Annotated in this window: 51 protein-coding genes and 1 tRNA gene (1 of these 52 running past the window's edge); 26 read left to right on the top strand and 26 right to left on the bottom strand. The window is 70.5% G+C overall.

The window, feature by feature from the left end; all coding sequences use genetic code 11:
- Positions 1–3,035, bottom strand: the 5' portion of a protein-coding gene (hrpA, locus tag Mth01_RS19775; protein ID WP_204017379.1) for an ATP-dependent RNA helicase HrpA. 919 nt of this gene lie to the left of the window's left edge; only the first 3,035 of its 3,954 coding nucleotides appear in the window; it begins with the start codon at positions 3,033–3,035; the stop codon falls past the left edge of the window.
- A gap of 148 nt (positions 3,036–3,183) precedes the next feature.
- Between hrpA and Mth01_RS19770 the strand changes: the two genes are divergently transcribed.
- Positions 3,184–3,474, top strand: a complete 291-nt coding sequence (locus Mth01_RS19770) for a hypothetical protein (protein ID WP_204017378.1) — start codon at positions 3,184–3,186, stop codon at positions 3,472–3,474.
- A gap of 96 nt (positions 3,475–3,570) precedes the next feature.
- On the opposite strand, the gene Mth01_RS19765 is transcribed toward Mth01_RS19770, so the two are convergent.
- Positions 3,571–4,461: a universal stress protein gene (locus tag Mth01_RS19765; protein ID WP_204017377.1), complete on the bottom strand. Its 891-nt coding sequence runs from the start codon at positions 4,459–4,461 to the stop codon at positions 3,571–3,573.
- A 277-nt stretch (positions 4,462–4,738) separates the two neighbouring features.
- On the opposite strand from Mth01_RS19765, the gene Mth01_RS19760 reads away from it, so the two are divergent.
- Positions 4,739–5,008 carry a DUF1876 domain-containing protein gene (locus tag Mth01_RS19760; protein ID WP_204017376.1) on the top strand — a complete coding sequence of 90 codons (270 nt, stop codon included), beginning with the start codon at positions 4,739–4,741 and terminating at the stop codon, positions 5,006–5,008.
- A gap of 80 nt (positions 5,009–5,088) precedes the next feature.
- On the opposite strand, the gene ligD is transcribed toward Mth01_RS19760, so the two are convergent.
- The 4 genes from ligD to Mth01_RS19740 all read right to left on the bottom strand — a co-directional run bounded on the left by ligD (position 5,089) and on the right by Mth01_RS19740 (position 9,925).
- Positions 5,089–6,060, bottom strand: a complete 972-nt coding sequence (gene ligD / locus Mth01_RS19755) for a non-homologous end-joining DNA ligase (RefSeq protein WP_204017375.1) — start codon at positions 6,058–6,060, stop codon at positions 5,089–5,091.
- Positions 6,061–6,093: 33 nt separating this feature from the next.
- Positions 6,094–8,508 carry a S8 family serine peptidase gene (locus Mth01_RS19750; RefSeq protein WP_204017374.1) on the bottom strand — a complete coding sequence of 805 codons (2,415 nt, stop codon included), beginning with the start codon at positions 8,506–8,508 and terminating at the stop codon, positions 6,094–6,096.
- Positions 8,509–8,694: 186 nt separating this feature from the next.
- The gene (locus tag Mth01_RS19745) at positions 8,695–9,105 is read right to left on the bottom strand and encodes a hypothetical protein (RefSeq protein WP_204017373.1); all 411 of its coding nucleotides are present in this window, start codon (positions 9,103–9,105) and stop codon (positions 8,695–8,697) included.
- 22 nt (positions 9,106–9,127) lie between these two features.
- Positions 9,128–9,925 carry a hypothetical protein gene (locus Mth01_RS19740; protein WP_204017372.1) on the bottom strand — a complete coding sequence of 266 codons (798 nt, stop codon included), beginning with the start codon at positions 9,923–9,925 and terminating at the stop codon, positions 9,128–9,130.
- A 139-nt stretch (positions 9,926–10,064) separates the two neighbouring features.
- Here Mth01_RS19740 and Mth01_RS19735 point away from each other — a divergent pair, with 139 nt between their 5' ends.
- The 4 genes from Mth01_RS19735 to Mth01_RS19720 all read left to right on the top strand — a co-directional run bounded on the left by Mth01_RS19735 (position 10,065) and on the right by Mth01_RS19720 (position 16,770).
- Positions 10,065–10,706, top strand: coding sequence for an ArsR/SmtB family transcription factor (locus Mth01_RS19735; protein WP_239089827.1), 642 nt, complete (start codon positions 10,065–10,067; stop codon positions 10,704–10,706).
- A gap of 2 nt (positions 10,707–10,708) precedes the next feature.
- On the top strand, positions 10,709–11,467 hold the full coding sequence (locus Mth01_RS19730) for an SRPBCC family protein (RefSeq protein WP_204017371.1): 759 nt from the start codon (positions 10,709–10,711) through the stop codon (positions 11,465–11,467).
- A gap of 268 nt (positions 11,468–11,735) precedes the next feature.
- Positions 11,736–15,512: a BTAD domain-containing putative transcriptional regulator gene (locus tag Mth01_RS19725; protein ID WP_204017370.1), complete on the top strand. Its 3,777-nt coding sequence runs from the start codon at positions 11,736–11,738 to the stop codon at positions 15,510–15,512.
- 118 nt (positions 15,513–15,630) lie between these two features.
- Positions 15,631–16,770 carry a cation diffusion facilitator family transporter gene (locus tag Mth01_RS19720; RefSeq protein ID WP_204017369.1) on the top strand — a complete coding sequence of 380 codons (1,140 nt, stop codon included), beginning with the start codon at positions 15,631–15,633 and terminating at the stop codon, positions 16,768–16,770.
- Between the two features lie 16 nt (positions 16,771–16,786).
- On the opposite strand, the gene Mth01_RS19715 is transcribed toward Mth01_RS19720, so the two are convergent.
- On the bottom strand, positions 16,787–17,659 hold the full coding sequence (locus Mth01_RS19715; RefSeq protein ID WP_204017404.1) for an NAD-dependent protein deacetylase: 873 nt from the start codon (positions 17,657–17,659) through the stop codon (positions 16,787–16,789).
- A gap of 461 nt (positions 17,660–18,120) precedes the next feature.
- Here Mth01_RS19715 and Mth01_RS19710 point away from each other — a divergent pair, with 461 nt between their 5' ends.
- From Mth01_RS19710 to Mth01_RS19700, 3 genes are all read left to right on the top strand, one after another.
- Complete coding sequence (locus Mth01_RS19710) at positions 18,121–18,456, top strand: hypothetical protein (RefSeq protein WP_204017368.1); 336 nt, start codon at positions 18,121–18,123, stop codon at positions 18,454–18,456.
- Positions 18,457–18,735: 279 nt separating this feature from the next.
- Entirely contained in the window at positions 18,736–19,563 is an 828-nt protein-coding gene (locus Mth01_RS19705) for a PIG-L family deacetylase (protein WP_204017367.1), read from the top strand.
- 60 nt (positions 19,564–19,623) lie between these two features.
- Positions 19,624–20,244, top strand: a complete 621-nt coding sequence (locus Mth01_RS19700; RefSeq protein ID WP_204017366.1) for a DUF4240 domain-containing protein — start codon at positions 19,624–19,626, stop codon at positions 20,242–20,244.
- 44 nt (positions 20,245–20,288) lie between these two features.
- Here Mth01_RS19700 and Mth01_RS19695 read toward each other — a convergent pair whose 3' ends face one another.
- Positions 20,289–21,542: a mannosyltransferase family protein gene (locus Mth01_RS19695; protein ID WP_239089826.1), complete on the bottom strand. Its 1,254-nt coding sequence runs from the start codon at positions 21,540–21,542 to the stop codon at positions 20,289–20,291.
- Positions 21,543–21,949: 407 nt separating this feature from the next.
- Between Mth01_RS19695 and Mth01_RS19690 the strand changes: the two genes are divergently transcribed.
- Positions 21,950–22,528 (top strand): maltokinase N-terminal cap-like domain-containing protein, encoded by a 579-nt coding sequence (locus tag Mth01_RS19690; protein ID WP_204017365.1) that lies wholly within the window; start codon positions 21,950–21,952, stop codon positions 22,526–22,528.
- 86 nt (positions 22,529–22,614) lie between these two features.
- Here Mth01_RS19690 and Mth01_RS19685 read toward each other — a convergent pair whose 3' ends face one another.
- From Mth01_RS19685 to Mth01_RS19645, 9 genes are all read right to left on the bottom strand, one after another.
- Complete coding sequence (locus tag Mth01_RS19685; RefSeq protein WP_204017364.1) at positions 22,615–23,619, bottom strand: MerR family transcriptional regulator; 1,005 nt, start codon at positions 23,617–23,619, stop codon at positions 22,615–22,617.
- Positions 23,620–23,625: 6 nt separating this feature from the next.
- Positions 23,626–24,012 carry a HEAT repeat domain-containing protein gene (locus tag Mth01_RS30295; protein ID WP_308440814.1) on the bottom strand — a complete coding sequence of 129 codons (387 nt, stop codon included), beginning with the start codon at positions 24,010–24,012 and terminating at the stop codon, positions 23,626–23,628.
- 418 nt (positions 24,013–24,430) lie between these two features.
- Positions 24,431–24,505, bottom strand: a tRNA-Val gene (locus Mth01_RS19675).
- A 15-nt stretch (positions 24,506–24,520) separates the two neighbouring features.
- Complete coding sequence (locus Mth01_RS19670) at positions 24,521–25,522, bottom strand: ROK family protein (protein WP_239089825.1); 1,002 nt, start codon at positions 25,520–25,522, stop codon at positions 24,521–24,523.
- A 23-nt stretch (positions 25,523–25,545) separates the two neighbouring features.
- Positions 25,546–25,899: a hypothetical protein gene (locus Mth01_RS19665; RefSeq protein ID WP_204017363.1), complete on the bottom strand. Its 354-nt coding sequence runs from the start codon at positions 25,897–25,899 to the stop codon at positions 25,546–25,548.
- A 72-nt stretch (positions 25,900–25,971) separates the two neighbouring features.
- Entirely contained in the window at positions 25,972–26,454 is a 483-nt protein-coding gene (locus Mth01_RS19660; RefSeq protein ID WP_239089824.1) for a peroxiredoxin, read from the bottom strand.
- A gap of 123 nt (positions 26,455–26,577) precedes the next feature.
- Positions 26,578–27,006: a DUF3052 domain-containing protein gene (locus Mth01_RS19655; RefSeq protein WP_204017362.1), complete on the bottom strand. Its 429-nt coding sequence runs from the start codon at positions 27,004–27,006 to the stop codon at positions 26,578–26,580.
- A 138-nt stretch (positions 27,007–27,144) separates the two neighbouring features.
- Entirely contained in the window at positions 27,145–27,552 is a 408-nt protein-coding gene (locus Mth01_RS19650; RefSeq protein WP_204017361.1) for a secondary thiamine-phosphate synthase enzyme YjbQ, read from the bottom strand.
- Between the two features lie 9 nt (positions 27,553–27,561).
- Entirely contained in the window at positions 27,562–27,756 is a 195-nt protein-coding gene (locus Mth01_RS19645) for a DUF1918 domain-containing protein (RefSeq protein ID WP_204017360.1), read from the bottom strand.
- Between the two features lie 453 nt (positions 27,757–28,209).
- Between Mth01_RS19645 and aceE the strand changes: the two genes are divergently transcribed.
- Positions 28,210–30,972, top strand: coding sequence for a pyruvate dehydrogenase (acetyl-transferring), homodimeric type (gene aceE, locus Mth01_RS19640; RefSeq protein WP_407695960.1), 2,763 nt, complete (start codon positions 28,210–28,212; stop codon positions 30,970–30,972).
- Positions 30,973–31,125: 153 nt separating this feature from the next.
- Positions 31,126–32,988, top strand: coding sequence for a S1 family peptidase (locus Mth01_RS19635; protein WP_204017359.1), 1,863 nt, complete (start codon positions 31,126–31,128; stop codon positions 32,986–32,988).
- 33 nt (positions 32,989–33,021) lie between these two features.
- Here Mth01_RS19635 and Mth01_RS19630 read toward each other — a convergent pair whose 3' ends face one another.
- Complete coding sequence (locus Mth01_RS19630; protein WP_204017358.1) at positions 33,022–33,480, bottom strand: helix-turn-helix transcriptional regulator; 459 nt, start codon at positions 33,478–33,480, stop codon at positions 33,022–33,024.
- Between the two features lie 153 nt (positions 33,481–33,633).
- Between Mth01_RS19630 and Mth01_RS19625 the strand changes: the two genes are divergently transcribed.
- From Mth01_RS19625 to Mth01_RS19585, 9 genes are all read left to right on the top strand, one after another.
- On the top strand, positions 33,634–34,047 hold the full coding sequence (locus Mth01_RS19625) for a hypothetical protein (RefSeq protein ID WP_239089823.1): 414 nt from the start codon (positions 33,634–33,636) through the stop codon (positions 34,045–34,047).
- Positions 34,048–34,050: 3 nt separating this feature from the next.
- Positions 34,051–35,214, top strand: a complete 1,164-nt coding sequence (locus Mth01_RS19620) for a glutathionylspermidine synthase family protein (protein ID WP_204017357.1) — start codon at positions 34,051–34,053, stop codon at positions 35,212–35,214.
- A 32-nt stretch (positions 35,215–35,246) separates the two neighbouring features.
- Positions 35,247–35,696, top strand: a complete 450-nt coding sequence (locus tag Mth01_RS19615) for a DUF350 domain-containing protein (RefSeq protein WP_204017356.1) — start codon at positions 35,247–35,249, stop codon at positions 35,694–35,696.
- Positions 35,697–35,906: 210 nt separating this feature from the next.
- Positions 35,907–37,007 carry a PucR family transcriptional regulator gene (locus Mth01_RS19610; protein WP_204017398.1) on the top strand — a complete coding sequence of 367 codons (1,101 nt, stop codon included), beginning with the start codon at positions 35,907–35,909 and terminating at the stop codon, positions 37,005–37,007.
- A gap of 135 nt (positions 37,008–37,142) precedes the next feature.
- Complete coding sequence (locus Mth01_RS19605; RefSeq protein WP_204017355.1) at positions 37,143–38,039, top strand: ACP S-malonyltransferase; 897 nt, start codon at positions 37,143–37,145, stop codon at positions 38,037–38,039.
- Entirely contained in the window at positions 38,036–38,992 is a 957-nt protein-coding gene (locus Mth01_RS19600) for a beta-ketoacyl-ACP synthase III (protein ID WP_204017354.1), read from the top strand. The genes Mth01_RS19605 and Mth01_RS19600 overlap by 4 nt, the downstream gene beginning before the upstream one ends.
- A 132-nt stretch (positions 38,993–39,124) precedes the next feature.
- Positions 39,125–39,364 (top strand): acyl carrier protein, encoded by a 240-nt coding sequence (locus tag Mth01_RS19595; protein WP_055481378.1) that lies wholly within the window; start codon positions 39,125–39,127, stop codon positions 39,362–39,364.
- Between the two features lie 62 nt (positions 39,365–39,426).
- Positions 39,427–40,659 carry a beta-ketoacyl-ACP synthase II gene (fabF, locus tag Mth01_RS19590; RefSeq protein ID WP_204017353.1) on the top strand — a complete coding sequence of 411 codons (1,233 nt, stop codon included), beginning with the start codon at positions 39,427–39,429 and terminating at the stop codon, positions 40,657–40,659.
- Positions 40,660–40,671: 12 nt separating this feature from the next.
- On the top strand, positions 40,672–42,093 hold the full coding sequence (locus Mth01_RS19585; RefSeq protein ID WP_204017352.1) for an acyl-CoA carboxylase subunit beta: 1,422 nt from the start codon (positions 40,672–40,674) through the stop codon (positions 42,091–42,093).
- Positions 42,094–42,236: 143 nt separating this feature from the next.
- On the opposite strand, the gene Mth01_RS19580 is transcribed toward Mth01_RS19585, so the two are convergent.
- A complete protein-coding gene (locus Mth01_RS19580) occupies positions 42,237–42,734 on the bottom strand; it encodes a DUF3145 domain-containing protein (protein WP_204017351.1) in 498 nt (165 codons plus the stop codon).
- Positions 42,735–42,929: 195 nt separating this feature from the next.
- Here Mth01_RS19580 and Mth01_RS19575 point away from each other — a divergent pair, with 195 nt between their 5' ends.
- Genes Mth01_RS19575 through Mth01_RS19560 form a run of 4 tightly spaced genes read left to right on the top strand, consistent with a single transcriptional unit; the run spans position 42,930 to position 47,740 of the window.
- Positions 42,930–43,967, top strand: a complete 1,038-nt coding sequence (locus tag Mth01_RS19575) for a S8 family peptidase (protein ID WP_204017350.1) — start codon at positions 42,930–42,932, stop codon at positions 43,965–43,967.
- A 56-nt stretch (positions 43,968–44,023) separates the two neighbouring features.
- The gene (locus Mth01_RS19570; protein ID WP_204017349.1) at positions 44,024–44,608 is read left to right on the top strand and encodes an RNA polymerase sigma factor; all 585 of its coding nucleotides are present in this window, start codon (positions 44,024–44,026) and stop codon (positions 44,606–44,608) included.
- Positions 44,592–45,089: a hypothetical protein gene (locus Mth01_RS19565; RefSeq protein ID WP_204017348.1), complete on the top strand. Its 498-nt coding sequence runs from the start codon at positions 44,592–44,594 to the stop codon at positions 45,087–45,089. Before Mth01_RS19570 ends, Mth01_RS19565 begins: the two co-directional genes overlap by 17 nt.
- Positions 45,086–47,740: a CHAT domain-containing protein gene (locus tag Mth01_RS19560; protein WP_204017347.1), complete on the top strand. Its 2,655-nt coding sequence runs from the start codon at positions 45,086–45,088 to the stop codon at positions 47,738–47,740. Before Mth01_RS19565 ends, Mth01_RS19560 begins: the two co-directional genes overlap by 4 nt.
- Positions 47,741–47,747: 7 nt before the next feature.
- On the opposite strand, the gene Mth01_RS19555 is transcribed toward Mth01_RS19560, so the two are convergent.
- The 4 genes from Mth01_RS19555 to Mth01_RS19540 all read right to left on the bottom strand — a co-directional run bounded on the left by Mth01_RS19555 (position 47,748) and on the right by Mth01_RS19540 (position 53,155).
- Positions 47,748–48,581 carry a sulfurtransferase gene (locus Mth01_RS19555; protein WP_204017346.1) on the bottom strand — a complete coding sequence of 278 codons (834 nt, stop codon included), beginning with the start codon at positions 48,579–48,581 and terminating at the stop codon, positions 47,748–47,750.
- A gap of 37 nt (positions 48,582–48,618) precedes the next feature.
- The gene (locus Mth01_RS19550) at positions 48,619–49,761 is read right to left on the bottom strand and encodes an alkaline phosphatase family protein (RefSeq protein WP_204017397.1); all 1,143 of its coding nucleotides are present in this window, start codon (positions 49,759–49,761) and stop codon (positions 48,619–48,621) included.
- A gap of 61 nt (positions 49,762–49,822) precedes the next feature.
- Positions 49,823–50,413 (bottom strand): DUF5998 family protein, encoded by a 591-nt coding sequence (locus Mth01_RS19545; RefSeq protein ID WP_204017345.1) that lies wholly within the window; start codon positions 50,411–50,413, stop codon positions 49,823–49,825.
- Between the two features lie 105 nt (positions 50,414–50,518).
- Positions 50,519–53,155, bottom strand: coding sequence for a bifunctional acetate--CoA ligase family protein/GNAT family N-acetyltransferase (locus Mth01_RS19540; RefSeq protein WP_204017344.1), 2,637 nt, complete (start codon positions 53,153–53,155; stop codon positions 50,519–50,521).
- A 261-nt stretch (positions 53,156–53,416) separates the two neighbouring features.
- Here Mth01_RS19540 and Mth01_RS19535 point away from each other — a divergent pair, with 261 nt between their 5' ends.
- Positions 53,417–54,310, top strand: a complete 894-nt coding sequence (locus Mth01_RS19535) for a carbohydrate kinase family protein (protein WP_204017343.1) — start codon at positions 53,417–53,419, stop codon at positions 54,308–54,310.
- A gap of 22 nt (positions 54,311–54,332) precedes the next feature.
- Here the strand turns inward: Mth01_RS19535 and Mth01_RS19530 are convergent, their stop codons facing one another.
- Genes Mth01_RS19530 through Mth01_RS19520 form a run of 3 tightly spaced genes read right to left on the bottom strand, consistent with a single transcriptional unit; the run spans position 54,333 to position 56,364 of the window.
- Positions 54,333–55,043 carry an HNH endonuclease signature motif containing protein gene (locus tag Mth01_RS19530; RefSeq protein WP_204017342.1) on the bottom strand — a complete coding sequence of 237 codons (711 nt, stop codon included), beginning with the start codon at positions 55,041–55,043 and terminating at the stop codon, positions 54,333–54,335.
- A gap of 11 nt (positions 55,044–55,054) precedes the next feature.
- Positions 55,055–55,528 (bottom strand): hypothetical protein, encoded by a 474-nt coding sequence (locus Mth01_RS19525; protein ID WP_204017341.1) that lies wholly within the window; start codon positions 55,526–55,528, stop codon positions 55,055–55,057.
- 38 nt (positions 55,529–55,566) lie between these two features.
- The gene (locus tag Mth01_RS19520) at positions 55,567–56,364 is read right to left on the bottom strand and encodes a DUF222 domain-containing protein (RefSeq protein WP_204017340.1); all 798 of its coding nucleotides are present in this window, start codon (positions 56,362–56,364) and stop codon (positions 55,567–55,569) included.
- Positions 56,365–57,671: the final 1,307 nt, after the last annotated feature.

Here is a 57,671-nt window from a genome sequence, read left to right as displayed (position 1 = left end):
ATCGTGCGCTTGCGGTCGTCGACCACCCGGTAGCTGATCCGCAGATGCTCGGGCACCTGGTCCGGCGCCCACGCCGCCCGGGGGACGTCCACCCCGGTCATCCGGTGCAGTTCCCGTTCCAGCGCGTCGAGGATCGGCTCGCTGCCGGGCCGTACTTGCTCCAGTACGGCCCTGGCGTAGTTGGGCGCGGGCACGAAGTTGCGCCGCAGGTGCTTGGGCAGCGACCTGATGAGCGCGGTGACGAGCTCCTCACGCAGGCCGGGGATCTGCCAGTCGAAGCCGACCGGTTCGACCTGGTTGAGCACGGCGAGCGGGACGTGCACGGTCACGCCGTCGGCGGTCGCCTCCTCAGCGGGCTTGTCCTCGACCCTGCCCCCGGCGGGCGCCGACCCCGGATCGAACCGGTAGGTGAGGCGCATCCGCTGGCCGTTCTGCCGCCACGCGTCCGGGTAGTCGCCGGCGCTGACCCCGGCGCCCTCGTTGACGAGCATCTCCGGTGAGAAGGTCAGCAGGTCGGGGGTCTCGCGGGCGGTCTTCTTCCACCAGCTGTCGAAGTGCCGCCCGGAGACGACGTCGCCGGGGATTCGCTGGTCGTAGAAGTCGAACAGCGTCTCGTCGTCCACCAGGATGTCGCGCCGGCGGGCCTTCTCCTCCAGCCGTTCGACCTCCTGCAGCAGCTTGCGGTTGTCGTGGAAGAACCTGTGGTGGGTCCGCCAGTCGCCTTCGACGAGGGCGTTGCGGATGAACAGCTCGCGGCACAGCTCGGGATCGATCCGGCCATAGTTGACCTTGCGCTCGGTCACGATCGGCACGCCGTACAACGTGACCTTCTCGAGCGCGATGACGGCGGCCTGGTCCTTCTCCCAGTGCGGCTCACTGTAGGTGCGTTTGACCAGGTGCTGGGCGAGCGGCTCGATCCACTGCGGCTCGATCTTGGCGTTGACCCGCGCCCACAGCCGGGACGTCTCGACGAGCTCGGCCGACATCACCCAGGCCGGCTGCGCCTTGGCGAGCGCCGATCCCGGAAAGATCGCGAAGCGTGCCCCCCTGGCGCCGATGTACTCGGTGATCGGCCTGCGGCCGTCCTGCCTGCGCTTTTCTACGACGTCCTTGACCCCGACGTGCGACAGCAGGCCGGCGAGCAGCGACTGGTGGATCCGCTGGGGGTCGGCGTCGACGCTGTTCGGCACGATGCCGAGCGTCTTGGCCACCTGCCGCAGCTGGCTGTCGATGTCCTGCCATTCCCGGACCCGCAGGTAATTGAGGTACTCCGACTTGCACAGCCGCCGGAACGCGCTCGACGAAAGCTCCCGCTGCCGCTCCTGAAGATATCGCCACAGGTTGAGATAGGTGAGGAAGTCCGATTCCTTGTCGGCGAATCGCCGGTGTTTCTCGTCGGCCGCCTGCTGTTTGTCCGCCGGCCGCTCGCGCGGATCCTGGATCGACAGAGCCGCCGCGACGACCATGACCTCCCGGGCGCAGCCGCCCTGATGGGCCTCCAGCACCATCCGCCCCAGCCGGGGGTCCACCGGGAGCTGGGCGAGCTTCCGCCCGACCGGGGTGAGCTGCGGGCCGGGACCCTTCTGCCGGCCTTTCTGCGGGGCCTGGGACGGCCCGGCGGCGGCGTCCGGAGCCAGTGCGCCGAGTTCGTGCAGCAGGTTGACCCCGTCCTTGATCTGCCGGCTGTCCGGCGGCTCGACGAACGGGAACGCCGCGATGTCTCCCAGGCCCAGGGAGGCCATCTGCAGGATGACGCTGGCCAGGTTGGTACGGAGGATCTCCGGGTCGGTGAACTCCGGCCGGGAGGCGAAGTCCTCCTCGGAGTAGAGCCGGATGCAGATGCCGTCGGACGTACGGCCGCAGCGGCCCTTGCGCTGGTTGGCCGAGGCCTGCGAGATCGGCTCGATCGGCAGTCGCTGCACCTTCAGACGGTTGCTGTAGCGGGAGATGCGAGCCGTGCCGGGGTCGATGACGTACTTGATGCCCGGGACGGTCAGCGAGGTCTCGGCGACGTTGGTGGCCAGCACGATCCGGCGTCCCCGGTGGGACTGGAAGACCCGGTGCTGCTCGGCCGCCGACAGCCGCGCGTACAGCGGCAGGACCTCCTCCGGGCGGCCCTTCAGCGCGTCCGCCGTGTCGCGGATCTCCCGCTCCCCGCTCAGGAAGACCAGGATGTCGCCCGCGCCCGCGCCGCACAGCTCGTCGACCGCGTCGACGATCGCCTGGGTCTGGTCGTCGTCCTCGCCGACCGGGCGATACCGGACCTCGACGGGATAGGTGCGGCCGGACACCTCGACGATCGGCGCGCTTTCCCGCCCCGGTTCGGAGAAATGCCGGGCGAACCGCTCGGGGTCGATCGTGGCCGAGGTGATGATCACCTTGAGGTCGGGCCGCTTCGGCAGCAGTTGCTTGACGTATCCGAGGATGAAGTCGATGTTGAGGCTGCGCTCGTGGGCCTCGTCGATGATCAGCGTGTCGTACTGCAGGAGAAGCGGGTCGGTCTGCATCTCGGCGAGCAGGATGCCGTCGGTCATCAGCTTGACGAGCGTGCCGTCACTGGAGTGGTCGGTGAACCGCACCTTGTAGCCGACCGCCTCGCCCGGCGGGATGGACAGCTCCTCGGCGATGCGCTCGGCCACGGTCCGCGCGGCGATCCGCCGGGGCTGGGTGTGCCCGATCGCCCCGTGGACGCCCCGGCCGAGCTCCAGGCAGATCTTCGGCAGCTGGGTCGTCTTCCCCGAGCCGGTCTCGCCCGCCACGATCACGACCTGGTGATCGCGGATGGCCTCGAGCAGGTCGTCCCTGCGCCGGCTTACCGGCAGCTCCGCCGGATAACTGATCTTCGGTACGGCTGCGCGCCGTACGGAGACGCGCTGCTCGGCGGCCTCGATGTCTCCGGCGATCTCGCCGGCCACGGCCCGGCGTGCCGCGCCGTCGCGGACCTTGCGCAGGCCGTCGAGGCGGCGGCGCAGCCTGCGCTGATCGCGCAGCATGAGGTCGGGAAGGCGGCCCTGAAGGTCGGCGATCGTGTTCATTCCATGCTCAAGGATAGGCAACCACCCCCGTGGCCCTGCCATCCGTTTTTCCGCACACCGGGGGTGGCGGGTGTGAGGCCACCAGGTGATTGCGGCATTTGGTGACGGGTAGCAATAAAACGGATGAACACCTACAAAGGGGGACCGGATGATCAGGATGCTCCACCAGATGGGGCTGCGCTCCAACATGATGTACGGGGCCGGCCTCCTGTCGATCGGTGCTTCGATCGCCTCGTGGTTCGTCTCTAAGCAGTACGAGCGCGCAGGAATGGACCGGGCTGACCGCTGGGGGCTGTTCATCGGCGAGTGGGCCCCGACATGCTTCGCGCTCGGCATCGCCCTGCGCATGGAGGAACTGAGCGAGGAGATGGGTCACGAGACTCCCGAGTTCCACGAAGAGGGCGCGGAAATCCGGCAGCCCGCCCGGACCGGGATGTGACAGCGGCCGACCCCCGTCCCGTGATCAAGCCCCGCGATGACGCAGGAGCAGGTCAGACGGCTCGCCTGCGCGTATCTGCAAGATCACGGGTGGGGCCTAGTCGGACGCCTTCCCGGGTTTCTCGGCGCGGACGACGGCGATCGGGCAGTGTGCCCGATGGAGGATGCCGTGGCTCACCGAACCGAGCAGCGCTCCCTTGACCTCGCCGACTCCGCGGGTGCCGACGACCACCAGGTCCGCGGTCCGGGATGCCTCGGAGAGAGCCGAGATGGGGTGCCCGCACACGGCGGACTCCACCAGGGGGACATCGGGGTACTCCTGACGCCACGGCGCCAGCCGACGGCGGAACGACTCCGCCTCCGCGTCGAAGATCTCACCCATCACCGCGCCGTACCCGCCGGCCAGCGGACTGAGCATGGGCGGCTGCCAGGCGTTCACGGCACGCACTCGAGCCCCGCGCAGCCGGGCCTCCTCGAACGCGAACGCGACCGCCGACTCACTGTGCGGGGAACCGTCGAAGCCCACCACGACCTCGTCGTACGGCTCGTGCCGGACGTCCCTCACCACGACGAGCGGGGCGGCCGCCCGGGCGGCGAGGCCCAGTCCGACGGACCCGAGCACGAGCCCGGCGAATCCCCCCATCCCCCTGCTGCCGATCACGAGGAGGTCGGCCCGCTCCGACTCATCCGTCAGCCGCTCGACCACGGTGCCCGTGGCGAGATCGGTGGTCACGGTGAGACCGGGCGCCCGTCCTCCGGCGCGCTCGGCCGCTCGCTCCCGGGCGTGGGCGAGCACGCCCTCGCAGTAGTCCGACACCGATTCGCTGAAGCCTTCCACCGCGTGGAAGGGATACTCGTTGGCCCACGGCTCGCGAACATGCACGATCTTCAGCGCGGCGTCGCGCCGCAGGGCGTCGTCCACCGCCCAGTCCACCGCCGCCAGTGCCTGCTCGGAGCCGTCGACGGCCACCACGATCGAACCGGACATGTTCGCAATCCTCCCGGGTAGTTCCGACAACTCCATCACATCGCCTTGACCGCGGCGCGGCCAGCGGCCGAACGGCCCGACCGAAGGGGACCTCCGGCCTCCGCGCCGCCTGCCGGGCAGGAGTGTGCGTGGAGGGGCGAGGAGCCCGGAAGACAACGGACCGCGTAACCCACATCCCGCAAAGGAAGATCTCCGCGATCCGGGGCCGGTCTGTGCGGACGGGCCCCGTTAGGAGCGGGGAACGGCGGAGAGATGCTTGACAGAGGAGGTGGACCTCATGGAATCCAAGAGATGGAACGTCGAGATCTTCGTCGACGAAGACGACAGTGACGACCTCACCACCGCGACCGCCGTGCTGTACACCAACGCCGGCAGAAGGCACGAAAGCGTCGCGCACGCCCGACGCAACCCGGTAGACCGGCCCGTTCCAGACATCGGTGACGAGCTGGCGGCGGGACGCGCACTGTCGGACCTGGCCGCGAAACTGCTCGGGGACGGCGCGGACGACGTCGCACGGCTCGCGGGGCCGGCCTACGAGACGCACTGACGGCTCGGGCTCGAGGCGCGGGGCGGACAGATCACCGGAGGACGCGGCGGACGTGCGGCGTCATGTGCCGCGGAGTAGTGTCAGTCCTCTCTCACGACGTCCTCCGGGTTCTTGTCCTCCCGCATGCCTCGCCAGGAGGGATGGCGCAGCCGGCCTTCGCCCGTCCACTCGCCGAACCGCACCTCGCCGACCAGCACGGGATGCACCCAGTAAGCACCCCGCGTGTCCTCGCGTGGCGGTTCCTCGTCGAAAGGCGAGGTCTCCCGCTTCAGTCGCGCCAGCCGTACGGCGAGCTCGCGCAAGGTGGCCTCGGTGAATCCGGTGCCCACGCTCCCCGCGTAGCGGAGGCGGCGGCCCTCGTCGTGAACGCCGAGCAGCAGTGACCCGATCATGCCGGCGCGGCGACCGGCGCCGGACCGCCAGCCGCACACGACGACGTCCTGGGTGCGGAAGTTCTTCACCTTCACCCAGTCAGGCGACCGTCTTCCCGGCCGGTACGGCGAGGCCAGCCGTTTGGCCATCACCCCTTCCAGGCCCAGCCTGCGCGACTCGGCGAGCACATGCGCGCCGTCGTCGCGGAAGCACGGCGGCACGTCCCAGTGGTCACCGGGCGTGACCAGCTCTTCGAGCAACTCCCGGCGGGTTGTGTACGGCATGGAGATCGCAGGCTCGGCATCGACGTGCAGCACGTCGAACAGCAGGTACGCCACCGGCACGGCGACCGCCAATCGAGCGATCTTGGCGGCCTGCCGCTGGTGCATCCTCGGTTGCAACGCCTCGAACGACGGCCTGCCATGCCGGTCGAACGCGACGATCTCCCCGTCCAGGACCAGATCGTGTCCGCCCACCGCCTCGGCGAGCCCGTACGTCTCCGGGTACGCCACCGTGATGTCCCTGGCGTTCCGGGAGATCAGCCGGAGCCGGCCGCCCTCGATGTAGGCGAGCGCCCGCACGCCGTCCCACTTCATCTCGAAGGCGTAGTTCTCACCCGGCTCGGGGAGCCGCCCGGCAGCCTGCCCCGTCATCGGCGGGTACGCCGGCAGCCCCCTCATGCCACCCGGACTTCGCTCATACAGATCTTCGCTTCAGCCGAACAGACGGGTCACCTGTCCGGGGAGCAGCCCGGCGGCCCGCATCTCCTCGGTCAGCCAGGAGAACGCGGGCAGCACCACGCTCCCGCCGCCGTTCGCCGGAGCGAAGCCTTCCGGCGCTCCCACCACGAAGGCAGGCGGCACCACCGGACCGGCGGGCGGCGCTCCGGCGGCCATCGGACGGTTGAGCGCGCCCTGCCCCGGGGTGGTCCCGTTGGTGTGCACGGGATCGCCCCCGGCGTCCCCGGCGCCCGCCCCCCGCGCCTTGACCGCGCGGCCCTTGCCCGTCATCCCGCGACCACGTCCGCCGGGCTGAGCCACCCCGCCCGCAACCACATCACCCTGCGTGACACCGCCGGGCTGAGCGACCGTGCCGGGCTGACCGGTCAGCCCCGTTTCGGCGGCGGCCGGTCCGCCGGCGATCCCGGCGGCGACGGCCGCGCCGTCGGCGAATTCCAGTCCACCCGGCATCGCCGGTCCCACACCGCCGACCTCCACGCCCCCTGGCATCGGGACCCCTGGCATGGGACCCCCTGGCGCCGTGCCGACGGCGTCCGGATCCACCGGACCCGGCATGAGCAGGCCGGCCCAGGCCATCTCGGTGGTGAGCCGGTCGAGCAGCACACGGATGTCGGCGGCCGGGATATCGGTGAATTCCGGTGCTATGAGCGCGAGGGCCGGGCCCAGGGCGAGCAGCGCGTTGGGCAGGCCCGCTCCGGTACGACCCGGGTCGCCGAGGTCGAGAGGCAGGCAACTCGACTTGATGATCTGGAAGAGGCGCTCGACCCGCCGGGCGTCACGCGTGCCGTACCCGTCGCAGAGGTCCGGATGATGGGCCAGCACGAGAGCCGCCAGGCCGGTGACGTGCGGCACGGCCATCGAGGTCCCGTCCCAGGCGGCGTAGTCGCCCGACGGGACGGCCGACAGCACGGCCACGCCCGGCGCGCAGACGTCGACCTCCGGCCCGTGACAGGTGAATCTCGGCGAGAAATATCCCTCCGCCGTGCACGGATCAGTGATCTCGGCGGCGTGAGCGGTGCCCGAGGGGAAGGTGCCGGCCCGCCCGATCGCGGCGACGGTCAGCACGGTGGGCAAGTTGCCGGGGAAGCCGACGGGTCCTCCGTCGTTGCCCGCCGCGACCACGCACGCCACGCCGGCCTCGCGGGCCTGCGCGATCTTGGCGGCCACGAGCTGGGACGGCTGCCTGCTGCCGAGGCTCAGGTTCACCACGTCGATCCGCTGCTCGATGCAGTAGTCGAGTGCCTCGATGAGCTCACTGAACCGTCCCCCGGGGAAGATCTTGCAGGCGTGCACCTCGGCCTCGACGGCGAAGCCGACGACGCCCTGGCCGTCGTCCGCCCCCGCGATGATCGCCGCGCAGTGGGATCCGTGGTAGGCGGTGTCCACCGCCCAGCCGTCCGGCTTGCGCTCGGTGAGGTCGACACCTCCGCTGATGCGATTGAGCAGGTCGGGATGGTCGATGGCCGCGCCGGAGTCGATGATCGCGACCTTCACGCCGGCCCCGCGGAACGTCGGCGGCAGCCGGTCGAGATTCATCGCCTGCTGCCCCCAGCCGTAGAGCCGGCGCCCCGGGAAGTCCTCGAAGGTCTCCGACAGCCTCACCAGTTCGATCAGGTTCTCCCTGCTTGTGGACAGGGACGGACGGTCGAGGTGGAAGCTCCAGTGGCCGGAGCGAGGCTTGACCACCACGCTGACGACGGATTCGGGCGTCTCGCCGGCGAGCGTCACCGATGCCCTGCCGTCCGCGCCCGTCACGGCCTGCGCCGGCCAGCCGTACCCGGTGACGAAGACGGTGGCTCCCGGCACCGGCTTGCACCCGACGTCGCGGACCAGGAACGTGAAGGTGCTCTCGACGCCCGACGGCACCACCGCGGCAGCCGTACGGCGCCTGCGAGGCGGCCCGGGCACCTCGGTGTAGGTCAAGAGCCGGTCACGCTCGATGAGCACCTGCGGATACTTCATGTGCAGTTCGAGGGCGTGCTCGGCGGTCATCTCCACGATCAGGATCTCTGGGAACGGCGCGGCCGTCACCATCCCCTGAGGAACCATCCCCTGAGGAACCATCTCCTGAGGGGCGGTTCCCACGGAGACCGGCCCCTGCCGGTGCCCCGGCGGCTCGGTGCGCCCCGGCGATCCGGGGTGACCCGGCAGCCGGCGACGCACGGTCACGTCGGGGTCGTTCTCGAGCAGCGCGCACAGGCTGTCGGCGTCGAGGGGCGTCGCGCTCACCCCCATCGCCGACAGGTACGGCTGCCGCAGCGCGGCCACCATGTAGCGCATGGGACGCGGCTCCACCACATGCGGCACCTGCCGCGTCGGCTGCCTCCCCCTGCTCGACGCCGGTGAGCGCGACTCGCTTCCGTCCTTGGGCTTGTCGTTACTGGTCACAACGTCTCGACTCTCCCCAGCTCAGGCTGGTCTCGCCGCACCTATGGGCTCGACGGGAACTAAGTCGTGTCTCAAAAGTCATGTCCTGCTGCGCGCGGCCCAGTTCGCGACGGACGACACTTTTTCAACACTCCCAGGGGCCCGGACCGGTCGGTCGACCGGTCCGGGCCGTTCATACGGACTCCGTCACAGGAGTGGAACCGTGGGCTGGCCGCTGTTGACGAAGCCGAGGACCGCCTGGAGCTGCGCCAGGCACGCCTCGAACTGTCCGGCCCGGTACAGCTGCACCGCCTGCACCAGCAGCGGGATGATTCCCGCGACCTGGGGTGCCTGCGGGAGCGACATCTGCAGCCAGGCGTAAAGCCGCTGCAGGGTCACCGCGCACTGTACCTGCGCTGGGACGAGCGCCGGCGGATGGCCCGGGATCGGCCCCATCGCCGTCCCCGTGACACCGCCGACCACCATGCCCATCGCCGGACCGGTCGTCATGGCCATCGCCGGGTTAACCACCGGATGTATGGCCTGGTTCATGGCCGGATTGGGCGCCATGCCGGCTCCGCCCGAGACGGCGCCGGGCCAGGTAGCTCCTCCGCCCATCGAATCCACCATGTGCCTCCGCTCAGAATCCGACACCGGCTGCGACCGGCACCTGGTGTGCGGCCTGCTGGTGCTGCTGGCTGACGTACTGCGGGGACACCTGCTGGCCGTACTGCGCCTGGTGCACCGCGCCGAGCGTGCTCAGCGCGCTCAGCGCGCTCAGCGGGGTGGGCGTGATCTGCGGAACGATCCGCAGACCGAGCGCCTGGGCGTACGGGGTCTGGCCGTACTGGGTCTGGCCGTACTGGGTCTGGCCGTACTGGGCGGTCGCAACGTACTGCTGGGCGAGCTGCTGCTGGATCGCCTGCTCCTGGATCTGCTGCTCGACCTGGTGCTGGGTCTGCAGGACGTCCAGGATCTGACGGGCAACCTCAACCCCGTGCCGGACGGCCATGCGGGCGACCTTGGTCCAGAAGGTCTGCGGGCTCACCAGGTGCTCCTGCGGGTGGACCTGCTCCTCCTGCTGGATCGCCCCGTTGAGCACCGATACCTGCTGGCCGGCGAGGTGCGGCATCGCCATGCCGAGCTGCGAGAGCTGCGGCGCGGCAATCTGCTGCTGGGTGACCTGCTGGTACAGGACCGTCTCCAGAACCTGCCTGGCGACCGGAGCGCCGCGCCGGATGCCGATCCGGGCGATCCTGGCCCAGAAGGTCTGCGGGCTCACCAGGTGCTCCTGCGGGTGGATCTGCTCCTCCTGCCGGGTCGACTCGCTGATCGAGAGTGCCTGCTGCTGACCGAGCTGCAGCGGCGAGACCGGCTGCTGGGTCGCGTAACCCAGAGCGGCGGTCATGTACGAGGGTTGCATCGCTGTGAACGTCATAGTCACTCCTTCGAACCAGGTAGGTCTGGCTCATCGCCCTCTGTGATTACACAGCGTGACACGTTCACCGCACAACGTTGCTCACGTAATGCTCCTCTAAGATCAACTTTGCGCTTCGCGGCCGACCACTCTCACTGTCTTGACGATTTTTGTTTTCGGTGGCATCTTTGGCGACATGATGGACGTGGCGGTGATCGAGGACCCGGCCGCTGCCGAGGTCTCACTTGATCCGGTACGGGCACGGCTGCTGGCCGAGCTGGCCGAGCCCGCATCGGCGACCATGTTGGCCGCCCGGGTCGGCCTGCCTCGGCAGAAGGTGAACTACCACCTCAAAGCGCTGGAACGCCACGGCCTGGTGGAACTGGTCGAGGAGCGCAGGAAGGGCAACGTCACCGAGAGGGTGATGCGAGCGGTGGCGTCATCGTTCGTGATCTCTCCGGTGGCGCTCGCCTCGGTGGCGCCGGACCCCGCACGCTCACCGGACCACCTGTCAGCCCGCTGGCTGCTGGCCCTGGCCGCCCAGTTGGTGCGGGACGTGGGCTCACTGATCACCGGAGCGGCCAAGGCCCGCCAGAGGGTGGCCACGTTCGCGATCGACGGGCGGGTGCGCTTCGCCTCCGCCGCCGACCGGGCCGCCTTCGCCGGCGAACTCGCCGAGGCGGTCACCGCCCTGGTGAGCAAGTACCACGACGAGACGGCCGAGGGCGGACGCGAGCACCGTGTCGTCGTGGCCGTGCACCCCGCCGTGAAACAGACCGCTCCCCCGACTCAGGAGACCTGACCATGCCACACGAGTTCGAGCTGGCCAAGGAGATCGAGCTGGACGCCACCCCCGAACAGGTGTGGGAGGCCATCGCCACCGGCCCGGGGATCGACTCCTGGTTCATGGGACGTACCGAGATCGAGCCGCACGAGGGCGGCAGAAGCCGGTTCACCATGATGGGCGGCGTCAACGAGTCCACGGTGACCGCTTGGGAGCCGGGCAAGCGCTTCGGGTACCGGAGCGACGAGAACCCGGACGGCATTTTCATGGCCTTCGAGTACCTCATCGAGGGCCGCGACGGCGGCAGCACCGTCCTGCGCCTCGTGCAGAACGGCTTCCTGGGCGACGACTGGGAGACCGAATACGAGGCCATGCGGGCGGGCTGGGACATGTACCTCCACAAGCTGGCCCAGTACCTCGCGCACTTCCCCGGCCGGACCGCGAGGGCCGTCATCTCGGCCGCCCGCCCGAACACCGGCGACCCGGACCGGGTGTGGACGGCGCTGACCGCGGCGATCGGGCTCTCCGGCCCGGTCACCGAGGGCGCGCCGGTACGGCTGGCCCTCGACGGGCTTCCCCCGATCGAGGGCGTCGTGGACTACGCCGGCCTCCCGTCCTTCCTGGGCGTTCGCACCGGCGATGGCCTGTATCGGTTCATTCACTCCGGCCCGTCGCGGCGCAACGTGCTGGTGCTCGGGCACCACGTCTTCTCCAACGACGTGGACGAGCGGACGGCCGAGCACGCCTGGAACTCCTGGCTCGACCGAGTGCTCGCCTGAGGGTCTCCCCGTACCGCGAGATGACGGGGAACAGGGGACTCGGCGTTCAACGAAAGGCGGCCGGGCGCGAAGCGAAGCGGAGTTGAATCGGGATACAAAACGGACGCAAGCCGACCCCAAGAGGCTTTCAAGGTGGACGGCGACTGGATATGCGGGCTGCTGGAACACGCCGGTTTTCGCCGAGGAAAGCGGACCGGCCGGAACGTACCACTATGATGGCCCGCAAATCCGGCCAGAAGCGGCCGTATGGCTCGTTCGGGAGTTGTGAATGCGGGCGGGCGCCAGGCAGACCACGACGGGCGACACGGCCACGCGAAGCGGATCGAACGGCGGAGGCGTCTCCGGTCTCGACTTCCGGGTGCTGGGCTCCCTGGAGGTCGTGGACGCCAGAGGGAGCATCCTGGACGTCGGATCGCGCAAGCAGCGGGCGGTGCTGGCCCTGCTGGTGCTGAACGCGCCGCACATCGTCCCGCTCGACCAGCTGATCGACCAACTCTGGGCCGACGAACCGCCCTCAAGCGCCACAGGAACGCTTCAGGCCTACGTCTCGCACCTGCGCAAGGTCCTCGAACCCCGGCGCAGCCCGCGCGCCCCCGCCCGGGTCCTGCGCACCCGCGAACCCGGCTACCTGCTCGACATCACCCCCGACCAGGTCGACGCCAACCGGTTCATCCGGGCCGCCGAGGCCGCGCGTGCCGCCCTCGCCGAGGGCAGACCCGAGGACGTCGAGCGGATCCTCGACCCCGCGCTCGCGGCCTGGCGGGGAACACCGCTCGCCGACTTCCCGGACGAGCCCTTCGCCCGGCCCACCGTCTCCCGGCTGACCGACCTCCGCGCGTCGGCCCTCGCCGTACGGGCCGAGGCCTGGCTGGCCCTGGGGCGGCATGCCGAGGCGACCGTCGAGGTCGAACGCCTGCTGGAGCAGGACCCCTACCGCGAGGGGTTGTGGGCGCTGCTCATGCGGGCCCTCTACCGCGATCGCAGACAGGCTGAGGCCCTGGCCGCATATCAGCGCTGCCGGTCCCTCCTCGGCCAGGAGTTGGGCATCGATCCCAGCCCGGAGCTGCGCCGGCTGGAGCAGGCCATCCTCCGCCAGGACGACTCGCTCGCGGGCCGGTGGCCCGCCGCCGGCCCGGGGATCACGGGTTCCGTGGTCTCTGTGAACGCGGCCCCTGTGAACACGGTTCCTGTGAACACGGTTCCTGTGAACACGGTGAGCCGCGTGAACGCGAGCACCTCGGGAAGTACGGACGCGATCGCGGAACCCGTCCGGCCGCCCTGCGCGGGGCTGTCCCGGCTCGTCGGGCGCGAGCCGCATCTGCGACGGATCCGGGAGCGGCTCGACGACCTGGCCCGCGGCGCCGGTGGAGTGTTCCTGGTGAGCGGCGAATCCGGCATCGGCAAGACCCGCCTGGCCGAGGCCGCGGCGACCATGGCGGCCGAGCGCGGCGTCGCGGTCGCGTGGAGCCGCTGCTCGGAAGGGAGCGGCGCTCCCGCGTTCTGGCCCTGGGTACAGGCACTCCAGGCGCTGCCGGGTGAGCTTCCCGACATCGCCGGCCGCCTGGCCGGCGGCCACTCGGGCCACCCGGACGAGCAGGGTCACTCCGGAGACCAGGTTCAGTTGGGAGACCAGAGCGACCCGGACACCGCTCGCTTCCTGCTGTACGACGCGGTGGCGCGGGCGCTGGGACGGCAGGCGGCCGTGTCGCCGGTGCTCATCGTCATGGACGACCTCCACTGGGCCGACGCGGCGTCCCTGCGCCTGCTCGCGTTCATCGGCGCGGACCTGCACCGTGTGCCGCTGCTCGTGCTCGCCACCGTACGGCCCGAGGCTCCCGTACCGCTCGAAACACCCGCGCCACTCGAGACCACCATGCCGATCGAGACCACTATGCCGATCGAGACCGCCGTACGGCCCGGCCCCGCGGCGACAGACGGGCGGGCGCTCACGGAGCCGCTCACGGAGGCGCGCCCGGAAGGGTGTGCGGAGGCCCTCGCCGAAGCGCTCGGCGATCTCACCCGGCAACGCGGCACCGAGCGGATGAGCATCGCGCCCCTCAGCCCCGGCGAGATCGCCGACTACCTCACGGACCACCGCATCGCCCATCAGGGCGCTCCGGCCGACGGCCCCGGCTCATCAGCCGCCGCCTGCGACGCCGAACTCGCCCGCGCGCTGCACGACCGGACCGGCGGCAACCCGTTCTTCCTGGGCGAGTTGCTCCGGCTGCTGTCCAGCGTGCACGCGCTCGGTCCGGTGACGGCGGCCGACGTGGCCTCGCTCGCGGTGCCGGACGGCGTGCGCGACGTCATCAAGCAGCGGGTGTCGCGGCTGCCCGAGGACTCCCAGACCGTTCTTCGGGCCGCCGCGGTGATCGGCCGGGACGTGGACGCCGACCTGTTGGAGACCGCGACGGGGATCAGCGGCGCACGCCTGATGATGCTGCTCGAACCGGCGGTGGCGACAGGGCTGCTGACAGAGGTGGACGGCGGATGGGACTACCGCTTCTCGCACGCGCTCGTGCAGGAGGCGCTGTACTTGGGGCTCAACCGCAGGCAGCGCGCACAGTTGCACGGCCGTGTCGGTGCGGCCGTCGAGGCGCTGGCCAGGGGCGACGTCGTGTCACGGCTGCCGGCGCTGGCCCATCATTTCGGGCTGGCCGCCCGGGTCGGTTACGCGGGCAAGGCGATGTCGTACGCCGCCCAGGCGGCCCGGCAGGCCGCCGCCCGGCTCGCCTACGACGAGGCGGTCGGCTACTGGGAGCGGGCGCTTGACGCTTCGGCGGCCGAGCGGACGTCTGGCCAGGCCTCCGAAAGATGCGCGCTGCTGATAGAGCTGGGCCGGGCACGGCGGTTGACCGGCGACGTGGACGGGGCGCGGGCCGCGCTCGACGAGGCCGTGACGCTCGCGGCCGCTCTGGGAGACGACGACGCGGTGATCGAGGCCGCGGCGGTCTTCGGCGGCGTCGCTCTGTGGCAGTGGCGCCCCTACGGCGTGGTCGACGAGCGGATGGTGGGGGTGCTGGAGGACCAGCTCCACCGGCTTGACCGGCGGGAGGACGTCAGGCGCGCCGAACTGCTCGGCACGCTCGGTGTCGAGCTGTACTACGGGGAACGCCGGCCCGAGGGGCGGCTGTACGCGCTTGAGGCGGTCGAGCTGGCCCGGAGCACGGGCGACCCGCGGCTGCTGGCCCGCACGCTGAACAACCTGGTCATGGCCGCCTGGACCCCGGAGCATGAGCAGGAGCGCTATCGGGCGGCCGAGGAGATCCTCACCATCCCCGGCCTGCCACGGGCCACCGAGGTCATCGCGCGAATGCACCGGATGCCCGGGCTGCTCAGGTCGGGGCGGCTGACCGAATACGACGACGAGCTCGCCCGCTGCCTGCGGCTGACCCGCGAGGTCCGCATGCCGGAAGTCGAGACGCAGGTGACGTTCGCGGCCGCCGGGCGGGCGATGCTCGATGGCGACTGGGCGGAGGCCGAACGGCTGGCCGCTCTCGCCGCAGGCAGCCACCGCCGCACCAGCCTGTGGGGACCGGACGCGCTCAGACTGGTCACGGAGTTCTTCTGCGATCGCGGCCGGGGCCGGCACGGCGAACTGCTACCCGAGCTGGTCGAGGTGGCGGCCGACGAATCCCACCTGCTGGTACGGCCCACGGCCGTACTCGCCGCCGTGGACGCCGGGGAGGAGGCCCTGGCGCACCGCCTGATGGACTGCTGGGGCGTCCGCTTCAAGCGGGACTGGACCTGGCAGTTCGTCACCTGGCAGTGGGGCCTGGTCGCGGCCCGGCTCGGCCGGCCCGACCCGCACGGCCTGCTCGCGGAACTGCGGCCGATCGCCGGCCAACTGGTGACACTCGGCACCGGCGGCGTCGCCTGGGGCGCACTGCACGACGTCGTCGCCATGCTCCTGCACCGCGTGGGCGACGGCGCCGGGGCCCTCGAACACGCCGCCGCCGGGCGTGACCTGCACCGCCGCCTCGGCCTGCGGCATTTCGAGAGGCGGAGCGCGGCCCTGCTGCGTGCGCTCGCCGGAGCCGCCTGAGAAGCGCTGGGACTTCCGTCCCCGACCCGATCCCTTGCCTTTCGCGGGAATGTCGCAACGACGACCGCTGCGTTGTTGTCGAGGTGCTGCGGCGCGTTTCCTCGGGCATGGTGATTCCATGAGCGAGGAAGAGTCCGGTCCTGGCCGCCCGCACACCGACCAGGGCGACGGTCCCGACCACCCGCACGAACACGACCACGAACACGGCCACGCTAACGGGGGGCATACCCACGGGGGGCATGGGCACGGTCCCGGGTGGAGGCCTCTGGGCGGCCGAATCCGTCATGCGCTGCGGCCGCACTCCCATGAGACGGCGGACAAGGTCGACGCGGCCATGGAGACCTCGGTCCGGGGGATGCGGGCGCTGTGGATCTCCTTCGCCGGGCTGGGCGCGACCACGGTGATCCAGGCTGTGGTGGTGGCGGTCTCGGGATCGGTGGCGCTGCTGGGCGACACGCTGCACAACGCCGCCGACGCGCTGACCGCGGTCCCGCTGGGCATCGCGTTCCTGCTCGGCCGGCGCCCGCCGACCCGGCGCTACACCTACGGGTTCGGGCGGGCCGAGGATCTGGCCGGAGTCGTGATCGTGCTGATGATCGCGGTCTCCGCGGTGTTCGCGGCCACGGCGGCGTTCGACCGGCTGCTCGACCCGCGGGAGGTGAGCGAACTGGGGGCGGTCGCGGGCGCGGCGCTGGTGGGGTTCGCCGGCAACGAACTGGTGGCCCGCTACCGCATCCGCGTCGGCAGGCAGATCGGGTCGGCCGCGCTGGTCGCCGACGGGCTGCACGCGCGGACCGACGGGTTCACCTCGCTGGCCGTGCTGGCGGGCGCGGGCGGGACCGCACTGGGCTGGGATCGGGCCGACCCGGTCGTCGGCCTGCTCATCACCGTCGCCATCCTCGCCGTGCTCCGCCAGGCCACCCGCGAGGTGTACCGCAGGTTGATGGACGCGGTGGACCCCGCCATCGTGGACCGAGCCGAGGCGACGCTGCGCGGGACGCCCGGAGTGCTCGACCTCGGGCAGGTGCGGCTGCGCTGGATCGGCCATCACCTGCGGGCCGAATGCGAGGTGATCGTCGACCCGGCCTGCACCGTGGTGGAGGCGCACCGGGTCGCCGTCGAGGCCGAGCACCGCCTGATCCACACCATCCCCCGGCTGACCGCCGCGATCGTGCACGCCGATCCCCTCCCGCACGACGGCGTCGACCACCACGCCCTCCTCGCCGGCCACCGGCACGACCCGCGTGGCGGCGAGTGACCCGCGAGCATTCGCCTCACGTGCTGGCGGAAGAGTCCGATGGTCTGCGACGAGGCGGCTCCAGCCGCGAGACAAGCCTGGTGAGGGTCGAGCCGAGAGGCCCGTCGAAGGTCAGGAGGGCCTGGGCGTCGCCCCGGGTCGGACCCCGGTTGATGATCGCGACGGGGATGCCGCGCTCGGCGGCATGCCGTACGAACCGGTAACCGGACATCACCGTCAGCGAAGACCCGAGGACCAGCAGCATCCCGGCGCGCTCCACCAGTTCGTAGCACTCCTCGACCCGAGGTCGCGGCACGTTCTCCCCGAAGAACACCACATCGGGCTTGAGCACGCCGCCGCAGCCGTCGGCGTCACAGTTCACGATGTTGAAACCCTCGACCTGGTCGTCGGCGAGCACGGCGTCGCCGTCGGGATTGATCACGTCGATCCGAGCATGCCAGCGCGGGTTGGCGGCGCGCAGCCGCTGGTCGAGCCACTGCCGGGAGGTGCGTTCGCCGCAGGAAAGGCAGCGAACGCGGTCGAGGGCGCCGTGCAGTTCGATCACCTGCCGGGCCCCGGCCGCCTGATGCAACCCGTCGACGTTCTGGGTGATGATCCCGGCGACCAGCCCACCGGCCTCCAGCTCCGCGACGGCGCGGTGCCCGGCGTTGGGACGGGCACGATCGATCTCCCGCCAGCCCAGGTGGCTGCGTGCCCAGTAGCGTCTCCGCGCCGCCGCACTGCCGACGAACGTCTGGTACGTCATCGGCTCGGCCCGCCGTTTGCGGCCGGTCTCCCCTCGATAGTCCGGAATGCCGGACTCGGTCGACAGCCCGGCCCCGCTGAGGATCACCACGTCGCCGTCCGCGACGAGATCGACCAGCACGCGGAACCGAGGACCGGTGAACATCCCCGGCGAGCCGGCCGGTGCATCGATCACGCTTCCGGCCCCCTCATCCACCACCCCAATCACCCATCCATCCTGCCCGACCGTCGTATCCGCCCCAGGTCCCCGGCCAGCCCAAGGAGTTTTCCACAGCCCAGTTGCAAAGAGTGAGACCTAAAGCACCCAATGTGACAGAGTTGCCGTGGACGGCCTGGGCGGGGGCAGGGCCGCAACGTACACTCCAGCCAACGACGGGTAGCCAAGTGGTCAGACCGCGACACCAGGTCAAAGAACTCGAAGAGGTGCTTGCTCAGGCCGAACGCCAGGGATGGGTAGTGGACAAGGGGAAGAAGTATTTCATGATGAAGTGCCCCTGTGGGATCCACCGGAAGACCGTGCACCTGACACCATCGGGAAACAACTACAAGAGGAATCTGCTCGGCCAGTTGCGCCCGAGCGACCTGTTGGGATGACGAGGAGGCGGGATGAAGTACCTGACAATCCAGGAGGTGCTTTGCGTCGGGGATCTTTCGGGTTTTGAGGCTCGGCTCGACGAGCTCATGAACTCGCTGCTGGACCTCGCGGAGCAGGACACATACATCGAAGATCCCGATCTGGCCGCCACCCTCACCATCGGGCGCGTCGATGTCCAGATGACCGTGGAAGCCGAGGACCCCGCAGAGGCGATGGTGAAGGCGCTGTGCGCGCTACGGACCGCCATCCACGCGATCGGGGACGCGACGCCCGGTTGGGAGACCGACCGCGCAGTGATGCATGTCGCTCCGCTGGAGGATGCCGACCGGCTGTTCGCCGACGCCTGAACCGCAGCGGGTCGGGTCCATACGTCAAGGGATGGGGATCCCCTTGCCTGGTTGGCGCGCGCCTCGATGACCTGGTGTGCCTTGGCCACTGCCGGAGCTGTGGGCCACGAGCCGTCCACCCGGCACGAGCGAGCGCAGCAACGGAGTGAGCAGGCCGCCGCCGACGGCTTCCAGTGCGATGTCGCGCAGCGACAAGTCCGCGCTCGTTCCGCTCAGGGGATCAAGAGGCGATATAGGGTCGTTCGAAAAGTATTCGTAAACCAGAGTACGGGGGATCGAATGGACCGAGAGCTCACCGTCATGGCCGTGCACGCCCACCCGGACGACGAGGTGATCGGCACCGGCGGCATCCTGGCCAGGCATGCCGCGGAGGGCATCCGTACGGTCCTGGTGACGTGCACCAACGGCGAGCAGGGGGACGGGCCCGGCGGGGTCAAGCCGGGCGAGCCCGGCCATGACGACGCGGCCGTCGCCGAGCGCCGGCTGGCCGAGCTCCGGGAGTCCGTCGCCCATCTCGGCATCGATCACCTGGAGCTGCTCGGCTACCGTGACTCCGGCATGGACGGCTGGACGGGCAATGGTCACCCCGACGCGTTCGCCAACATCCCGGTCGAGCGTGCCGCCGCCCGGCTGGCCGAGCTCATGGAGCGCTACCGGCCGCAGGTGGTCGTGACGTACGACGAGATCGGCGGCTACGGCCACCCCGACCACATCCAGGCCCACCGCATCGCGATGGCGGCGACCGAGACGACCGGGATCCCGGACAAGCTGTACTACACGGCCGTGCCGCGGGAGCGGATCCGGCAGATGTTCGAGTTCATGCGGTCGAGCGGCATGGCGCCGGAGGACGTGGAGCTGCCTGACGACTTCGGCACCCCGGACGAGCTGATCACCACCGCCGTCGACGTCTCGCCGTACGTCGAACACAAGATCAAGGCGCTGCGGGCCCACGAGAGCCAGGGCGAGAACATCTTCCTGCTGCGGATGCCCGCCGACGCGCAGCACCAGGCCTTCGCGACCGAGTTCTTCGTCCGCCGGATCTCCCGCGTGACCGCCCCCGACCAGGAGGACGACCTGTTCGCCGGCCTGCGCGACGTTCAGTCCTGATCCGGCAACCGGCCGTCGGACTCTTGGCGTTCCGCAGCCGACCTGCCATGATCACGCTTCATGGACGTAGACGAGTTCTGGTTCTTGATCGAGCGATCCGCCCGTGAAACCGACGGGAAGGACGCTCGCCTGGAATGGCTGCGGAATCAATTGGCACGGCGTTCCGCCGAAGATATCGTCGATTTCGCCGAATGGCTGCGGCTGGCGCGGAAGAAGGTCGACACCTGGTTGATGTGGGGCGCCATGCGGGCCTCGTTCGGGTACGGCTCCGACGATGGCTTCTGGTATTTCCAGATGTGGCTGGTCGGCCTTGGGCGCGAGGCCTTCGAACGGGTGGCGCATGCGCCCGACGACCTCGTCGACCTGCCGGTGGTTCAACGCCTGCTTGTGAGGCGGCGGGATTGGGTCCGGCTGTCGGACGCCGAGGCCATGAGGGTGCCGATGTGGACCGACGACGAGTGGCCGGAATTCGAGTGCCTCGACTACGTCGGCGACGAGGCGTGGGAGAAAGCGACCGGCCGGGACTCCGACGAGCTGTTCGAAGCCCTCCGGTGTCGCGGCCATGCGCCACAGGCGTCTCCTGAGCCCGACGACGAGAAATGGGAGCTCGACGACCCGGAGGAGTCGGCCCGGCGTCTCCCCAAAATCAACAGCTACAAAGCCGGCCTCTACCGCGGATAGCCTTGCCGCCCGGTCCGTGGCTTTCACGGATTCGCGTTGATGGCTCAGCCGGTCCAGGAGCTGTTGAGGAAGGACATCAGCATCGGCACCGTGAGCGGCCCGATCACCGTGGCGTAGAGGATTATCACCCACCGATGGCGGGCGCCCGTCCTGCCGATGAGCACCCACAGCGGCCACCACAGCAGCACCGCCCGGGGGACCGACATATAGAACGTCGACGTGAGCAGGGTGCCCAGTTGCAGCCCGACGTAGACGAACTCGGCCCAGCGTCGGGCGACCAGCAGCCAGACGAGCAGCAGCACCCCCACGATCGCCGCCGCGATCTCGAGGCGGAACATCGGCCCGTACCCGCTGGCGTCGGCGGTCATGTCCCATGTGGCGCCGAACGCCTCCCAGGGCCAGACCAGTCTCCGCCCCCAACCGACCTCCTGAGCGTGGTTCCAGGCCAGCCAGTTGCCGGTACGGGAGTGCTGGTAGGCGGCGTACGCGAAGATCGACGCGAACGGCAGCACCAACCACGCCCCCCGCCGCCAGCCCGCCCAGCCGTCCCTGCGGATCCGGCTCACGACGAACTCGATGATCAGAGCGATGGCCAGGAACAGGCCGGTGATCCGTACACAGGAGGCCCCCGCGGCCAGGGCGCAGGCCAGCGGCCAGGCACGGCGCCGGGCGGCCAGCCAGGCGGGCAGCGCGAAGGCGAGGAAGAGCGCCTCAGAGTAGCCGGCGAAGAGGAAGACCGCCGGGGGGCATAACAGCAGGGCCAGTACGGCCCAGCGGCCCGAGCCGACGGGTCCTTCCAGGTCGGCGAGCCGGGCCAGCGCCACCACGGCCACCGCGCCGGCGACGAACGAGATGATCAGTCCGGCCAGGGTCCAGTCGCCGACGACCGAATGGACCAGGCGCAGTGCCAGCGGCAGGCCGGGGAAGAAGGCGGGCAGCCCGGGATCGGGATCCAGGCTCGGGTCGCCGTCGTACCCGAACTCGGCGATCTTCCGGAACAGGTCGGCGTCCCAGGATTTCCAGCGCTCCAGCAGCGGTGCCTGGTTCTGGCCGGAGACGATCAGGACTCCGTAGATCGCCACGAGGAGCATGCCGGCCCTGGTGCCGACCCACAGCAGCAGCGCGTCCCGGGTGGCGGCGCCCCGTCCCACCGGTTCAGCGGTGGTCTCGCCGGGCGGAGGACTCATATCCCCGCGCTCGACGGCCTCCCTTGCGGCCTCCCCGGTGGCCTCCTGGTCCGGCCCGGTCGACTCCCCGCGTTCCGGGTCGCGCTCAGTTTCCCGAACGAAAGCCGTCACGTGCCGCTCTCCTCTCGCACCTGTCGGCCCCGCCGTACGGTACGCCGCCTCCGTACGTCCTTCCGATTTCCGGCAGGGCCGATCCGTCGGACCGGTCCCCCCCTTCCGCGGACCCGTACGGATGAGCCGCGGCCACACCCATGATGAGAGATCATGACAGGCGCTCGATGCCGAACGCCAGTCCGATCCGACGCGGCACCCGCTCCGGAGCCTCCGGCGTACGCGATGACATCGAGGTTTCCGCCGTCAGGAGCCGGAGCGACCGATGCCGCGCCTGAAACGGGCAGCGCATGTGGGAACGGCGCGCATGCGGGAACGGCGCGCAGGCGTCCTGGGAAGCATCGCCGGCCCCTGTTGGTTCAAGCTCCTCAGGAGACCGACCCAGTCCCGCCTGTAAGGGAGTTCACATGGCCTACATCCACCGCACCACCCTGACGCCCACGAAGCTGGAGCTGCTCACCGAGTGGCTGCCGAAGCAGAGCTGGTACGTGGGCGAGGCGGGAACGCCCGAATTGGTCAAGGCCGGCGGGTTCCGGCTGGACGATCCGGAGGGCGAGGTCGGGATCGAGTTCATGGTCGTGGTGGACACCACCGCGCAGGAGCCGGTGGCGTACCTGGCGCCGATGAGCTACCGCGGTGCGGCTCTCGAGGGCGTCCCCGGCGAGGCGCTGATCGGCACCTCTGAGCATGGGGTCCTCGGCCCCCGGTGGATCTATGACGGTGTCCACGACCCGGTGGTGACGGCACAGTTGCGCGCACTCCTGCGCGGCGAGGCCGTGCCGCAGCACCAGAGCACGAGCGACACCCCGGACCCGACCGTCACCGTGCACGGAATCGGCCCTGCCGACGGGCTCGACGTACAGGTCAACCGTGTCCTGCGGCCGGCCGAGGCCGTGGAGGGGTCATCCGGACGCCTCGTCGCCGGCTGGACCTGGCCGGACGGAACGGACGCACGGGGCGTATTCGCCACCGTCGCGCGGCGGTAAGTGAGTCGCAGTCGCCCCGTTTCCTTGAGCGGGTACGGGGCGTTCTGGCCGGTGGGCGGTACTGGGTTCGTACCGGTGACCTCTCGTTATCGCGTGTCGCGTAGCTTGAGGATGTATGCCGCGGTGAGTGCGACGGCACGGTCCTCGTCATGTGACAGATCTGCGAGGGCACGTGACGCCGTGATCCCCGGGATGTCCGCGAGCGCCTGCGTCAGCCGCCGGCGTGCAGACGATTCGATGGTGCCACGGGCGAGACAGCCAACGAGCCTGCCGGCGATCTGATCCGCCAACACGGAATCACCCGCCAGCACGCTCAGCGCGTCGGCCGCATCGGCGTCGTCCACCCCCTGGACGATCATGTCGATGAGCGTCGGGACCGCGTCGGCCACTCCACGCGCCCCGAGCGCCAGAGCCGCATACCTGCGGACCACCAGGTCGGAGTTCGTGAGGGCGTCCCGCAGCAGCGCGGTCGCCTCACCGTTCGGAAGCTCGGCGATGGACTGGACGGCACGTTTCCGCACCTCGGCTGCCGGCGAGCCGAGGCCCTCCGCCAGCAGTGCCGATCCGCCCTCGCCCGATTGCGCCAGAGCCCATCGAAGTGCTCCGGCGACATTCGGGTCCGTCTCGCTCAGCGCCGCCTCGACCAGAGCCTCCACTTGCACCGGAACCTCTTCGACTGAGGACAACGCCGCGCGCTGGCGCTTCCCAGCGCTCTCCGACCCCAAGGCCTGGAGGAGTGCCACGATCCGGAGGACGTCCTCCCAGTCGGCGGGTTCCGCGGCCGCGATCCGACGGAGTCGGGTGAGCAGCTCCGTCTCACCGGCAATGCGTTCTCGCGTCTGGCGGATGAGGTCGTCGACGAGCTCCGAGGGCGTGAAACCGGGATCATCGAGCGCGCGGCCGACTTCGTGCAGCGACAACCCCAAGGACCGCAGGCTCTCGATATGGAAGATTCGCCGGATGTCCTCGCTGGAGTATTCCCGATAGCCGGCCTCGGTACGACCTGTCGGCCGCAGCAGGCCGAGCGAATCGTAATGCCTGAGCATGCGGGCGCTGACCCCGGACCGCCGTGCCACATCACCGATCAACACCGCCTGTCACCCCTCCTGTCCGGTCGTGCCGAGGGCTACGATGCGCTTCGCCTCCTCGATCGCGAACTCGAATCCGGCATCCGGGTCGCGCGACAGCCGTTCCGTGGCGATCGCGTGCTGACGCACGCGAGGGTCGAGGTCCGTCATCGCGGCGCGCAGGGTCGGCATGATCACCTCACCGAGCGCGATCAACGCCCGGCTGAGACTCAACCGCGTCTCACGCTCGCCGCGCCCGAGCTGTGTCGCCAGCACTCCGGCCAACTCGGGCTCTTCACCTTCGGGCACAAGTATGACCGCTGCTCGCCAGGCGCTCCGCGCCACCTCGTCGTCGGCGTCGGTCAGAAGCGCCCGCGTGATCGCCGGCCATGCTTGCCGGTCTCCGATCTTGGACAAGCGTGTGCAACGCCTGACTTCGTGCCTGCACACGTGCCGAGCGAAGTTCATCGATGAGCTTCGGGACCGTCATCGATGCCGAGTGGCGGGTGAGTGCCCACGTAAGCATGTCGCGTACGTAAAAATCGGGCTCGACCGCGCATCGTTCGATGAGCTTGTCGATGAACCGCGGATCAGGGGTCGTGCCGACCGCCAGCGCGGCCTGCAGCCGCACTGGCGAGCGGCCGTCCTCCAACCCCTGGAAAGCCCGAATCGTGTCCAGGTCCTGTTTCGGCATGGTCATCCGGACCACCTCCTTGGCCCCAGTGAAGACCTTGTCACTGTGTCAAGGTCAAGCGGCGCCACGCCGTGAGACGGCCAGGTCGCTGAGTTGATCGCGCCCCCCGTTTCCATGATCTTGGAGACGGGGCGTTTTGGCTGGTGGGCGGTACTGGGTTCGAACCAGTGACCCCTCGCTTGTAAGGCGAGTGCTCTACCGCTGAGCTAACCGCCCGGACGGGACTACACCTTACGGCACAGCGCCCCTTCTCAGCACATCGAGCGACCAGTCGCGCCCCACGTCGGGCACGCCGGCGGCCTGCCACCCCAGCAGGGCGGCGCCGAGCATACCGGCTCGCATGCCGAGAGCCGCCGGGAGCAGCGGGGGCCGCTCGCGGAAGGTCAGCCTGGCCGACAGCCGCTCCTCCAAGGGCAGGAACAGCGTCTGGCCCGCCTCGGCGAGGCCGCCGCCGATCACGATCGCCGCCGGGTCGAGCAGCATCACGTACGACGCCAGCGAGATCGCCAGGGCCTCGACCGCCTCGTCGAACACCTCCCCGGCCACCGCCTCTCCGGCGACGGCGAGCGACACGACGTCCTTGGCGGTGGCCGCCGTACGGCTCGGCGACCTGGCCTCGTACCGCCGCACCAGGGCGGAGGCCGAGGCGTAGGTCTCCAGGCAGCCGATCTGGCCGCAGGCGCACTTCTCCCCGGCGGGCCACACGGGCGCGTGGCCGATCTCGCCGCCGGAGCCCTCGGCGCCGCCGTACGGCTCGCCGCCGATCACGACCGCGCCGGCGATGCCGGTGCCGATGGCCAGGAACAGGAAGTCCGCCACGCCGCGCCCGGCGCCGAGCACGCTCTCCGCCAGGCCGCCGGTCCGCACGTCGTGCCCGAGCCTGGCCGGGATCCCCGGCGGGACGAACGCGGAGACGGGCACGTCGTACCAGCCGATGTTCGCCGAGTAGACGGCCGTGGAGGTGGTCACGATGCCCGGCACGGCGAGGCCGATCCCGTCGGGCGGCGCGCCGTACCGGGAGGAGCCGAGATCCACCAGTTCGTCGACGTAGGCGCGAATGGCCGCCACCACAGTCTCGGGGCCGCTCTCGCGGCCGGTGGGGCGACCTTCCAGAGCGGTCACCTCACCGCCCCGGGTGACCAGGCCGCCCTTCATCGACGTCCCGCCCACGTCGAGCGCGACCACGTACCGCGGATGCGCGCTCGCGAGCGGCCCAGGACGACGCGCACTCACGAGCGGCCCAGGACGACGCGCGCTCACGAGCGGCCCAGGACACGGTTGAGCGCGGCCTCCACCTCGGCCGCCAGGCCGGGCGAGCTCGTCTGGCCGGAAGAGCCCGGCCGGCCGGCCGGATCGGGCCGGCCCGCCGGGACCAGCGGGTCATTGGACCGGGCGAGCCGTACGGCTCCGCAGGAGCGGCACTCGACCTCGCCGAGGCGGCAGATCAGCGCCACGGAGCCGCAGGATGCGCAGGTGTCCAGATCGAGGTCGTGCGCGCGTTGGCAGTCCGGGCAGACCAGGACCTGCGCCTCGTGGCGCACCCCACGCTTCCACGGGCTGGCGCCGCGGACGGGGTCGGTCTGCCGGGCCCCGCATCGGTAGCAGGGCATCTCCCCTCCCCTGAAGGCAGATCGGGATGGACAGGTAGGGATATGTCAGCGCCCAGCCAGTGGGCGGAAACATCAGAGCTGCGCCAACGCCTTGCGGTATTCGTCGACGTCCCGCGCCGACCCGATCTCGTTGACGACCTTCCACCGTACGACGCCCTCGCCGTCGATGATGAACGTGCCCCGGAGGGCGACGCCCTTCTCCTCGTCGAACACACCGTACGCCCGGGCGACCTCGCCGTGCGGCCAGAAGTCCGCCAGCATCGGGAACGTGAAGCCCTCCTGATCGGACCAGGCGCGCTGGCCGAACATCGAGTCGACCGAGACCGCCAGCACCTGGACGTCCTCGGGCGCCGAAGGGACGAACTCGTCACGGATGGCGCTCAGCTCGCCGTGGCAGACACGGCTGAACGCCAGGGGATAGAAGACGAGCACGACCTTCCTCCCCCGGTGATCGGCGAGCCTGACCGGAGTGCCGTGCTGGTCCTTGAGCTCGAAGCCGGGAGCCGGCCGGCCGATCCGCGCCGCTTCCATCGCCTCCACCGCCTCCACCGCCATGAGCAGTCAAGTCCTTCCCGGTTCGGGTCCGCGCACCATCCTGCCGTACGGCACGGCCGAGCCGTACGGCAGGGGAACGGATCAGCAGATCAGACCTGGACAGCGCCCAGCGGCCCCGGATGTTCAGCGACGGGCCTTGGGCGCGACGAGCCGCGTCCCCGACCAGTCCCTGGCGGCGCTGATGCTGCTCGTCTGAGACAGCCCCGCGGTGGTCGCGTCCTCTCCGATGTCACTGGGCTCGACATGGCCGTCACGCCCCGCCTTGGGCGTCAGCAGCCAGATCTGGCCTCCATCGGCGAGCGCGGTCATCGCGTCGCTGAGCGCGTCGAACAGGTCCCCGTCCCCGTCGCGCCACCACAGCAGGACCACGTCGACCACCTCGTCGTAGTCCTCATCCACCAGCTCGTTGCCGGTCAGCTCTTCGATGGACTCGCGCAGCGCCTCGTCGCAGTCCTCGTCCCAGCCGACTTCCTGCACCACCTGACCAGCCTTGAGGCCGAGTCGTTCGGCCAGGCCGCGCTCACCTTGCGCCTGGCCCGCGGTCGCGCTCACGTTCATCCCTCCTGCTCGGGTGACCCCGCCAATATTCGCGGTTGTCTAGCTCCGGAGAGCCATGTTTCGGCACAGTCCACACGCTGCGACCCACCGTCGTCAACGGTCGCCACGACCAGGGACCCGCACCGTTATCTGCTAATCGGACAAAAATGACAAACGCACGCGCCTGTCCGGGTTGTCGACGTTCAGATCGACCAACGCGACCGACTGCCACGTCCCCAGCGCGAGCCTTCCGTCGAGCACCGGCACCGTGGCGTACGGGGGGATCAGCGCGGGCATGACGTGTGCTCTGCCATGGCCGCGCGACCCGTGCGCGTGCCGCCACCGGTCGTCCGCCGGGAGCAGTTCCCCCAGGGCCGCGAGCAGGTCGTCGTCGCTGCCGGAGCCGAGCTCGATCAGCGCGATGCCCGCCGTGGCGTGCGGCACGAACACGTGCAGCAGGCCGTCTCCCCCGCACTCCCGCACGAAATCGGCGCACTCCTGGGTCAGGTCGTGCACCCGCTCGCGTGAGCCGGTGCGCACCTCGATCTCCCTCGATTTCACAGCGCGATACTACGAGCCTCCGCGAGCGGGGATGACGACCGCGTCGGGGCCCGGGTACACCAGCGCCTGGTGTCCATCCTCGAAGCGGACCATGAACGGCGGCTCACCGCCGGGTCCGCGCACCTCGATGATCTCGCCCTGTTTGTCGTGCTCCCCCACGACGGTCCCGTGCACCACGAGCCGGTCGCCTACCGCAGCGTGCATCTCGATCCCTCCTCTCAGAGCCTGGTACGGCTATCGCCCGATGAGGGGAGGAGAAACCCCTCTCCCGGCAGAGGAAGGGACAACTCATACCAAAACGTTACCGGCGGATCACCGCGGGATCACCGGTGCGCGGGTGGTTACCGAGGCGGTCGGGGAGGGCATGCCTCACCAGGCCAAACGGGCGGGGCCGACTGCCGCACCCCCTGGTATGAACATGGAGATCCCAGTCGTCCTATGATTGGAGGTCTACTCCGGAGAAAATCCGCTGCCAGCGGAGACCCGCTGGTTACCGAGGAGTAGAGATGCACTTTCCGGTGCGAAGAGACAGGATGGAAGACGACCAGAACACCCGACAGGACACCCGACCAGACACCGCGTTCCGGCAGGACGCAGCCCACAGGCAAGACCCATCAGACCGACGTGACCATGTCCAATCTCGGAAGGCGAGACCCAGTGGCTTCCGGACGCCAGCGTTTTTCGATCATCAGTGACGGCCTACCCAGCCAGTTGCCTGATGTCGATCCGAGCGAGACCCAGGAATGGCTCGAATCGCTCGACAACGTCATCAAGACCGAGGGGCGCACCCGCGCCCGCTATCTGATGCTCAGACTGCTCGAACGCGCCCGGGAACGACAGGTCGGAGTTCCGGGCCTGCGCAGCACCGACTACATCAACACGATCCCGCCCGAGCACGAGCCCTGGTTCCCCGGGGACGAGTACGTCGAACGCCGCATCCGGGCCTACATCCGGTGGAACGCGGCGGTCATGGTGCACCGGGCCAACGCGCGGACCAACGTCGGCGGCCACATCGCCACCTACGCCTCCGCCGCGTCGCTCTACGAGGTCGGCTTCAACCACTTCTTCCGCGGCAAGGACCACGGGGAATCGGGCGACCAGGTCTTCATCCAGGGCCACGCGTCCCCCGGCATCTACGCCCGCGCGTTCCTCGAGGGCCGGCTGTCCACCGTCGACCTCGACGCGTTCCGCCAGGAACTGTCGCACGGGTTCAAGGGCCTGCCCTCCTATCCCCACCCGCGCCTCATGCCGGACTTCTGGGAGTTCCCGACGGTCTCCATGGGTCTCGGCCCGATCTCCGCGATCTATCAGGCGCGGTTCAACCGCTACCTGCTCAGCCGCAAGATCAAGGACACCAGCCGAAGCCACGTGTGGTGCTTCCTGGGCGACGGCGAAATGGACGAGCCCGAGTCGCTCGGCGCGATCGGCGTGGCCGCCCGCGAGGAGCTCGACAACCTCACCTTCGTGATCAACTGCAACCTGCAGCGGCTCGATGGGCCGGTACGCGGCAACGGCAAGATCATTCAGGAACTGGAGTCGTTCTTCCGCGGAGCCGGCTGGAACGTCATCAAGGTCGTCTGGGGCCGCGACTGGGACCCGTTGCTCGCCGCCGACGTGGACAGCGTGCTGGTCAACCAGATGAACACCACCCCCGACGGGCAGTTCCAGACCTACTCGGTGGAGTCCGGCGCCTACATCCGCGAGCACTTCTTCGGCGGCGACCCCCGGCTGCGTAAGATGGTCGAGCACCTGTCGGACGACGAGATCCGCAGACTGTCGCGCGGCGGCCACGACTACCGGAAGGTCTACGCCGCGTTCAAGGCGGCCCGCGAGCACGTCGGCCAGCCGACCGTCATCCTCGCTCAGACGATCAAGGGCTGGACGCTGGGCAAGGACTTCGAGGCCCGGAACGCCACCCATCAGATGAAGAAGCTGAGCAAGGCCGAGCTCAAGGAGTTCCGCGACCGGCTCTATCTCCCGATTCCGGACAAGGACCTCGAGGCCGATCTCCCGCCGTACTTCCACCCCGGCGAGGACAACGAGGAGGTCGCCTACATGAAGGAGCGCCGGGCGGCGCTCGGTGGCTACCTCCCCAGACGGGTGGTGCGCGCCAAGCCGCTCAAGCTCCCCGGCGACCCGGTCTACGCCGGGCTGCGCAAGGGCTCCGGCAAGCAGAACGTGGCGACCACGATGGCGTTCGTCCGCCTACTCAAGGACCTCGCGCGGGACCCGGAGATCGGTGCCCGGTTCGTGCCGGTCATCCCGGACGAGGCCCGCACGTTCGGCGTGGACGCGATGTTCCCGACCGCCAAGATCTACTCTCCGCACGGGCAGACCTACGAGGCGGTCGACCGCGAGCTGCTGCTGTCCTACAAGGAGTCGGCCGAGGGGCAGATCCTGCACGAGGGCATCACCGAGGCGGGTTCGGTGGCCTCGGTCACCGCCGTCGGCTCCGCGTACGCCACGCACGGCGAGCACATGATCCCGGTCTACATCTTCTACTCGATGTTCGGGTTCCAGCGGACCGGCGACCAGATGTGGCAGCTCGGCGACCAGATGGGCCGCGGCTTCCTGCTCGGCGCCACCGCCGGTCGCACCACGCTGAACGGCGAGGGCCTGCAGCACGAGGACGGCCAGAGCCCGCTGCTCGCCTCGGCCAACCCGGCCTGCGTGGTCTACGACCCGACCTGGGCGTTCGAGATCGCGCACATCGTCAAGGACGGCCTGCGCCGAATGTACGGGGAGGACTCGGAGAACGTCTTCTACTACCTGACCGTCTACAACGAGCCCTACCAGCAGCCGGCCGAACCCGAGGGCGTCGACGTCGAGGGCATCCTCAAGGGCCTGTACCTCTACGCCCCCGCCGCCGACACCGCCGGCGGCGGGCCGAAGGCGAACATCCTGGCCTCCGGTGTGGCAGGCCTGTGGGCGCTGGAGGCGCAGCGGCTGCTCGCCGAGGACTGGGGGGTGTCGGCCGCCGTCTGGTCGGCCACCTCCTGGTCGGAGCTGCGCAGGGACGCGCTCGCCGCCGAGGAGCACAACCTGCTCAACCCCGACGCCGAGCCGCGCCTGCCGTACGTCGCGGCGAAGCTGTCCGGGGCCCACGGACCGTTCGTCGGCGTCAGCGACTTCATGCGGGCCGTGCCGGACCAGATCGCCCAATGGGTGCCGGGTGACTGGACCTCGCTGGGCACCGACGGGTTCGGCCTGTCCGACACCCGCTCGGCGCTGCGCCGCCACTTCCACGTGGACGCGGCCTCGATCACCCTGGCGGTGCTCACCCAGCTTGTGAAGCGGGGCGAGCTCAGGTCCGAGGTGCTTCACGAGGCCGTCTCCCGCTACCACCTGAAGAACGGCGTGACCGAGGTCGCCGGGCGGGCCACGCCCGAGACCAACGACACCCAGTCGATGGGCGTCTGATCGACCCGATCGGAAGGGGCGGTGCCGGGATCCGGCGCCGCCCCTTCCACGCATATGGCCCGTACGGCATGGCGTACCGCCTGGTCAGGCGGCATGGAACGATTCAAGTCAGTCCCAAGTAACAGACAAGACTACAAGTGCACTATTGCGTACGTGAATGGAAGATTTAGGAAATATCGCATACGTGGGACGCTGACCGCCGCCGCGGTCGCCCTGGCGGCACTCGCCGCGTCTCCCGCCTCCCCCGCGTCGGCCGAACCCGGCGACGACGTCTCCGTCGGAACCCGCCTGGCCGCGCGCACCCATCCGGCCGTGCAGCTCACCAGCCTGACCTACTCGGGCCAGGTCGTCGTCCCGACCGGCACGATCAAGGAGGGGCCGTTCAACGAACTCGTCCAGCAGGCGACCGCGGCCGTGCTCGACGGCAAGATCTCCTCCGACGAGCGGAGCATCGCCAAGTACCTGTTCCAGCGGATGGCCGCCGACGTCGACCGCTACCTCAAGCCGACCGGCCCGGAACGCAAGGTCAAGGCCGAGGTCGGCGGACTGTGCACCGGCTGGTGGGTGACCCCGGACGGCTACATGGTCACCGGTGCGCACTGCGTCCAGATGAGCGACCGGGAGCTCACCGAAGTGTTCGCCCAGCAGGCCCTGGCAAAGCTCAACAAGCAGGACGCCAAAGAGATCATCAAGGGGCTGCGCGGCATCGAGGCGGACGCCGAGCTGATCCAGCTCGCCCAGCAGGTGTACGTGAACTTCAACAGCGGCCATCTGCAGATCCGAGGCCTGAACAAGAGCCTTTCGGTGGTGCAGAGCCTGCCGGGCGGCGGCGTGGACAAGACGGCCAAGCCGGTCCCGGCCGAGCTGGTGTCGGTGGGCGAGAACTACCCGGGCAAGGACTTCGCACTGCTCAAGGTCAACGGCCAGCAGAACCTTCCGACGGTCCCGCTCGGCGACGACTCCGACGTCCAGACCGGCAGCACGCTCTACATCAGCGGGTTCCCCGGCCTGGTGACGAACACCCCGTTCTTCAGCCTCGAGTCCAAGCTCGAACCCGCGCTGACCGAGGGGCCGTACAACGCGAAGCGGACCACGCAGGAGGGCGTGCCGTACATCCAGACGCAGGCGCCGTCGTACCACGGCAACTCGGGCGGGCCGGTGTTCAGCAAGGACGGCAAGGTGATCGGCATGCTGATCGCCGGGACCGTCAGCGAGGGCGGTGAGGCGTCGGAGAGCGAGAGCTTCGTGCTGCCGGTCTCGATCATCATGGAGAAGCTGAACGAGAAGAACATCAAGCCGGCGCAGTCGCTGACCACCACCAAGTACGACGAGGCGCTGAACGACTTCTTCCTGCGGCACTACAAGAACGCGCTGCCCAAGTTCCGGGAGGTCCAGGCGCTACACCCGAACCATCCGTACGTCGCGAAGTACATCACCGACTCCCAGCAGGCCATCTCGTCGGGCAAGGACGAGACCCCGCAGCCGCTTTGGGTATGGATCGCGATCGGCGCGGGCGGTCTCGTCGTGGTCGCGGGCGTCGTGGTGGCGGTGCTGATGCTGCGTCGCCGCAAGGCCGGGCCGCAGGCGGCAGCCGTCCAGACACCATCGCAGGCGACCGCTCAGGGCTGGCAGCAGACGAACCAGGCGTGGCAGCAGACGAACGCTCCCGCCCAGGACTGGCAGCAGGGGAACCAGGCGTGGCAGCAGCAGAACGCCCAGGGATCGCAGCAGCAACCGCAGCAGCCCCAGCACGTGGAGCCCGGTTTCCAGCCCAACTACCCGCAGCCGGGGAACCCGCAGGCTTCTCCCGCGATGCCCCAGCCCGGCTACCCGCAGCCTCTCAATCCCCAGCCGCTCAACTCGCAGGCCGGCTATCCGCAGCCCGTCAATCCGCAGCCCGTCAATCCGCAGCCCGTCAATCCGCAGGCAGGGGCTCAGCCCCCGTCGGTGGCGGCGCTCGAACAGGAGATCGCCGAACTGCGCCGCCGACTGGAGCAGCGCCCGCCTGGTGCGTGACACCGCCCCGTCGACACCGGCCCGGCCTGACCGTCAGCCTTCCGCGATCCCGGCGAGCATCTCCAGGGGGCCCTGTTCCGGCTCCGGGTGGCGCTCGTCGGTGATGGCGGCCGACACGATCCGATCGAGCCGGAAGACGCGTACGTCGTCACGCAGCCGGCACCAGGCGACCAGGTACCAGCGACCGCCCCGGCCCCCCAGGCAGATGCTCGGCTCGACCTCCCTGGAGGTCGAGGCGCCATCGGAGCCCCGGTACTCGATCCGCAGTACCCGCCGGTCGAGCAGCGCGCGGTCGATCTCCCGCCGCACCGCCTCGGGTCCGTCCAGCGCATACCCGGCCCGGCCAAGCCGGATGGGCACGCCCGATTCCCGGAGCTTCGCCACGTCGCGCAGGATGGTGCTCTTGCTGACCCCGAGCCGGGACGCCAACTGCCGGGCGGACAGGCGTCCGCCGTTCCGGATCTCCTCCACCAGCGCGTCACGGCGTTCCATGATTCGAAACTACGCCGAAGATCCAGGAATGAAATCCCTGCATCCCCTATCTCGCCCGTCACACCGTCATCACCGCATAGGTAACCTTTAGCCGGACATAGTCGATCGGACTGTCGGCTGTGCCCTTGCCCGAATTCTGACATCAGGAGCCCGATGGCCGACCCGGAGCGTACCCCGCCGCCACCGCCGCCACCGCCACCGCCACCGCCGAGGCAGGGCCCGAAGTCGTCCACCGTGGTCAAGCTGGGCGCTCTGGGGGTGCTCTCGGTCCTGGTAGTCGGGTTCTGCGCGGCGCAGGAGAGCGAGGATGTCGACGCCGACTGCGTCGACATGTCCAGCACCCAGCCGGATGGGTCCTACGCAGTCATCGATGACGACTACTGCGATGACGACGGCCACTACCACGGGACACACGGCGCCTACCGTTGGTATTACGGCGGGAACCGCGTCGGAGACCGGGTCCGGAGCGGCACCACGGCCCGGCCGCCCGACTCGCGGATCACGAGCAGGTCCGGCCGGGTCATCCAGCGCGGCGGGTTCGGCTTCCACTCCGGCGGCGGGGGCTGACGGATGCGCAGGGAGACGTCTCAGGCTCGCGAAGGCTGGTCTGCCATCGTGGAGTCGCAGGGGCTCGCCTTCCACCGCTCCGCCCACCCGGAGGGCCTGGCCAGGCCGTACTGGGACGAGAGCGTCCACTACGTGTTCACGATGGACGAGGTGCTGGAGCTGGAGGCCCAGGTCGAGGAACTGCACAGGATGTGCCTGGCGGCGGCCGACCACATAGTCGCCGAGAACCGCTTCGCCGACCTCGCCATCTCGCCGGCCTGCCGTACGGCCGTCGCCGAGTCGTGGCGGCGGCGAGACCCGCACATGTACGGAAGGTTCGATCTGCACTACGACGGGACCGGCCCGGTCAAGCTGTTGGAGTACAACGCCGACACCCCGACGAGCCTGGTCGAGAGCTCGGTCGTGCAGTGGTTCTGGCTGCAGGACGTCCATCCCGGCGACGACCAGTGGAACTCCCTGCACGAGCGGCTGATCGACCGCTGGAAGTCGTTCACGCTGCCGACCGGCCCGGTCCACTTCGGCTGGACCAGCGCCGACGAGACGGGCGAGGAGGCGATGACGATCGGGTACCTGCAGGAGACCGCGGAGCAGTCCGGTCTGGCCACGGTCGCCATCGCGATGGAGGACATCGGCTGGGACGTGCTCAACCGGCGCTTCGTGGACATGGAGCAGCGGGTCGTCAGGACGCTGTGCAAGCTGTATCCGTGGGAGTGGATCGTCGCCGAGCCGTTCGGGCGGCACGCCCTCGCCCAGCAGGTGTCGATGGCCTGGATCGAACCCCTGTGGAAGATGCTGCTGTCCAACAAGGCGTTGCTGGCGATCCTGTGGGAGCTGTATCCGGGGCATCCGAACCTGCTTCCCGCCTACCTCGACGGCCCGCGCGAGCTGGCCGACGGTTCCGGCTACATCAGCAAGCCGCTACTCGGCCGCGAAGGGGCGTCCATGCGCATCGTCGCGCCCGGCGTCGAGGTGAGCACCGAGGGCGGGTACGGCGCGGAGGGCTATGTCCACCAGGAGTTCGCCCCGCTCCCCGACTTCGACGGCTGGCATCCGGTGCTCGGCGCCTGGATGGTCGGCGACGAGTCCGCCGGGCTCGGCATCCGCGAGACCTCCGGCCTCATCACCGACGACACCTCCTCTTTCGTCCCCCACCGAATCCACGATTGAAGGTCCCTGTGAACACCGGCATGAACTCCGGCATGAACACCGCTGACACCATCACCCTCGCCGAGGTGCTCGGCAACGGCGCACTGGCGATCATGGCTTATGCGATCTTGGGGGTGCTGCTGCTGGTCGCCGGGTTCTACGTGGTCGACCTCGCCACACCCGGCCGGCTCAGCAAGGTGATCCGCACCGACCGCAACCCGAACGCGACCGTGGTCGCCGCCTCGGGCGTGGCGGGCGTCGGCCTCATCGTCGCGGCGTCCATCTGGTCCTCCGGCGGGGCGTTGCGCGAGGGACTGCTCGTCACGCTGGTGTTCGGCCTGGTCGGCATCGCCGCGCAGACGCTCTGCATGTTCGCCTTCGACAAGGTCACCGGGTTCTCCGTCCGGGAGCTCGTCCGCGAGCCCGCCCTGCAGCCTGCGGCGATCCTGCTGTCGGTCACCCGTTTCGTGATCGGCCTCATCACCGCCGTCGCGGTCATCTGACCCGCGTACGGCTCCGCCGTACGGAGCCATGCCGGGCCGCGGGGCCGCACATGCGGGAAAGCGCGGTGCGGAAAGCCCGGTACGGAAAGCGCGGTGCGGAAAGCGCGACCACAACGATGACCTGGCACGCTAGAGGGCGTGAGTGAGCGGGGCACAGATCGGATCGGCGACAAGATCCGGGAGGACACGGCGCGGCGGCTGGATCGCGCGATGGGCAGCCTTGGCACAGCGGCGATGACCCGCATGGAGGAGCGGCTCGCCTGGTACCGCGCGCTGTCCGCGGAGGACAGGTCATGGGTCGGCCTGGTCGCCCAGGCGGGCATAGCGGCGTTCGTGGAGTGGTTCGGGCACGCCGGCGCGGGGCGGCCGACGCCGAGCATCGAGTTCTTCGGAACGGCCCCGCGGGAGCTCAAGCGCAGCGTGTCGCTCCAGCAGACCGTCGACCTGGTCCGCATCGTGGTCGAGGTGGTGGAGGCACAGGTGGACGATCTGGCCGCGCCCGGCGGCGCGGACCTGCTCCGCAACGCGATGCTCCGCTACACCCGGGACGTGGCGTTCGCCGCCGCCCAGGTGTACGCCAGAGAGGCCGAGGCGCGGGGCTCCTGGGACGCCCGGCTGGAGGCGCTCATCGTGGACGCGCTCGTCCGCGGCCAGGTCGACGACGGCCTGCACTCGTGGGCGGCGGCGCTCGGCTGGACGTCCGCGCCCGTCGTGGTCTTCGCGGGCCACACCTCCGACGATGACCCGCAGAGCATCATCGACGGGCTACGTGACAAGGGCCGCCGCGTCGGGCACGAGTTGCTCGCCGGTGTGCAGGGCGACCGGCTGATCGTGATCGTGGGAGGAGCCGACAGCATCAAGGACGCCGCCCGGCTCGTCGTGCCGCGCTTCGGACCCGGACCGATCGTCATCGGCCCCGAGGTCTCCGATCTGCACGCGGCGGCCAGCTCGGCCCGCGCCGCCATCGCGGGTCTGCGCGCCGCCTCGGCCTGGCCGGACGCGCCGCGGCCGGTGCTCGCCGAGGACCTGCTGGCCGAGCGGGCCCTGGACGGGGACGATGACGCCAGGGCCCAGCTCGTGGAGAACGTCTACAAACCGCTCGCCGGGACGCCGCTGCTCGACACGCTGGCCACCTACCTGGAGCAGGGGACCTCGCTCGAGGCCACCGCGCGGCTGCTGTTCGTTCACCCCAACACGGTCAGATATCGACTACGGAAGATCACCGAACTCACCGGGTACCAGCCCACCGAGGGACGCTCGGCGTTCACCCTCCAGGTGGGGCTCATCCTCGGCCGTCTGTCGGTCGGCTAGTGGGTGTCCGCGAGCCCTTCCGGGCTGCCGTAACCTCGGCGACACCGAAACTGTAGGGACCGCACAAACTCTCGGCGGCAAAGTTCGTTCGGATCACCATCAGTGTGGCGAACTCCTACAGGGCAGGGTGGACTCGTGCTCGTCATCGTCGCTCCGGGCCAAGGCGCCCAGACCCCAGGTTTCCTGACTCCGTGGCTCGAACTCCCCGGATTCCGCGACCGGCTGTCCGCCTGGTCCGACATAGTGGAGCTCGACCTCGTCGCGTACGGGACGACCGCCGACGCCGACGAGATCCGGGACACGGCCGTCGCGCAGCCCCTGCTGGTGGCGTCCGCCCTGGCGTCCTACGAGGCGCTGGGCGTGCGGCCCGACCTCGTCGCCGGACACAGCGTGGGAGAGCTGGCCGCGGCGGCGATCGCCGGAGTGCTGGCCCCGGAGGAGGCCCTCGGCCTGGTGCGGGAGCGCGGCCGGGCGATGGCCAAGGCCGCCTCGGTGACCGAGACCGGGATGCTCGCGGTGCTGGGCGGGACCGAGGACGAGGTCCTCGCCGCGATCGACGCGCAGGGGCTCACCCCCGCGAACATCAACGGCGCCGGCCAGATCGTGGCGGGCGGCACACTGGAGCAGATCGAAGCCTTCAAAGCGGCGCCGCCGCCCGGGGCGCGCCTGCGCCCGCTGTCGGTCGCGGGGGCCTTCCACACCGTGCACATGGCCCCGGCCGTCGACCACCTGCGGGACGAGGCCGCCGGCCTCACACCCCGCGACCCGGAGATCACGGTGCTGTCCAACGCGGACGGCGTGGCCGTCGCCACGGGCGCCGAGTTCGTCGACCGGCTCGTCGGTCAGGTCGCCAACCCGGTACGGTGGGACGCCTGCATGGCGACCATGGCCGAGCGCGGCGTGACCGCGATGGTCGAACTGCTGCCCGGCGGCACACTGACCGGCCTGGCCCGGCGTGGCCTGCCCGGTGTGAAGACCGTGGCCCTGAAGACCCCGGACCATCTGGAGACCGCCCGAGAGGTGCTCAAGTGAGGCTCAGCCAAGGCTCCCCGGGCGCGAAGGTGCTCGCGTTCGGCGGCTACCAGCCCGCCGAGGTCGTGACCAACGACGACCTGTCCAAGCGGATGGACACCAACGACGAGTGGATCCGAAGCCGCGTCGGCATCCAGGAACGCCGCATCGCGGGGCCGCACGAGTCGGAGATCGACATCGCCGTCCAGGCGGGCGGCAAGGCCCTGGCCGCGAGCGGCCTGTCCAGCGCCGACATCGACCTGGTCATCGTGGCCACGTGCACGATGGAGGCGCCGATCCCCAACGCGGCGGGCCGGGTCGCCCACCGGCTCGGCATCCAGGCCCCCGGCGCGTTCGACGTGAACGCGGCATGCGCCGGGTTCTGCTACGCGCTGGCCGCGGCCAGTGACGCCATCCGGGCCGGTTCGGCGACGCACGTGCTGGTCGTCGGCACCGAGAAGCTCAGCCAGTGGATCGACTGGGACGACCGGGCCACCGCCGTCATCTTCGCCGACGGCGCGGGCGCCGCCGTCGTCGGCCCGTCCGACACGCCCGGCATCGGGCCCGTCGTGTGGGGCAGCGCCGGCGACAAGGCCGACGTGATCGCCATCGAGAACCGGCACTCCTTCCTGTACCAGGAGGGCCAGTCCGTGTTCCGCTGGGCCACCACCGCACTTCACCCGGTGGCCGCACTGGCGTGCGAGCGGGCCGGTGTCGACCCCGCCGAGCTGGCGGCCTTCGTCCCGCATCAGGCGAACCTGCGGATCATCGAGGCGATCGCCCGCAGGATCGGCGCGGTCAACGCGGTCATCGCCCGGGACATCGTCCTCGCCGGCAACACCTCGGCCGCGTCGATCCCGCTCGCGCTGTCGCGGATGATCGAGCGCGGTGAGGTGCCGTCGGGTGGCCTCGCGCTGCTGCTCGGCTTCGGCGCCGGTCTCACCTACGCCTCTCAGGTGATCGAGATCCCTTAGTACGCGTCCGTGGGTCTTCGCCATGACGGGGAATCCACGGGGCACTACCCACACTTGTACGGCTTACCGCACAAGGCCGGATGAATGATCCGGAGCATTGGTAAATCAGAGAAACCAAGGAGAAGTCGCGACATGGCTATGACCGAGCAGGAGATCCTCGCCGGCCTCGGCAAGATCGTCAACGAGATCACCGGCGTCCCTGCCGCGGAGGTCACCCCGGAGAAGAGCTTCGTGGACGACCTTGACATCGACTCGCTTTCCATGGTCGAGATCGCCGTCGCCGCGCAGGACGAGTTCGGCGTCGAGATTCCCGACGACCAGCTCAAGCACCTCAAGACCGTGAAGGACGTCATCAACTTCATCCAGGCCTGAGCGGCCCTGGGTTCCCCGGACCACTGCGGGTCACTGAGAACAACCAAGAGGAGTGCGGACAAGTGAGTAAGGACCGGGTACGTGTCGTCGTCACCGGGCTCGGCGCGACGACGCCCCTCGGTGGAGATGTCGCATCCACCTGGTCGGCGCTCCTCGACGGGCGGTCGGGCATCCGGACGCTCACCGAGGACTGGGTCGACACCGTACCGGTGAAGTTCGCCGGCGTGGCGGCCGTCGACCCCGGTGAGGTGCTCCCCCGGCCCGAGGCCAGGAGGCTCGACCGCGCCGAGCAGTTCGCCCTGATCGCCGCCAGGCAGGCCTGGCAGGACGCGGGCGCCCCCGAGATCGACGGCGAGCGTCTCGGCGTCGTGGTCGGGAGCGGCATCGGCGGCATCGGGACGATCCTGTCCGCCTACGACCTCTACCGGTCGAGGGGCTGGAACCGGGTCTCACCCTTCACCGTGCCCATGCTCATGCCGAACGGCTCCGCCGGCTGGATCAGCATCGATCTTGGCGCCAAGGCCGGGGCGCACGCCACGGTCAGCGCCTGCGCGACCGGGGCGGAGTCCATCGGCTACGGCATCGACATGATCCGCTCCGGCCGGGCCGACATGGTGGTCGCGGGCGGCACCGAGGCGGCGATCCATGGCCTCAACCTTGCGTCGTTCGCCTCGATGCGCGCCATGTCCACCCGCAACGATGAACCGGAGCGTGCCTCCCGCCCGTTCGACAAGGGCCGCGACGGCTTCGTGCTCGGCGAGGGCGCGGGCATCGTGGTGCTGGAGTCGGAGGAGCACGCCCGGGCGCGTGGCGCCCGCATCTACGCCGTGGCGGCGGGTGTGGGCTACTCCAGTGACGCCTTCCACATCTCCGCCCCGGAGCCGACGGGTGTGGGCGGCCAGGCGGCCATGTCGCGCGCGATCAGGGACGCCGGGATCGCTCCGGCGGACGTCGTGCACGTCAACGCCCACGCCACCTCGACCCCGGTGGGCGACGAGATCGAGGCGCACGCGATCAAGGAGGCCATCGGCGGTCACGCGACCGTCACCGCGACCAAGTCGATGACCGGTCACCTCCTCGGCGGCGCGGGCGGCATCGAGTCGATCTTCACCATTCTCGCGCTGCACGAACGGATCGTGCCCGCCATCGCCAACCTCGACGATCCCGCTGACGGCATCGAGGTCGACCTCGTGCGCGGCGAACCCCGGAAGCTCGACGGCGACCAGCTCGCCGCGATCAACAATTCGTTCGGGTTCGGCGGACACAACGTCGCCGTGGCCTTCACCACTGTGTGACAGGAGTCTCACATGACCGTGCTTGACAACCGGGTGGTGAACGACGCCTCCGATGCGGAGGCCGTCGATCCCAGGGACCCCCGGGTACGCCTGGGGCATCTCCTCGACGAGGGCTCGATCCGACTGATCACCCCTGAGGACAAGAGCGGCGTGCTGGCCGTGACCGGCCGCGTCGAGGGCGTGCCGGTCGTGGCGTTCTGCAGCGACGCCCGCGTCCAGGGCGGCGCGATGGGCGGCGAGGGCTGCGAGCACATCGTGCACGCCTACGACGTCGCCGTCCGCGAGCGGGTCCCCGTCATCGGCGTCTGGCACTCGGGCGGCGCCCGCCTGGCCGAGGGCGTGGAGTCCCTGCACGCGGTGGGCCGGGTGTTCGCCGCCATGACCAAGGCCTCCGGCGTGGTGCCGCAGATCTCCGTCGTGGTCGGCCCGGTGGCCGGCGGCGGCGCGTACGGCCCGGCCCTGACCGACATCGTGATCCTCGCCGACAACGGCCGCATCTTCGTCACCGGGCCCGACGTCGTGCGCAGCGTGACCGGCGAGGAGACCGACATGGCCTCGCTCGGCGGGCCCGAGCCGCACAGCAAGCGCAGTGGCGTCGTCCACATCGCCACCAAGAACGAGGGCGAGGCCCTGCTCAGGGCCCGTCAGCTCGCCGTCCTGCTCGGCCACCAGGGCCGGATGCGCGGCGACATCGACGAGGTCGACTTCGGCAGCCTGCTCCCCGACAACCCGCGCCGCGCCTACGACGTGCACCCACTGGTGAACGGCCTGCTGGACGAGCCCGGTGTGGAGCTCCATGCCAAGTGGGCGCCGAACATCGTCACCACGCTGGGCCGGCTCGGCGGCCGCACGGTCGGGGTCATCGCCAACAATCCGCTACGCCTCGGCGGCTGCCTCGACTCCACCTCGGCGGAGAAGGCCGCCCGGTTCGTCCGGATGTGTGACGCCTTCGGGGTGCCGCTGGTGGTCCTGGTCGACGTCCCCGGCTACCTTCCCGGGGTCGGCCAGGAACACGACGGCATCGTACGGCGCGGCGCGAAGCTGCTGCACGCGTTCGCCGAGGCCTCGGTGCCGAGGGTGACGCTGATGACCCGCAAGGCGTACGGCGGCGCCTACATCGCGATGAACTCCCGGTCGCTGGGCGCCACCCGGGTGTTCGCCTGGCCGACCACGGTGGTGGCCGTGATGGGCGCGGTCGCGGCCGTCCGCATCCTCAAGCGGCGCGAGTTGGCGGCCGCCCCCGAGGAGGAACGCTCCGCGATCGAGGCCCGGCTGGCCGAGGAGCACGAGAAGGTCGCCGGCGGGCTCGACAGAGCCGTCGACCTCGGGGTCGTCGACGAGGTGATCGAACCGGCGAAGACCCGCGGCGCCATCGCCAGGGTCATCGCCCAGGCGACGCCGGCCCGCGGCGCCCACGGCAACATCCCACTCTGACGAGTCGCCTGAAGAGTCGCTGAAGAAGCGCCGGCCCCCCGGGACCGGCGCTTTTCGCGTTCACGGTGACAGACGGGCCGGCACCCGGAGGCCACGGCTCAGATGGCGGCGGCTCAGATGGCGGCGGCTCAGATGGCGGCAGCTCAGACGGCGGCGTGCAGCCAGCGGACCGGCGCGCCCTCCCCCGCATACCGGAACGACTCCAGTTCCTCGTCCCACTGCTTGCCGAGGAGGCGGTCGAGCTCCTCCTCCAGGACGACCCGGCCCTGCGCGGCCATCAGCATCACATTGCGCAGCCGATCCTCGGGGACTTGGATGTCCCCGTTCGCGCCCACGACGGCGGTGAACGCGCCCAGCGTGGGCGTGTAGGCATGTCGGGACCCGTCGACGCCGGGCGAGGCGTCTTCAGTGATCTCGAAGCGGATGCGCTGCCAGCCCATGAGAGAAGACGTGACCGCCGCCGCCGTACCGGGACGGCCCTCCCACTCGGCCTGGGCCCGCAGGGTCCCGGGCGCGGCGGGCTGAGGGGTCCACGTCAGGTCGACGGGCACGCCAAGAACGCCTGCGACGGCCCACTCGATGTGCGGGCACAGCGCAGGCTGAGCCGAGTGGACGTACAGGACGCCACGAGCAGCAGCCACCGGACCTCCCAATTCGCATGAGGTGCGCCTTCCCCAACGGCCTCATGTAGGGATGATCACGATTGCGTGACTAGTAGGAGAGACTACCGTCCGTCGTAACGCGACACCAGAGCAGGGTCATACCGATTGACGCATGGCAACGTAATGCATCGGGAAAGATACGGTCCGTAAACGGGAGATCGGAAAGGTGTCGTGATGCGCGCACGCTTGGTGGAGCCTCTCCCGGACAGGCCCGCCCTCATCCGGCCCGCCGAGTTGCTCACCACCGCCCCGGCCGCGGTCGCCCGATGGACACTCTCCGCCTCCCCCGTGCACCCTCCGACCCAGCACACCCGCCCCACCCGGCACGCACGCGCGGTCCATCACGTCCGGCTCTCGCCCGGCGTGGACGTGCTCGACCTGGTCACCACGCTGCGCGACCGCGGCCACCCGGCCTCGCCCAACCATGTGCTCGCCGGGCAGCCGCTGTACTTCGGCGGCCCGCAGGGCGCGCCGTCACCCGCTCCGGCAGTGCCGTACGAGCCGGGCCCGCCCTCCGGGGTGACGATCGCAGTGCTGGACACCGGGGTCGTCCCCCATCCGTGGCTGATGCCCTGGTATCGGGACGACGCTGCCGACACCCCCGACGCGGACGGCGACGGCGGCCTCGACACCCAGGCGGGGCACGGCACGTTCGTCTGCGGGCTGATCCTGCGGCGCGACCCCGGGGTGCGGCTGCGTGCCGTGCGACTCCTGGACAGCGACGGCGTCGCCGACGAGGCGGCGCTGCTGCGCGCGCTCACCCGGCTCTGCGCCGAACGCGTCGACATCCTCAACCTGTCCTTCGGGGGTTACACCTTCGACGACCGGCCGCCGCTGGGGCTGGCCGAGGCGCTGGCCGGCTTTCCCGCCGTGGTGGCCTGCGCCGGCAACACCGGGCGCTCCCGCCCGTTCTGGCCGGCGGCCCTTCCCGGCATCGTCGCCGTGGGCGCGCTGGACGGGAACGTCAGGGCGTCCTTTTCGGCATACGGCCCATGGGTCGACGCCTGCGCCCAGGGGGTCGGCCTGGCGAGCAGCTTCGTCGAGTTCGGGGAGTTCCACGGTTACGCCACGTGGAGCGGCAGCTCTTTCGCCTGCGCCACGGTGGTGGGAGCCCTCGCCCGGCTGTGCCGCGAACTGCCGCCCACGCAGGCCGTACGGCACCTGCTCTCCGACGGCCGGCGAATCCCCGATCTCGGGGTGTCCATCGCGTGAGATCGATAGAGTGTCGATCACGTAAAGTGATTGCATAGGAACTCTCGGTAATCGACATGTTGGATGACACCTCACCCGGGCCGCCGTTGGGCCCCACCCGTCTCGAGCGGCCGACGCCTCTCGACCAGGCCGCATGGGACGACCTCGTCGCGCGGTTCGACGGCCGGATGTGGGCGGTCGCCCGGGCGTTCGGGCTGGGCCCGGCCGACGCGGCCGACGCCGTCCAGGGCGCCTGGCTGCGCCTGGTCGAAAGTCTCGACGCCATCCGGGACCCCGATCGGATCGGATCCTGGCTCATCACCACGACGAAGAACGAGGCGGCCCGGCTGAGCCGGTCCCGGACAGGATCGGGATCCGCGGTTTCCGACGTCCCCGACGACATCCCGGACCTCGGCGCGCCGGACCCGGCCGCCGCGGTGGTCGACGCCGACTACGGCCGACACGTGTGGGGACGGCTCGACCTCCTCGGTGAGCCGTGCCGGTCGCTGCTGCGCCTCTACGCGCTCCATCCGGACGCCCGATATACCCAGATCGCCCTGCGCCTGGACCTGCCCGTGGGCAGCATCGGCCCCACCCGCGCCCGCTGCGTGTCCCGGCTCAGAGCCCTGCTGGAGGAAAACGTCCATGACAGCCCCCGCTGACGAATACCTGCTGGCCGCGCTGCGGATCGCGGCCGGGGCCGACCCCGTGCCCGGGCGCGTCTCCGCCGACGCGAGGGCCGCGTTCGCGCTCCGCCTGCCCGGCGGCATCGCCGCCGCCCCAATGGAGACGACCGCGATGGAGACGACCGCGATGGAGAAGGCCACCGGAGCGGGCGTCCGGTCGACGGCATACGAGGAGCACGGCGAGCCCGCGGCGCACCGCTACGCGGCCGCGGGCCTCACGATCGACGTCGAGCCCGTCGTCATGGCCGGCCGGGTGGACGTGGCCGGCCAGGTCTCTCCCGCCCCCGGCGTCGAATCGCTGGTCGAGGTGCGGACGCCGCGCATCACCGCCGGTCGCGTGCCTGCCGAGGACGGACGCTTCGTCGTCACCGGACTGCCCCTCGGATGGATCAGCGTGGTCTGCCATCGGCCCGGCCACCCGCCCGTGTTCACCCGCTGGCTGCACGTACGCCCTTGACCTCGCCCTCGACCCCACCTTCGACGCCGCCTTCGACGCCGCCTTCGACGCCGACCCCGCGACCGCCCGCCGTCCTCGTCACCCGGGCCGAGGCGGCCGTGCGGCTGTCGGGGGCCGATCCCCGCCTGGCGCTCACCCGGGCCCGGGCTGTACTGGCCGAGGCCAGAGCCGGGATGGAAGCCGCCGGCCGGGAGGGCGAGCCGTACGGCGAGGCGCTTTCCGTCGCACTGCGTGCGTCCGCCCTGGCCGCACGCGAACTCGGCGACCTGCACCTGGCCGATGAAAGGCTGCGTGAGGCCGTCGAGGCCGGATCCCGGTTTCCGCCACGGGTGGCGCAGGCGAGGATGTCCCTGGTCGCCGTCCGGACACAGCTCGGCGATCCCGAAGGCGCCCTGCGCCTCGCCGAACTGGCCGAACGACATCTCACCGGCACCGATCTGGCCCGGCTGGACGTGCAGCGCTCGGTCGCGCTGAACGTGCTCGGCCGGCATCGGGACGCGGTACGCCACTGCGACCGGGCCGTCGACCGCCTCGGCGACGACCCCTGGTTCCAGGCCGGCGGCCTGCTCAACCGCGGGGTCGCCCGGACCTACCTGGAAGAGTACGGCGCGGCCGAGGCGGACCTGTCGGAGTGCGCGAGGCTGGCCCGGGCGGCCGGTCTCGATCACGTCGCCATGCTCGCGGAGGGCAACCTGCCGTTCGTGGCGGCCCGGCGCGGCGACATCGCGACCGCCTTCGCGAGCTATGAGGTGGCGGAGGCGGGCATGGCCGGTTATCCGGAGCGGCTGGCCGCGATGCGGGCGGACTTCGCCGAGGCGCTGGTGGCCGCCCGCCTGCCGGGAGAGGCCCGGGCGATGCTGGAACAGGCCCTGCCCGATCTGACGGCCGGCGGAGCCCACGCGGCGATCCCCGACGCGCGGCTGCTGCTCGCCCAGGCCCAACTGCTCGCCGGCGACGCCGGGCAGGCCGCGGCGACGGCGCAGACCGCGCTGACGGAGCTGCTGGAGCAGGGCAGGGCGGCCTCGGCTCCGCTGGCCACCGAGGTGGTGCTGCGTGCCCGGCTCGCCAAGACCTCACCGACACCGACCGCCGCCGAAGTGGCGGCTCTGCTGCCCCACCTGCTGTCCTGTGCGGCAGACCTGGACGGGCACGGCCGACCGGGAGCCGCGGCCGAGCTGCGGCTCACGACCGCCCGCGCCGCCCTGCTGGCCGGGCATCGCACCGTCGCACGGGCACAGCTGGAAGTCCTGGCCGAGCCCCTCGCCCGGCCGCTGGTCAGGCAGCACGCCCTGGCGATGATCCGGCGGCTGGACGGGGACCTGTCCGGCGCCCTCGAATCGGCCCGTGAGGGTGTGGAAACGCTCGCCGCCACGCGGGCGGAGCGCGACGCGGAGCTCAGGGCGCACACCGTCCGCCCGGCCGAGGACCTCGCCGCGTTCGGCCTGGAGCTCGCGCTGGAAACCGGGGACGGCTGGATGGTCCTGGACTGGGCCGAGCGCTACCGGGCACTGGCGCGAGGCAGAGCGGCCCCCGTCCGCGCCGACCCCACCCCCTTCGACCCCTTCGACCCCCGCGACTCCCGGAACCCGGCGGGAGGCATCCCGGGAAACGGGCCGGGCACGCTGATCGAGCTGGTGCGCAGCGGGGACGAGCTGTGGGGCGTCCTCGTCGCCCCGGCAAGCACCGGCGGCGCATCGACCGGCGGCGTGCGGTGCCTGCTCCGGCCGCTCGGCTCCTACCGGGCGGCGGCCGAGGCGACGGTGCGCATACGGTACGGCCTGCGCCGGCGGAACCTGCGAGATCTCGTCGACCGCGGCGCGGGCGCCGCCCCGGAGATGATGGACGCCGAGCTCGCCGCGCTCGGCGAACAGCTGCTCGGTCCGTTCGGTCTCGGTTCGTTCGATCTGGGGCGGCCCGACGGCTCGGGCCGCCTCGCAGACGGCCCGGTGGTGATCGTGCCCACGGGCGCGCTGTGCACGCTTCCCTGGCCGCTGTTGCCCGCATTGGCCGGCCGACCGGTGTCCGTCGCCCCCGACGCCACCGCCTGGGCTTCGTCGAAGCGGCCGCCGGAACGTCCGCCAGCAGGTCCGCCAGCAGGTCCGCCAGGCCCGGGGAAGGCGGACCGGCCGGTGGTCGTCGCGGTCGCCGGGCCGGGGCTGCGGCACGCCCGCGCCGAGGCGGACATGGTCGTCACGACCCACGCCCGGGCCGAGCGGATCGAGGCGACCCGGCGAGAGGTGCTCGCCACGCTGGAGCGCGCCGACGTGCTGCACATCGCGGCGCACGGGATGTCCTCCCCCCGTAGCCCGATGCTGTCCCGCCTCACGCTGGAAGACGGACCGCTCATGGCCTACGACCTGCTGCGAGCCGGACGGATGCCACGGCTCGTCGTGCTGTCCGCGTGCGACGCCGGAATGGCCCACGCCCCCGTGGACGGCGCCGCGCTCGGCCTGGCCGGGACCTTCCTCGACCGGGGGGCCGCCTGCGTGATCGCCGGTGTGGTGCCGGTGCGGGACGACGAGGCCCTGGCGCTCATGACGGTCTTCCACGCCGTGCTGGCCGAGGGCCGCTCCCCCGCCGAGGCCCTCGCCGCCGCGGCCGCCAAGACCACCGTCAGCGGCTTCGTCTGCTTCGGCGACCCGTACGGGTGACAGTCCTCTATCCGGTGGCGACCGGCCGGTCCGGGCCGGCCACCCAGTTGGACCACGAGCCGACGTAGAGCGCGGCGGGCAGCCCGGCGATCTCCAGGGCGAGCACCTCGTGGGCGGCGGTCACCCCGGAACCGCAGTAGGCGCCGACCGGGACGCCCTCGACCGCGCCCAGCGCGTCGAACCGCTCCCGTAGGAACTCCCTGCTGTGGAACCGGCCGTCGGGCTCGACGTTCTGTGTGGTGGGGGCGTTGACGGCCCCCGGAATGTGACCGGCGACCGGGTCGACGGGCTCGACCTCGCCGCGATATCGCTCCGGGGCCCGGGCGTCGAGGAGCACTCCGCGGCCGGCCAGTTCGGCCGCCCGGTCGGCGTCCAGCATCGGCATGCCGCCGGGCTCGGCCGTGAAGTCGCCCGGCTCCCCGGCCTGTGTGTCGTCCCTCGCCGCGGGGAGGCCGGCCCGGGTCCAGGCGCGCATCCCGCCGTCGAGCACCCGCACGTCGCGGTGGCCGAAGTAGCGCAGCGTCCACCAGGCCCTGGCCGCCGAGGTCGAGTCCGCGTCGTCGTAGACGACCACCGGACGGGCGTCCGACACGCCGAGACGGCGCATCGCGGACTCGAACGCGGCGGCCGGCGGCAGCGGATGCCGCCCGTCCGGTCCCGGCGGGGCGGCGAGATCGGCGTTGAGATCGCAGAAGACGGCGCCCGGGATGTGCCCCTCCCGGTAGGACTCGATGCCCGGAGGGCCGGCGAGGCGCCATCGCACGTCGAGGATGGTGACGTCGCCGTCGATCGCGGCCAGTTCCTCCGGCCGGATCAGCGGGCTCGAAGAATGCGGGCTCATCGACACCTCCGTGAAGTCGTCATGCCGGCCGCGCCCGTCACGGGCGGATCTCCAGCAAGGGCACGTTCTGTTCCGCCGGGGTGAGCGAGCCGTGGCAGCCGATCAGGGAGGCCTCCAACGGCTCCGCCTCGGAGGCGACGATCACGCAGTCGCCGTACGGCACGGCCAGCACGTCGCCGATCCGCCCGAGCCATTCACGACGGACGGCGCGGCCGAACCAGCCCTCGTCGACCGCCTCCTCCCGGGTGACCACCCAGGCCCGGCCGCGCAACTCCTCACGCCAGGTCTCGAGTACGGCGTCCGCCGCACCCGGCGCGGTGTAGAGATGCCGGGCCCGGCCGTCGCCGCCGAGCATGACCACGCCTTCCCGGAGGTCGGGTCTGCGGTCGAAGTCGACCTTGTCCCCGGCGTTGATCATGCCGTGGTCCGCGGTCACGTAGAGCGCCGACCCCGGCGGCAGCGCCTCGGCGATGGCCTCGGCCATCCGGTCGACTACCGCGAGCCGGTCCAGCCACTCGGGACTGCCCCAGCCCTTCAGGTGGCCCATGTGGTCGACATCGCCGTAATACACGGTGACGTACGAGCTTTCCCGAAGCGCGTGCCGTGCCGCCTCGATCCGCTCGTCCGCCGTCTCCGCCGACCAGTAGCGCATGCCCCGGTAGACCGCACGGGTGAGCCCGCTGCCGTCGAACAAGGCCGGCGCCACGTAGACGGGGTCGACGCCGAGAGCCGCCATCCGTTCGTAGACGGTCTCGGCCGGCTGCCACACGTCGGGGTCGATGGCCAGTCCGGGCGCGGTCCAGCGCAGGCAGTTGAACAGCCTGCCCTCACCTGGCACGGCCATCTGGATGCCCACCATGCCGTGCTCCCCGGGAGGCGCTCCGGTGCCGAGCGTGGCCAGGCTCGTCGGCGTCGAGGACGGGAAGCCCGCGGTGAGCGTCCGCCGCGAATGCGCGGACAGAAACGGCGCCACGTCCGGATGGGCGGCCAGCAGATCCGCGCCCAGGCCGTCGACGAGGAAGAGACACACCCGCCGCGCCGGGTCGAGGCCGAGCGTGTTGCCCGTCGGCACGCCGAGCGAGGCGAGCAGCGATCCCGGGAGATCCGCCAGCGACGCCTCGCCGTACGCGGGCACGAACGGCACGGCGTCGAGCAGGGTTTCGGCCGGCGCTTCCGGCATGCTCTCCGGCACGGCCGGCCCGGCGGGGTCGGGGTCGATCACATCGCCTCCGGCTGGGATTTCAGGACGCGGCGCGGGCGGTCGCCTCGGACAGCGCCTTGGCGAAGGTCAGGACGTGACCGACCGCCTCGGGCCCGTCGGCCGCCTCGCTCACCCGGAGGGACAGATCGTCTGCGGTGATCGCGCCGGTGTAGCCGTGATCGGCTTCGCAGTTCTCGTCGCCGCACGTGGCGGGTTCGAGGTCGACATGGGAGATCGCACCCCAGCCGATCGTGAGAGTCGCCTCGACCGGAGGAACCCCGGGCACGTACGCCGCCGGGTCGGGAACCACCCGCGTGACGGCGATCGACTGGATGCGGTTCAGCCGTACGGCCTCGGTCGTGGTGGAGGCGTGCGAAGCCGGCATGCCCTCGGCGGGCGGGTGCTCGTCGGTGTGACAGACGATCAGCCGGGTGGGCGACAGCACCAGCACCGTGACGTGCCTGCGCACCTCCATCGCGGGGTCGAACGTGGCCTCGTGATGCACGACGTACGCCATGACCTGCTCACTGCCGAGCGCGGTGTCGACGGCGTCGGCGACCAGGTCCGGGTAGTAGCCGCTGCGGTCGATGGCCTCGCGCATGCCCGCGGCCGAGACTCGGGTTTCCCTCATGGGTCCATCCTGCCCTGTAAGGGACACCTGTTTCACATCCGGACCGGATGGTTTTCCACATCGGCGGCAGACCACCCATCCCGACCGGCTCGTCCCGGCGTGCGGTCAGCGCAGGCGGCGGGGCCCGACGTCCGGACGCGGCCCGGTGACGGGCCGCAGGACCACGCGTGCGCCCAGCACCACCACGCCGGACGCGCCGACCAGCACCGGGTCCAGTTCCATCCTGGCCACCTCGGGCAGCGCGTCCGCCAGCAGCCCGACCCGGACGAGAAGATCCTCCAGCGCCTCGACCGCCACCGGCTGGTAGCCGTACCGCCCGAGCAGCAGCGGCGCCGCGCGTACCGACCGCACGAGGGTCGACGCGTCCTCGGCGGTGAGCGGGGCGAGCCGATATGCCTGGTCTCCGAGGAGGCGGGCCGCGACCTCGCCGAGCCCGAACGACACGACGCCGCCGAAGTGCCGGTCCTGCACGACGCCGACGATGGTCGGCACCGCCGGTTGCGGGGCCATGCGCTGGACGGCGAGCCGCGCGCCCGGCCCGAGGAGAGCGGCCAGGTCGGCGTACGCCTGCCGGATCGCGACCGGTTCGGTGAGCCCCATGCGCACCGTGCCGGCCCGGCTGGAGTCCGCGGGGTCGGCGGACTTGAGCACCACGGGCGACCCGAGGCCGTTCGCCGCGGCCACCGCCTCATCGGCCGAGGCCACCGGCTGCGCCGGCCACACCTCGATCCCGTAGCACGCGAGCAACTCGGTGGCGTCGATCTCCAGGTCCCGCTCGTCGTGCTCGTCGTGCCCGTTCTTCCGGAGGGCGTCGGCCACGAACCGGCGGGCTCCGGCGACGTCCACTCCCGGGGGCGAGGGGATGACGCCCGCCGGCTCCCGGCCCCGGCAGGCGTAGCGGACGACGTGAGCGAGCGCCCGGACCGCCTCCTCGGGCGCGGGGTAGGACGGGATGGAGCCGCGCCCCGGCGAGGCGTCACCGTCGACGCGGAGCTCCGGCGGCATGCCCATCTCCCCCTGGAAGGTGGCCAGCACGGGCTTGCCGCAGTCGCGCGCCACCCGCACCAGCTCGGCCGCCACCCGCTGGGCGTCGCCCGGGATCGGCGGCATGTAGACGACGACGGCCGCGTCCACTTCGGGGAGCGTGTCCGCCAGCGCCGCGGCGAACTCGGCCGCCCCCGCCCGGGCGCCCAGGTTCACCGGCGAACGCGGCTCCAGCCCCGCGCCGGCGCAGGCGTCCACCGCCAGCAGCGCGAGCGCGTCGGAGTTGCTCACGACGCCCACCGTGGGCCCCGACGGCAGCGGCTGGTGGGCGAGGAGCTGGGCCACGTCGAAGAGCTGGGTGAGGTCGTCGACCCGGATGACCCCCGCCTGCTCGAAGAGCGAGCGCTGCGCGGTCTCGGGCAGGCCGAGCACGGGGGCGGCGTGGCCGTCGGGTGCTCCGCGGCTCTTGACGACGACGATCGGCTTGCGCCGCGAGATCCGGCGGGCCAGCCGGGTGAACTTGCGCGGGTTTCCGATGGATTCCAGGTAGAGCAGGATGACGTCGGTCGCCTGATCCTCCTCCCAGTACTGGAGGAGGTCGTTGCCGGACACGTCGGCCCGGTTGCCGGCCGAGACGAACGTCGAGATGCCCATGCCCCGCTGGGCGACACGCTGCAGCAGCGCGGTGCCGAGCGCGCCCGACTGGCTGAAGAAGCCGACCCGCCCCCGCCCGGGCAGGGTCGCGGCGAGGGTGGCGTTGAGCCGTACGGCAGGGTCGGTGTTGGCGACGCCCAGACAGTTGGGGCCCACCACGCGCATGCCGTACGCCCGGGCGATCCGGACGAGTTCCTCCTGGCGGCCACGGCCCTCGAGGCCGGTCTCACCGAACCCGGAGGAGACCACGACCAGGCCCTTGACACCCTTCTCCGCGCACTCCTCGACGAGTTCGAGCACGCCCTCGGCGGGGACGGCCAGCACCGCCAGGTCCACCTCCCCGTCGATCGCGGAGACGCTCCGGTAGGCCCGGACTCCCGCGACGGCCCGCACCTGCCGGTGGACGGGATAGACCGGCCCGGTGAAGTCGGCGGCGAGCAGGTTGCGCAGCACGGTCTGCCCGATCCCGCCCGGCTCCCGGCTCGCCCCGATGACCGCGACCGACTCGGGCGTCAGCAGGCGGGCGATCGAGCGGGCCTCGGCGCGGTGCTCGCGGGCGAGCCGCACCTCCAGGGCGGTCTCGGTGCTGGTCAGGTCGAGGGTCATCCGGACCACGCCGTCCTCGAACTGGCTCTGCGCCGTGTATCCGGCCTGGCGGAACAGCCGGAGCATGCGGAGGTTGCCGGGCAGCACGTCGGCGATGAACGTCCGAATCCCGCGCTCGCGCGCCGCCGCCCGCAGGTGCTCCATCAGCACCGCGGCCACGCCCCTGCCCTGATGGGCGTCCTCGACCAGGAACGCGACCTCCGCGTGGTCCTTCGGCTCCATCCGGTCGTACCGCACGACCGCCACCATCTCCGCGCCGATCGTCGCGATCAGCGCCACCCGGTTGTCGTAGTCGACGTTGGTGAACCAGGTGACGTCCCGGTCGGTGAGGTGAGGGCGGGGGCCGAAGTAGCGGAAGTAGATCGACTCAGCGGACAGGCGTGAGTAGAAGGAGCGCAGCAGGCCGGCGTCGTCCGGTCTGATCGGGCGCAGGTGTGCCGTGCCGCCGTCGGACAGCACGACGTCCGCCTCCCAGTGGGCGGGGTACTGATGTCGCACGGTCCCGAGGTTAGCGGCGCCTGGCCTGGTATGGGTTGAGATGTTCCTTACCGCCAGGAGATCTCGCGCGAGCGGGGACCACCTCGGCTTCGGGGAGCGTAGGCGGCTACGGTACGGGATCTACCGCCCATGCTGGGGCGAATTGGGCAACGCTTGTGCATCGACTCTGCCCGGCTGTCTGATCCACCTCCCATGACAAGGCAGGGAGCTGTTAGGTTTCTTTGGGTCGGCCTCATCGCATGTTGGCAAGGTGGTGACATCATGACGCGGGTCGTCGTGGTGGGCGATCTCATGACTGACGCGCTCGCCCGCGCCAAGTTCCCGCTCGCCAGGGCGAGCGACACCCCGGCCGTCGTGACCATGCACGGTGGCGGTTCCGGGGCGAACGTCGCCTCCTGGCTGGCGGTCGAGGGGTCCGAGGTCGCCTTCGTCGGGCGACGCGGCGCCGACATCACCGGCCGGAACCGCGACATGGAACTCATGGGCTACGGGGTCGACGCCCGCCTCGTGATGGATCCGGAGCGGCCCACCGGCACCTGCGTGGTCATGGTCACCCACAAGGGCCAGCGGACGATGCTGTCGGACCCGGGCGCCAACGCGGCGCTGTCCCCCGAGGATCTGCCCCGCGACCTCTTCGCCGGCGGCGGCCACCTGCACGTGTCCGGCTACACCCTGCTCAACGACGGCTCGCGCGACGCCGGGCTGGCCGCGCTCGACCTGGCCCGGCGGGCCGGCATGTCGATCTCGGTGGACTGCGCCTCGGCCGCCCCGGTCGAGCGGACCGGCGCCGAGCCGTTCCTGGAGTGGACGCACGGCGCCAAGCTGCTGTTCGCCAACATCGACCAGGCCAAGGTGCTGACCGGCCGGGACGATCCGACCGCCGCGGCGAAGGTCCTCACCGCCTGGTTCCCCCAGGTCGTGATCAAGCTCAACGCCGAGGGCGCGCTCTGGTACACCAACAGCCGCGCCGAGCCCGTCCGAGCGGCCGCGGAGACCGTCGACCGTGTGGTGGACGGCACCGGCGCCGGAGACGCCTTCACCGCCGGCTTCCTGCCGTCCTGGCTGGCGGGCAAGCCACCGGCCGAGGCCCTGGCGGCGGGCAACGCCCTGGCCGCCAAATGCATCTCCAACCTCGGCGCCCGCCCCCGCCTGTGAAACCTGTACGCGCGGTCGGAAGTCATGTACGTCTAGGCGTGCTGCTGTAGGGGCCTATGTAGGTGAAGGCCCATCGGTCGGGCCCGATCTGGCGGCGTTTGTAGCGGTCGGGGTGCAGGTAGCGGTCCCTGTTGTGCCATTGGCAGGCGGGGCCGAGTTTGGCCAGGTCGGTCAGGCCGCCCTCGCTCCAGTTGTCCAGATGGTCGATCTGGCACATGCTCGCCGGGAGGGGGCAGCCGTCGACCCAGCAGGTGTCGTAGCGGGCGGCGATGGCGCGGCGCTGGGCGGGGGTGGCCAGCCGGACTTTGCGGCCCATGTCCAGGACCTGGCCCTCGGCGTTCATGACCAGCCGCATGAGGGTGGAGGTGCGGGCCAGGCGCTGGATGTCAGTGATCGGCAGCAGGTGTCCGGTGGACAGCAGCAGCCCGGGCAGGGTCCGCAGCGCGGCCTGCCACCGCCAGTCCGTCACGCCGTCCCGGTCACCGATCCCGCCCGGGTTCCCGTTGCCACGGTTACCGTTCCTTTCCTGGCCACCACCCTGGTTGCCGGGCCCGCCGCAGTCCGGGCCGGGTAGGACACCTCCGCCGTCGTCCCTTGGCGGGATGTCGTCGGTGCCGTCATGACCGGCCTTATGATCTCCTGTCTCGTGATCATCTATCTCGCCGCCGCCACCGTGCTCGTGCTCCTCTTCAGCGCGTGCGGGCGTGGAAGCCTCCTCAGCCCGGCCTGCCACCACTGCGGCGTCTACGGGATCGGTAGTGTCGCTGTCCGCACCGTCCCCGTCCTGCTCCGCGCATCCCTCTGGAGCGCCAGCGTTCCAGATTCCGCTCGCAGTGCTGTCCCTAGAGGCGCCGCCAGTATGGCCGGAGTCACCGGTGGCTGAATCATCCATGCCGGGGCCGTCACCTTCACCGGCCTCCCCGCGAAGTCGCCGAGGGTCGGGTCGCCAAGAATCGGGACGCTGGGAGTGCCATCACCCTCACGAGTTCCCACCGTCGGGTGGTCCCCGCTTACAGCAGCGTCGTCGGGAGTGCCGCCGGTGTCAGCCTCAGCAGCATGGTCACCGGTGGCGAGGCCGTCCCCACCACACGCCCCAGTCCCCGGGGCGTTGTCGAAGCCGTTGTCGGAGGCGTTGTCGGAGGCGTGGACAGGGTCGTCGGTGGGGGCGGCATCGTTGGGCGCGGCGTCGTCGGGGAGGGATTCGGCGTTCACCAACACCAGCAACTCCGCTGTGATCTGCTGCTGCAGCAGCGCGATCAGCGCGTCGGCGTTGCGGACCCGAAGCGGCCGGTCATCACCCTTGGCCTTGGGCTTGGCGTACGCGTCGAGAAGCGTTCGCAGGCGGGCGCGGCCTCCCTCGGCAGACGGAACTCCCCCTCCAGCCCGCCCGTGCCGGTCTCCCGGATCAGCAGGAAGCGGGAGTCGTAGTCGGCGTTCGCGTCCTTGATCTCCCCATCGGGGTCCAGAACGGCCCGTAGGTACCGCCCCGCCTTTGCGATCTCATCCGGACCGGCCGCCTCGGCCAGCTCCAGCAGAATCTGCTCGGCTTTGGCGGCGTCCTCGTCACTCAACCCGGCGGTGACGGCGCAGATCGCCGTCACCACCCCCTCCGCCAGACTCCCCGCGGCGAACCGCTCCCGCACCTGCGGCAACCGCTCCAACTCGATCCCCAGCGCCACGGTCCGGTTGGCGGCACGCCGGCTCATCCCGCACACCGACCGCAACCACGTCTTCGTCGACGCATGCCCACGCTCACGGACAACTCCGGCGGCGTGCACCCGCTGCGCCCGTACCGTGATCGCCGCCTCCAGCCTATCCCGCGCGAACACCAACCCCTCCAGCTCGCCCAGGCACTCCACTGGCGAATCGGGCGTCAGGGCCAGCGCCAACGCCTGGGCGGTCTCCCGCAGGGTGGTCACCAACTGCCAAGAGGTGCCCTCACTCATACCGGCGGAGCCGTCCCCAGCCCCGACACCCCCAGCCCCGGCGCTCCAGGCCTCCTTGTCACGGCCGTCTGCCGAGGCATTCTCGTCGACGTCTGCCCGGTCACCCACGCAGCCGTCCGTGTGATCACCCGTGCGATCACTTGCGGCATCGTCCACGCGGTCGCCCACTTGATCATCCGGGCGATCGTCTGCGGGGCCAGCCACAGGATCAGCCACAGGACCGCCGGCGAAGCCATCACCGGGGCCACCTCCGCAGTCGCCCTCGCCCCCGCGTACAGAACCAGCTGCAGAACCAGCTGCAGAACCAGCTGCGGAGCCGTCCGCGGGAGTGCCGTTCAGGGAAACGCTGGGAGCTGGAGCGGGGCAGTCGGGCCGCAGCGGGGTGCGAACCGAACGGCCAGAGGTTCGGGCAGCGGCACGCGCCGCCGCCTCAGCCTTCACCTCGGCCCACCATTCGGGACCCAGCATCGGCGGGACCTGAGGACGCGACAGCTCCGGATCGAACAGGTCCGCAGGCTTTGTCGACTCCATCGGCGTTGCCTGCCGCATCGGCCCCCCTTCCTGCAAATCTCGACTGTTTCGAAAACCTGTCTGAATACTCTCACGATCAGCCAGGGAATAGCAATGCTTTTCGGCAATGAATCCGCAGAAAAATATGAGAAGTAAACGTTGATTGCCGCAAATACTCGTGATGTCGGAAATGCGGACCACGGTATCGCGATGAAAGATAACGGAGGAAATTCGCCCAGGTCGGCCAGGAACCTCGCAAGAGGTTACAAGATCACCGAGAGCCTCTGCGATGACCGAGCGGGGCGCGTGAAAGCAACTGAAAGATCACGGAGAGATGTGGGGGCTGGAGGTGTAGATATGTATCCTTTTCGGAAGTTCCACGTGGATACCGGGCCTCGCAAGGCGCTCCTGAACAGCTGTGCAACGTGGCGCCTGGGGACTTTTTCGTCGTCCACCTCGGACGCTCGCAGTCGAGCTCACAGGCCATGACCGGCTGTCGCCAGGCCTTCAGCGCGGACGAGCGGCCGGACGACTCACCGGAAGGCCGAGAACGCCCGCTACCCCGGCAGTTCGCGTCGCCAACCGCGCGGGGAAGATGTACCCGAGAGCGTGATTGTCTGGAGGTCTAGCGCTCCCGACCCGGTCGTCTCCGACGGTTGTCGATGGGGTGGTCTATGTCGGTAGCGATGACGGCAAGTTGTATGCGGTGGATGCTGTCGCGAGGTTAGGCACTACCGGCTGAGTCGCAGATTCCCCCTGTTGGGAATCTTCGGATTTGGGTGACTCGAACTCCGGCATGCACCCCTCCTCGGAATCCGGCCAGCCAGGCGGGCGTACTCAAGAGCCTGGAACCGTATAGCGAACGTGACACTTCGGTCGTACGACGGTAGTGGCGAGAGCATCGG

Source organism: Sphaerimonospora thailandensis (assembly GCF_016863115.1).
In the GTDB taxonomy this organism is placed as follows: Bacteria; Actinomycetota; Actinomycetes; order Streptosporangiales; family Streptosporangiaceae; genus Sphaerimonospora; species Sphaerimonospora cavernae.
This window is presented reverse-complemented; position numbering and strand designations above follow the sequence as displayed.

Coding starts and splice junctions, on each gene's coding strand:
- Mth01_RS19555 (WP_204017346.1), bottom strand. CDS start 48,581: ATGAGCCCGCATTCTTCGAGCCCGCTGATCCGGCCGGAGGAACTGGCC.
- Mth01_RS19740 (WP_204017372.1), bottom strand. CDS start 9,925: ATGACGTTCACAGCGATGCAACCCTCGTACATGACCGCCGCTCTGGGT.
- Mth01_RS19665 (WP_204017363.1), bottom strand. CDS start 25,899: ATGCCCTGCTACCGATGCGGGGCCCGGCAGACCGACCCCGTCCGCGGC.
- Mth01_RS19610 (WP_204017398.1), top strand. CDS start 35,907: ATGGGCAGCCTTGGCACAGCGGCGATGACCCGCATGGAGGAGCGGCTC.
- ligD (WP_204017375.1), bottom strand. CDS start 6,060: ATGAGGGGGCTGCCGGCGTACCCGCCGATGACGGGGCAGGCTGCCGGG.
- Mth01_RS19535 (WP_204017343.1), top strand. CDS start 53,417: ATGACGCGGGTCGTCGTGGTGGGCGATCTCATGACTGACGCGCTCGCC.
- Mth01_RS19570 (WP_204017349.1), top strand. CDS start 44,024: ATGTTGGATGACACCTCACCCGGGCCGCCGTTGGGCCCCACCCGTCTC.
- Mth01_RS19630 (WP_204017358.1), bottom strand. CDS start 33,480: ATGGAACGCCGTGACGCGCTGGTGGAGGAGATCCGGAACGGCGGACGC.
- Mth01_RS19645 (WP_204017360.1), bottom strand. CDS start 27,756: ATGCACGCTGCGGTAGGCGACCGGCTCGTGGTGCACGGGACCGTCGTG.
- Mth01_RS19575 (WP_204017350.1), top strand. CDS start 42,930: ATGCGCGCACGCTTGGTGGAGCCTCTCCCGGACAGGCCCGCCCTCATC.
- Mth01_RS19595 (WP_055481378.1), top strand. CDS start 39,125: ATGGCTATGACCGAGCAGGAGATCCTCGCCGGCCTCGGCAAGATCGTC.
- Mth01_RS19720 (WP_204017369.1), top strand. CDS start 15,631: ATGAGCGAGGAAGAGTCCGGTCCTGGCCGCCCGCACACCGACCAGGGC.
- Mth01_RS19615 (WP_204017356.1), top strand. CDS start 35,247: ATGAACACCGCTGACACCATCACCCTCGCCGAGGTGCTCGGCAACGGC.
- Mth01_RS19625 (WP_239089823.1), top strand. CDS start 33,634: ATGGCCGACCCGGAGCGTACCCCGCCGCCACCGCCGCCACCGCCACCG.
- Mth01_RS19760 (WP_204017376.1), top strand. CDS start 4,739: ATGGAATCCAAGAGATGGAACGTCGAGATCTTCGTCGACGAAGACGAC.
- Mth01_RS19725 (WP_204017370.1), top strand. CDS start 11,736: ATGCGGGCGGGCGCCAGGCAGACCACGACGGGCGACACGGCCACGCGA.
- Mth01_RS19745 (WP_204017373.1), bottom strand. CDS start 9,105: ATGGGCGGAGGAGCTACCTGGCCCGGCGCCGTCTCGGGCGGAGCCGGC.
- Mth01_RS19765 (WP_204017377.1), bottom strand. CDS start 4,461: ATGTCCGGTTCGATCGTGGTGGCCGTCGACGGCTCCGAGCAGGCACTG.
- Mth01_RS19705 (WP_204017367.1), top strand. CDS start 18,736: ATGGACCGAGAGCTCACCGTCATGGCCGTGCACGCCCACCCGGACGAC.
- Mth01_RS19710 (WP_204017368.1), top strand. CDS start 18,121: ATGAAGTACCTGACAATCCAGGAGGTGCTTTGCGTCGGGGATCTTTCG.
- Mth01_RS19550 (WP_204017397.1), bottom strand. CDS start 49,761: ATGCCGGAAGCGCCGGCCGAAACCCTGCTCGACGCCGTGCCGTTCGTG.
- Mth01_RS19545 (WP_204017345.1), bottom strand. CDS start 50,413: ATGAGGGAAACCCGAGTCTCGGCCGCGGGCATGCGCGAGGCCATCGAC.
- Mth01_RS19690 (WP_204017365.1), top strand. CDS start 21,950: ATGGCCTACATCCACCGCACCACCCTGACGCCCACGAAGCTGGAGCTG.
- Mth01_RS19620 (WP_204017357.1), top strand. CDS start 34,051: ATGCGCAGGGAGACGTCTCAGGCTCGCGAAGGCTGGTCTGCCATCGTG.
- Mth01_RS19660 (WP_239089824.1), bottom strand. CDS start 26,454: ATGGCGGTGGAGGCGGTGGAGGCGATGGAAGCGGCGCGGATCGGCCGG.
- Mth01_RS19565 (WP_204017348.1), top strand. CDS start 44,592: ATGACAGCCCCCGCTGACGAATACCTGCTGGCCGCGCTGCGGATCGCG.
- Mth01_RS19730 (WP_204017371.1), top strand. CDS start 10,709: ATGCCACACGAGTTCGAGCTGGCCAAGGAGATCGAGCTGGACGCCACC.
- Mth01_RS19715 (WP_204017404.1), bottom strand. CDS start 17,659: ATGTTCACCGGTCCTCGGTTCCGCGTGCTGGTCGATCTCGTCGCGGAC.
- Mth01_RS19700 (WP_204017366.1), top strand. CDS start 19,624: ATGGACGTAGACGAGTTCTGGTTCTTGATCGAGCGATCCGCCCGTGAA.
- Mth01_RS19770 (WP_204017378.1), top strand. CDS start 3,184: ATGATCAGGATGCTCCACCAGATGGGGCTGCGCTCCAACATGATGTAC.
- Mth01_RS19585 (WP_204017352.1), top strand. CDS start 40,672: ATGACCGTGCTTGACAACCGGGTGGTGAACGACGCCTCCGATGCGGAG.